Raw genomic sequence first — 57671 nt, forward strand, 5'->3', positions numbered from 1 at the left:
GCAGGGATAAACTGAGAGGGGAGTCACAAAGAATTCTTATTTAAGCAGGAGTGAAATATATGCATGTTTTGCACAAAAAAATGCCCACTGTGGTTTGCACGGTGGGCATTTTTGCTCAGATGAGATAGCCGGAAACTCAGGTCACCGGTGCCGGGTTAAATACCGCCAGCGCATTGTGGATACCCCAGGTGTCTGACCAGGTTTTCTTGCGGCCGCTGGCGATATCGAGGATAAAGTGGAACAGCTCCCAGCCGACGTCTTCGATAGTTGCATCACCGGTTGCAATCGTCCCGGCGTTGATGTCCATCAGGTCATGCCAGCGGTTAGCCAGTGTGGTGCGGGTCGCCATTTTGATTACCGGTACGGCCAGCAGGCCATAAGGCGTACCGCGTCCGGTGGTAAAGACCTGAACGGTGATACCTGAAGCCAGTTGCTGCGTGCCGCAGACAAAATCACTGGCGGGCGTTGCGGCGAAGATCAGCCCCTTTTTGGTCGGACGCTGACCCGGTGACAACACTTCAGAAATCGCGCTGGTGCCGGATTTCGCAATCGATCCAAGCGCTTTTTCAACCACGTTCGCCAGTCCGCCTTTTTTGTTGCCCGGAGACGGGTTGGCGCTGCGGTCAGTCTGGCCCATAGACAGATAATCATCGTACCAGGCCATCTCTTCCAGCAGGCGTTTGCCGACGCTGACATCCGCAGCACGCGGGGTGAGCAGATGGATTGCGTCGCGCACTTCGGTCACTTCCGAGAACATGACGGTCGCGCCGCAGCGTACCAGCAAATCTGATGCGTATCCGACCGCCGGGTTGGCGGTCACGCCGGAAAACGCATCGCTGCCGCCACACTGAGTACCGACCACCAGATCAGACGCCGGGCAGGTTTCGCGCTGGCGGCGGTTCAGGCGTTCCAGATGGAATTGTGCGACGGTCAGGATATCGTCGACCATCGACTGGAAGCCGACGTGCTGTTCATCCTGCAAACGCACAATGTGGGTGTCGTCGAGCGAAATAGCCTGCACGTCCGGCGTACCTTCCAGCAAGCGTTCCGGCTGCAACTTCTCGCAACCTAAGCCGACAACCATGACTTCGCCGCCAAAGTTCGGGTTCAGCGCCAGATTGTGGATCGTGCGGATAGGAATCACCGCTGCCGGAGCGTTAATCGCCACGCCGCAGCCGTATAGATGGTTCAGCGCGACAACGCCGTCGACGTTAGGGAATTTCGGCAGTAAATCGCGCTCGATAATTTTCACCACGTAATCAACCACGCCCGCTACGCAATGCACGCTGGTGGTAATGCCGAGCAGGTTTTTTGTGCCTACGCTGCCGTCTTCATTGCGATAGCCTTCAAACGTGTAGCCCTCAAGCTTCGGTAAGGCCGGGGGAACGCGTGTCGCCAGCGGCAGGCTGGCGAGCTCCGGTGCAACGGGCAATTCGACCAGCGATTCGTCAATCCAGCTGCCTTGCGGGATTCCCCTCACGGCATAACCGATGACTTCACCATAACGAATAATATCGCCACCTTTGGCAATAGGATCTAAAGCAACTTTATGGCCTTGCGGAATATGCTCAATTAATTCCAGACCATTAGAAAACCGGGTGCCGGCTTTTAAACCGTTATCGTTCACAATAATGGCAACGTTGTCGCTTTCATGGACCTTAATGAAAAGCGCTTCGGTTGCATGTTCTTTATCTTTATTACGTGACATAACTGTCTCCGCGTTTATTAAACATCCCGGACCAAAACGGTCCGGTTAATTCTCTGAAGTTGACGCTTAACGACGTTTCTCAAAAACATGCTCTGGCAATACAGGGTATGACGCTCATTATAAGACAGTCTTCCCCGAATCTCATTGTGCAACTGACCAGCTTTTTACCGGTTTAACATCATTCTGTGGGGCAGGTGACAGAATAAATGTGATGAATATCACCCTTTGCTTTGCGCGGTTATAGACGCAATGCAATCTGTGATTCCCCTCCCATCTTGATGTGTGAATGCAAAAGAATACTCGCAATAATCTGCTATATTCTTGGGCGAATGCACAGTGTTATTTCGGGGGCTCTTTTTTATACTGTATTGGCCCTCTGAAGGTGACGTTTAAAGTAATACAGGTAGATTTCATATAAAGCTTAATTAAGGGTTAATTTCCTGTTCGTATAAAAAAAGGATACGAAGAATAACGCTGGTGAGTGCCATGGCGTTATTTCAATGGCGATGAATTCCCTGAAAGAATTTTTCAATATTACAACGAAGGTCACCATGAACATTCAATCTCAGTCACGGACAATCGCGCAAAGTAAGGTACGAACTCATATTCGTTACTATATTTTGCTGATTATCTTTTTAATCACGGCGGTGAACTATGCTGACCGTGCAACGCTTTCCATTGCAGGGACCGAAGTCGCGCGTGAGCTGGGGCTTGATGCTGCGGATATGGGGCAAATCTTTGCGGCATTCGGCTGGGCCTATCTGATTATGCAACTGCCGGGCGGATGGCTGCTGGACCGCTTTGGTTCGAAAAGGGTGTATACCTACAGCCTGTTTTTCTGGTCATTGTTTACCTTGTTACAGGGTTTTGTCGGCTGGTTCCCGCTGGCGTATGGTGCCCTGACGCTGTTCATCCTGCGCTTTATGCTGGGATTTTCCGAAGCGCCTTCTTTTCCGGCTAACGCCCGAATTGTCGCGGCCTGGTTCCCGACCACAGAACGCGGCACCGCCTCGGCGATTTTTAACTCCGCACAATATTTTTCCCTGGCCCTGTTCTCACCGTTACTCGGCTGGCTGACCTACGCCTGGGGCTGGGAGCATGTCTTCATCGTCATGGGTGTGATGGGTTTTGTGCTGACGCTGGTGTGGATCAAATTTATCCATAACCCACCTGAGCATCCGAATATTTCCAAAAGCGAGCTGGAGTTTCTCAAAGAAGGTGGCGCGGTAGTAGATATCGACCACAAGAAAACCGACACCGCGAAAAGTGGCCCGAAATGGAGCTACGTACGCCAGATGTTGAGCAGCCGCATGATGCTTGGGATCTTCTTCGGTCAGTATTTCATTAACAGTATTACGTGGTTCTTCCTGACCTGGTTCCCGATTTATCTGGTTCAGGAAAAGGGCATGTCTATTCTTAAAGTGGGGATGATTGCCGCAATCCCGGCGCTGTGTGGATTTGCTGGCGGCGTGCTGGGTGGCGTGTTTTCGGATTTCCTGATCAGACGCGGTTACTCGCTGACCGTGGCGCGTAAAGTCCCTATCGTTCTGGGCATGTTGTTAGCCACCAGCATCATCTTGTGTAACTACACCGATAACAACGCACTGGTCGTCACCCTGATGGCGCTGGCGTTCTTTGGCAAAGGCTTTGGTGCGCTGGGCTGGCCGGTGATTGCTGATACCGCACCGAAAGAAGTCATCGGCCTGTGCGGAGGCATCTTCAACGTGTTCGGTAACGTGGCCTCTATCGTGACGCCGCTGGTTATCGGCTACATGGTGAAAGGGCTGCATTCATTCAATATGGCATTAATTTTTGTGGGCTGTTCAGCACTGATGGCGATGCTTTGCTATCTGCTGGTCGTCGGCGATATCAAACGCCTGGAACTTAAGAAACAGTAAATTTTGATGCGGGCATTCCGGACTTCCGGCTCTGCCCCTTTGATGAGGTCAGATATCAGATATGAGTAATCAAATGATTCCAAACCGCTTTCGCCAGGCCTTGCTGCAAGGAAAAACGCTGATTGGTTGCTGGTCAGCCCTGTGCAGCCCGATTACTACCGAAGTGCTCGGTGTGGCGGGCTTTGACTGGCTGCTGCTCGATGGCGAACACGCGCCGAATGATGTGACCACTTTTGTACCGCAGCTGATGGCGCTGAAAGGCAGCCGCAGCGCGCCGGTGGTTCGTCCGCAATTTAATGATCCGGTAGTGATAAAGCGTCTGCTGGATATCGGTTTCTATAACTTCCTGATCCCTTTCGTGGAAACGCAGGAACAAGCTGAACTGGCCGTGGCATCGACGCGTTATCCGCCCGCGGGCATCCGTGGCGTGTCTGTTTCGCATCGCAGCAACATGTTCGGCACCGTGCCGGATTACTTCACCAGCATCAACGACAATATCGCGGTGATGGTGCAAATCGAGAGCCAGCAGGGCGTTGATAACCTGGATGCCATTGCGGCAGTTGACGGCATCGATGGCATTTTCGTCGGGCCAAGTGATCTCGCCGCAGGGATGGGGCATCTCGGTAACGCCGGGCACCCAGACGTACAGGCCGCCATCCGCCACATCTTTGCGCGTGCCAAAGCGCACGGCAAAGCCAGCGGGATCCTGGCGCCGGTTGAAGCCGATGCCCGCCGCTATCTGGAGTGGGGCGCGACCTTCGTGGCCGTCGGCAGTGATTTAGGCGTTTTCCGCGCAGGTACGCAGGCGCTTTGCGATCGCTTCACCAAGTGATCCGCTCTCATAACATCAAAAAACAGAGGATACCGGAATGAAAATTGGCTTTATTGGTTTAGGCATCATGGGCAAGCCTATGAGCAAAAACCTGCTGAAAGCAGGTTATGAGCTGGTGGTGATGGATCGCAATCTCGATACCGTCGGTGAAATCGTCAAACTGGGTGCGACGGCGGCAGATACCCCAAAAGCCGTGGCTGCGGTTTCTGACGTTATTATCACCATGCTGCCAAACTCGCCGCAGGTGAAAGAAGTGGCGCTGGGCGAAAACGGTCTGATTGAAGGCGCGCGTCCGGGCACTATTTTCATCGACATGAGTTCTATCGCACCGCTGGCCAGCCGTGAAATCAGTCAGGCGCTGGCCGCTAAGCAAATCTCGATGCTCGATGCACCGGTCTCCGGCGGAGAGCCCAAAGCCATCGACGGCACCATGTCTGTCATGGTGGGCGGGGACAAAGCCGTGTTCGATAAATGCTTTGAGATCATGAAAGCGATGGCGGGTTCTGTGGTACATACCGGTGACATCGGCGCAGGTAACGTGACCAAACTGGCGAACCAGGTGATTGTGGCGCTTAACATTGCGGCAATGTCCGAAGCGCTGGTGCTGGCGACCAAAGCGGGCGTGGATCCTGAGTTAGTTTTCCAGGCAATTCGTGGCGGACTGGCGGGCAGCACCGTGCTGGAAGCGAAAGCGCCGATGGTGATGGATCGCAACTTCAAACCGGGTTTCCGTATTGATTTGCACATCAAAGATTTAGCTAACGCACTGGACACCTCACACGGCGTCGGCGCGCAACTGCCTCTGACCTCGCTAGTCATGGAAATGATGCAGGCACTGAAAGCGGATGGTCACGGGCAATCTGACCATAGCGCCATTGCACGCTATTATGAAACCTTAGCGAAGGTTGAAGTTACCCGTTAGTCTGCGGCGGCAGCGCGACCCTGAGCTGAGCCTCGCGTCGCGTTGCCCTTCAGGCAGGATGCAAAACTGACAGGACGCTTTTCCACATCGGCGCGTGCAGTTTATGAAGGTAATGACTTTATGAAAATAGTGATCGCACCGGATTCATACAAAGAAAGTTTGTCTGCTTTGGATGTGGCAAAAGCCATCGAAAGTGGTTTCCGTGAGATTTTCCCCGAGGCGGAATACGTCAAACTGCCCGTGGCCGATGGCGGAGAAGGCACTGTTGAGGCGATGGTGGCGGCTACAGGAGGCCGCGTCGTTAAAGTGAATGTCACCGGACCGTTGGGAAAACCCATCGAAGCGTTCTTCGGTTTGTCAGGTGATGAGAAAATCGCTTTTATCGAAATGGCAGCGGCCAGCGGGCTGGAAAGCGTTCCGCCTGCGCAACGTAATCCGCTGAAAACCACGTCTTACGGTACGGGTGAACTGATCCATTCAGCGCTCGATCATGGCGTGAAACACTGCATTATTGGCATTGGCGGCAGTGCAACCAATGACGGCGGCGCGGGCATGATGCAGGCGCTCGGCGCAAAACTGCTGACCAAAGAGGGCAGTCAGATTGGGCAGGGTGGCGGCGAGCTGGAAAAGCTGCATCACATTGATATCAGCGGTCTGGATGAAAGAATAAAAAAATGTCGGTTTGAAGTCGCGTGTGACGTGACCAATCCGCTGACCGGTAAGGACGGCGCGTCTGCCATCTTTGGCCCGCAAAAAGGCGCGACACCGGAGATGATCGAACAGCTCGATGGCTATCTGCATCATTATGCACAGGTGATCAAAAAGGATCTGGGCATTGATGTTGAACATGTACCCGGCGCAGGCGCGGCGGGCGGCATGGGCGCGGCACTTTACGGATTCTGTCATGCGGAATTACGTCAGGGGATTGAGATCGTCACCGATGCGCTCGGGCTGGATGAGCTGGTGAAAGATGCAACGCTTGTGATCACCGGCGAAGGGCGTATCGACAGCCAGAGCGTGAACGGCAAAGTGCCGATTGGTGTGGCGCGGGTGGCGAAGCGCTATAACAAACCGGTGATTGGTATTGCCGGCAGTCTGACCAAAGATGTGGATGTGGTTTATGACCACGGGCTGGACGCTGTTTTCAGTGTGCTTTACAGCATTTGTACGCTGGATGACGCCCTGAAAAATGCCGCTGACAACCTGCGTAAATCCGCGCGGAATATTGCCGCGACCATTAAGTTATCGCAAAAACTTTAACCGGCAGCACTCAGTTAAAAAAACCGGCGTTCAGGCCTTACCTGCGCCGGTTTTTGTATTTTATTTCCGCTGTTTTTACGATAGGTTTTAGAAACATCCGCCAGAGAGAAAACACGTATGCCAGAGATTGATTTTTCACAGCAGCCGGTAAATACCCTGACCAAGGGATTGGGGCCGCTGAGCGCCGGTGCGCGCAAGGGCGATATTCGCGGGCAGGGCTGGAATATTCTGCGTGAAGACGTCAGCCTGCCGGTCGCGGTGCTGCTCGAAGAGAGAGTCGAACATAATCTTTCCTGGATGCGAGAATTTATCCAGCGCTATGAGCTGAAACTGGCACCGCACGGCAAAACTACCATGAGTCCTGAGCTGTATCAGATGCAGCTCGAATTTGGCGCGTGGGGCATTACGCTGGCGACGGCGCCGCAGGTCAACGCCGCATTCGCGCATGGCGTGCGTAAAGTGATTATGGCCAATCAGCTGGTCGGCAAAGGCAATATGGCGATGATCGCCGGGCTGATGCGTGAAGACCCGGCTTTCGATTTCACCTGCATTGTGGATTCGGCAGATAATGCCGACGCGCTCGGTCATTACTTTGCCAGCCAGCAGCTGAAACTGCGCGTGATGTTTGAATATGGTATTGCGGGCGGCAGAACCGGCATTCGCACCGACCAGCAGGAAGCCGATGTGCTGGCGGCGGTAAAACGCTGGCCGCAGTCGCTGGCGCTGGTCGGCGTCGAGCTTTACGAAGGGGTCAGCAATGACGAGGCGGTGATCCGCGGTTTTCTGCGCCACGTGATGACCCGTACACACGTGCTGGCGCAGGCCGGAGAATTCGCCGAGCCACAGGTGATATTAACCGGCGCCGGTTCCGCCTGGTTCGATGTGGTGGCAGAAGAACTGACGCGGGAAGAAACGCATCTGGATGCTGAAAAACGCTATACGCTCGATATCATTCTGCGTTCCGGCTGCTATGTGACGCACGACGTCGGCGCGTATCAGACGGCGCTCGAGCGGATGCAAACCAGTAATCCGGTGGCGCGCGAGATGAACAGCAGTTTACAGCCCGCGTTGCAGGTCTGGGCAGCGGTGCAGTCGTTGCCGGAGCCGGGCAGGGCGATTATCGCTTTCGGTAAGCGTGATGCCGGTTATGACGCCGGATACCCGAAAGCCGCCGGACACTTTCGTCCGTGCAGCGCCAAACAGGCGGGATACACCACGGTGGTGCCCGCGCCTGAAGAGTGGAAAGTGTTCTCTATGATGGATCAGCACGCGTTTATGTCGATACCGGAAAACGCCGATCTGAAAGTGGGTGACATGCTGGTTTTTGATATCAGTCATCCGTGCCTGACTTTTGACAAATGGCGTCAGCTGCTGCTGGTGAACGAGCAGTGGGATGTGACCGGCGCGGTGACGACCTGGTTCTGATCTCTGAATTTTAAAAAAACGCCCGGACTGAGCCGGGCGTTTTGCTGATCGTCGCAGGATGTTATCTCCGGCTTTTACCTCGGCAGGTAGGCTACTGCTACGCGCTTCACATTATCGATTTCATCGAGCAGTTCAAACCATTCCGGCTCCAGTGTTTCCACTTTCACGCCCTGGCGCAGCTGTTGTTCGATGTAGAAACACAGCTGTTTCAGGCGCGGCACGCCGCTGTAACTGCAACTGCCATGCAGTTTGTGGATAAGCGCCAGAATATCGTTGTCGGGTTCGCCGCGCGTGACCGCCTCAACGCGTTCTGCCACCTGCGGCAGGAACTCCACCAGCATTTGCAGCAGGTCCTGCGCCAGCGCCACTTTATTGGCCGACTGACTTAATGCCAACTGCCAGTCGAGCGTGCTGATCGGCGCAAGTTCTTCTCTGGCCTGCAACGGGGAATCCAGCTGCGTCTGGTGAGTCTGATGCCGTGACAGCACATTTTTCAGCATACTTTCATCAATCGGTTTCGACAGATAATCGTCCATACCCAGTTTCAGCAACTGCTCGCGCTCACCGCTGAGCGAGTGCGCCGTGACCGCTACCACCGGCGTTTTGGCGTGGCGCGCCATCTGATGAATGATTTCGCTGGCGCGGATACCGTCGATATCCGGCATTTGAATATCCATCAGAATAATGTCGAGATCGGTATGCCGGGCGACTTCAATCGCTTCTTCACCGCTGTGACACAGCACGGTGGTTTCTACCAGCTCTTCCAGCAACGCACCTATCAGTTTGAGGTTGGCCGGATTGTCATCCACCGCCATGGCGGTCAGCGGCAGGCGGGACGTTTTGTTCTCATCACTGTTGATCACCCGCACCGACGCCTGCTGCTCTTTCAGTAACAGTGGCAGTAAACGGATACTCGACATCGGTTTGATAAGACATGCCTCGACGCCGCGTCGTTTCAGCTCTTCGGCATCCACCTGGAACTGGCTCGGCAGCGCCAGCAACAGATGCTGGGTCATGCTGAGCACCCTTTGCAGTTTACTGTCGTAATCGGTCAGAGCCTGATCAGGTATCACCGGAATGCTGCACAGCATGATGTCGTAAGACGCGTCTGGAAGCGCTGCCAGCGTGGTGCGGTGCGTGATATCCAGCGGCGTGGCCTGCAGGATTTCCATCGTCGCTTTTGCCGCTGCGGGGTTGGCTTCGACATACGCCAGACGTTTACCTTCAAGATGACTCATTGAAACCGGCGTGATGTGGCGGTTTTCATTGAGCTCAAGCGTGACGTGGAACCAGAAGGTCGAGCCGCGGTTAATCTGGCTATAGAAACTGATATCGCCGCCCATTTCTTTGACCAGCCGCTGGGTGATCACCAGCCCTAATCCGGTACCACCGTGACGGCGTGAAATGCTGGCATCTGCCTGACGGAATGCCTGGAACAGCTGCGACTGCTGACGCTCGGAAATCCCGATGCCGGTGTCGTGAATTTGCACTTCCAGTTCAACCTGTAAATTGTTGTGAGAGCGCAGTTCCACGTTGATATCAATGTTGCCGGTTTCGGTGAATTTAATCGCATTTCCCAGCAAGTTAGTAACGACTTGCTGCATGCGCATCGGATCGCCGAGCACGTTTTCCGGCACATTGTTGTGGACATTCAGCGTCAGCTCCAGCCCTTTATCGTGAGCGGTATGCGCCAGCAAAATCACCACTTCATCGAGCATTTCACGCAGCGAGAACGGAATATGCTCCAGCACCAGTTTGCCGGCTTCCAGTTTTGAGAAATCCAGCACGTCATTAATGATAGTCAGCAGATGATTTGCCGAACGTTCAATAGTTTGCAGATAATCCGCCTGCGTCGGCGACAGCGGGGTTTTCAGCGTCTGGCGGGTAAAGCCAATCACACCGTTGAGCGGGGTACGCAGCTCGTGGGACATATTGGCCAGGAATTCAGATTTGATACGTGCTGCTTCCTGCGCACGCTTTTTCGCCAGATCCAGCTCAACGTTCTGGATTTCCATCTGCTCCAGCGTTTCACGCAGGTCTGACGTTGCCTGATCGATGTTCTGTTGCACTTCCTCGTGATACGCCGTCAGCGACATCGCCATCGAGTTGATGCCGTTTTTCAGCATGCTCAGTTCGCCCGGCATAGTGCCTTCCACGCGGCTGTCGAGTTGCCCGCGGCGGATACGGTCAACGGTATTGACCATATTGCGGATAGGGCCGGTGACGTCACGCATCAGGCGGTAAGCGAACAGTGTGGCGATACCCAGACACAGCAGCAGCAACATGGCGGAAACGAACGCTTCCTGATACTGCGCCAGTTTGACCGAACGTAAATCCAGTTCAATGGCGATGTAACCTAACGTGTGATCCGGCGAAGCGCTGAAAGACGCGTCGTCGGTTTCCGTATGGTTTTCGGCCTGAATAGGCGTGCGTAAGATCAGCACATCTCCGGAACGTTCCTTGGTGATTTCACGGGGAATATCTTCAACGCGTTTTACCTGCAACGGACTGCTGTCATGCTGAGTGGTGGAGCTGGCAAACAGTTTGTTGTCGCCATCAAACACGCTGATGCTGCGCACAATATCCGAATGATTGCGGTGCAGGCGGCTGATCAGGCGCTTAACCGGTTCGCGTTCACGGAACGTCATACCATATTCGCTCGCGACCGCCAGAGGCTCGATAATACTGGCTCCGGCTTCTGTCAGCTGATTCTGCAATTCGTTGTAGCGATGCACTACAAAGAAGGTGCTGAGCAGCAAACCGATCATTAAAGTCGGTGCCAGAATCAGGATCATCATCCGTGCGCGAAGGCTATATTTGGTCATGGGGTTCCAATGTGGGAGAATTAGCTCCAGCTAAGCTTAATAAACCAGCGTGTAATCGACAATAATGGCTCAATTCTACTCTCCGAACCGCCGCGTGACGACCCGGCAAACGATAACTGTGACCGCTACCGACCTTGATGCTTTCGGGCAGGGCGTGGCACGCCACAACGGCAAAGCCGTGTTTGTCACTGGATTACTGCCCGGTGAACAGGCAGAAGTCACTTTAACAGAAGATAAAAGTAAGTACGCCAAAGGGCGTCTGAAACGTTTGCTCACCACCAGCGCCGATCGCGTGAAACCGGTGTGTCCGCACTATTCGGTCTGCGGCGGTTGTCAGCAACAGCATGCCAGCGAAACGCTGCAACAGAGCAGCAAATCGGCATCACTGCTGCGCCTGATTGCGCGGGAAACCGGGATGGTGGCCGAGCCTCAGCCGGTGATTGCCGGTCCGCAATATGGCTACCGTCGTCGTGCGCGTCTGGGATTACAGAGAGCTGGCGCGAAACCGGGACGCAAACCGGGCAACGGTCCGCTGGTGATGGGATTTCGTCAGGAAGGTTCCAATGACCTGGTGGGGATCACCCGCTGTCCGGTACTGCGCCCGGAGCTCGAGCAACTGCTGGTGCCGGTGCAGGAATGCCTGTCCTCGCTGACGGCGGCGAAGCGCCTCGGGCATCTGGAACTGGTGCTGGCCGATAACGGTCCGCTGCTGGTGCTGCGTCATCTTGATCCACTCAGTGACGCCGACCGCGCGCGTCTGAAGACTTTTGCAGCGCAACATCAGATAACGATTTATCTGGCACCCGACAGCGACACGCTGGAGCGTTTATGCGGCGAAACACCTTATTATCAGATTGATGGTTTGAATCTGAAATTTGGTCCGCGCGATTTTATTCAGGTCAATGATGCCGTTAACCAGCAAATGGTGGCACAGGCCTTGCAATGGCTGGAACTGACTCCTGACGACAGGGTGCTGGATTTGTTCTGCGGAATGGGAAACTTCACCCTGCCGCTGGCAAAAAGAGCTAAGCAGGTTGTCGGCGTCGAAGGTGTTGCTACACTGGTGGCGAATGGGCAAGATAATGCCCGGAATAATGGATTAGAAAATGCGTCTTTCTTCCACGAAAATCTGGAGGATGACGTCAGTAAACAACCCTGGGCGGCGCAAGGATTTAATAAAATCTTGCTGGATCCGGCCCGGGGCGGCGCTGCTGGCGTGATGGCGCATATCGTTAAGCTTGCCCCGGCGCGTGTGGTGTATGTCTCTTGCAACCCCACAACATTGGCGCGGGACAGTAAAATTTTGTTGGAGGCGGGCTATCGTTTAGCTCAGGTGCGTATGCTGGATATGTTCCCGCACACCGGGCACCTTGAATCGATGGCTCTGTTTATCAACCCGTCTGACACAGGCGTTGTGTCAGAAACGTAGGGAGAGGGTATGGTTGCGGTAAGAAGTGCACATCTGAACACGGCTGGCGAGTTCGCGCTCGACGACTGGATCAACAGTTTAGGACTGTCCAGCCAGCAATCATGTGAGCGTTTAGCCGAAACCTGGCGCTACTGCGAGCAACAAACGCAGGGCCATCCTGACGCCTCGCTGCTGCTGTGGCGCGGCCTTGAGATGGTCGAAATCCTCTCGACCCTCAGCATGGATAACGACAGTATGCGCGCGGCGCTGCTGTTCCCGCTGGTTGATGACGGCGTCATCGACGAAGACACGCTGACCCAACAGTTTGGCAAAGGCATCACCGATCTGGTGCACGGCGTGCGCGATATGGACGCTATCCGCCAGCTGAAAGCCACGCAAAACGACTCCATGGCCTCCGAACAGGTGGACAACGTCCGCCGCATGTTGCTGGCGATGGTGGAAGATTTCCGCTGCGTGGTGCTCAAACTTGCCGAACGTATCGCGCACCTGCGTGAAGTGAAAGATGCGCCGGAAGAAGAACGTGTCCTGGCAGCGAAAGAATGTACTAATATCTACGCGCCGCTGGCCAACCGTCTGGGTATTGGCCAGCTGAAATGGGAGCTGGAAGATTTTTGCTTCCGTTATCTGCACCCTGATGAATACAAACGCATTGCCAAACTGCTGCACGAGCGTCGTATCGACCGTGAGCAGTACATCGACGACTTTGTGTCGACGGTAAAAAATGCGATGGCGGAAGAGGGCATCAAAGTTGATGTCTATGGCCGCCCGAAACATATCTACAGCATCTGGCGCAAGATGCAGAAAAAATCCCTGTCCTTCGACGAACTCTTCGACGTGCGTGCCGTGCGTATCGTGGTGGAGCGTTTGCAGGATTGCTACGCCGCGTTAGGGATTGTGCACACCCATTTCCGCCATCTGCCGGATGAGTTTGACGATTACGTCGCTAACCCGAAACCCAACGGTTATCAGTCGATTCACACCGTGGTATTAGGCCCGCGCGGTAAAACGCTGGAAGTGCAAATCCGTACCCGACAGATGCATGAAGATGCCGAGTTGGGCGTCGCGGCGCACTGGAAATACAAAGAAGGCACGGCGGTGGTCGGTGGCCGCAGCGGGGGTTACGAAGGGCGCATCGCCTGGCTGCGTAAACTTATCGCGTGGCAGGAAGAAATGGCCGATTCGGGCGAAATGCTCGACGAAGTGCGCAGCCAGGTCTTCGACGACCGCGTGTACGTGTTTACGCCAAAAGGCGACGTTATCGATCTGCCGATGGGTTCCACGCCGCTCGACTTCGCTTACCACATCCACAGCGATGTGGGTCACCGTTGTATCGGGGCGAAAATCGGCGGGCGCATTGTGCCGTTTACCTATCAGTTGCAGATGGGTGACCAGATTGAAATCATCACCCAGAAGCACGCGAACCCAAGCCGCGACTGGCTGAACCCGAGCCTCGGTTACGTCACGACCAGCCGCGGACGCTCAAAAATTCAAAACTGGTTCCGTAAACAGGATCGCGATAAAAACATTATTGCCGGTAAGCAAATCCTCGATGACGAGCTGGACAGGCTGGATATCAGCATCAAAGATGCCGAGAAACTGCTGCTGCCGCGCTATAACGTCAACTCGCTGGATGAAGTGCTGGCGGCGATTGGCAACGGCGATATCCGCATCAACCAGATGGTCAACTTCCTGCAATCGCAGCTGAAAAAGCCGAGCGCGGAAGAACTGGATAAAGAAGCGCTGCGCCAGCTGACGCAGAAAACCACGCCGCCGCCGACCCGCACTAAGGATAATGGCCGCGTAGTGGTGGAAGGCGTCGGCAATCTGATGCACCACATTGCGCGCTGCTGCCAGCCGATCCCGGGCGACGAAATCGTCGGTTACATCACGCAGGGCCGCGGGATTTCAATCCACCGCGCCGATTGTGATCAGCTGGAAGATTTACGCTCGAATGCGCCGGAACGTGTGGTGGACGCCGTATGGGGCGAAAGCTACTCCAGCGGTTATTCGCTGGTGGTGCGTGTGGTGGCCAACGACCGCAGCGGTCTGCTGCGTGATATCACCACCATTCTGGCTAACGAAAAAGTCAACGTGCTCGGCGTGGCCAGCCGCAGCGATACGCGGCAACAGCTGGCGACCATCGATATGGACATCGAAATCTACAACCCGCAGGTGCTGGGACGCGTGATCGCCAAACTGAACCAGTTACCGGATGTGATCGAAGCCAAGCGACTTCATGGCAGCTGATCACTCTCTTAGAAGGCCCGCCAGTCGGGCCTTTTCTTTATTGTTTTTGACTCCTCTATTTAAAACGGACAGATCCCATGACCGACTCTTCTTTGCAACGCCTGCTCACCATTATGAAAACCCTGCGCGACCCTCAAGCGGGCTGCCCGTGGGATAAAGAGCAAACGTTCGAAACTATCGCCCCGTACACGCTGGAAGAAACCTATGAAGTGCTGGATGCCATCGCCCGCAAAGATTACGACGATGTTCGCGACGAGCTGGGTGATTTACTTTTTCAGGTGGTGTTCTACGCGCAAATGGGCAGTGAGCAGGGGCTGTTTGAATTTGACGATATCTGCAATGCTATTTCAGACAAATTAGAGCGCCGTCATCCGCAAATTTTCGGCAACGAAGCGGCCTGGGCGAAAGATGCCAGCAGCAAAGATGTACTGGTGAAATGGGAAGCGCGCAAGGCGCAGGAACGCGCGGAAAAATCTCTGCATTCAGCGCTGGATGATATTCCCTCCGCACTGCCAGCGCTGATGAAGGCGCACAAAATTCAGAAGCGCTGTTCGAATGTCGGGTTTGACTGGACCACACTCGGACCGGTACTCGACAAAGTGTATGAAGAAATCGACGAAGTGATGTTTGAAGCGCGTCAGGCGGTGATCGACGAAGAAAAGCTCGGTGAGGAAATCGGCGATCTGCTGTTTGCCACCGTTAATCTGTCCCGCCATTTAGGCCATAAAGCAGAAGATGCGTTACAGGCTGCCAACCGCAAGTTTGAGCGTCGTTTCCGTCAGGTCGAAGAAATTATCCGCGGAAAAGGCTTAAACATGGAAGATGCTACACTTGACCAGATGGAAGCCGCCTGGCAGCAGGTGAAAAAATCGGAAGGCTGAGTTCGCTCTCCGACTTTGATCGGAAACAAGGTCTGGCGCGGCTGAAACGGTTAAGCTCAGTGTTATTCAGCAGCTGAAAGGCTGCACTGAGCGCAGTAAAGTCCAACAAATTGAAATCTAAGATGTTTTAGTGGTTCATGCGAACAACTCAGCACTTTTCTGAAGTTAACTGATTGTTTTTGAAAGAATGAGAGAAATGGGCTGGTAGGGTTATCCCTTCTTAACTGACGGTAAGGAAAACGATGATGGGCAGCAAAACGTTTATTTGTGGCGCACACAAGGTTCCGGTATACTGTTTTCCCGTCTTGGTTACTCCATCATCTTTAAACCTAACCTCTCAGGTTCAGCATGACAACTAATTATATTTTTGTGACCGGCGGGGTCGTATCCTCTCTGGGTAAAGGCATTGCCGCAGCCTCTCTGGCGGCTATTCTCGAAGCCCGTGGCCTCAACGTCACTATCATGAAACTGGACCCGTATATCAACGTGGATCCGGGTACGATGAGCCCAACTCAACACGGCGAAGTCTTCGTAACAGAAGATGGCGCTGAGACCGATCTCGATCTGGGTCACTACGAGCGTTTCATCCGCACCAAGATGACCCGCCGCAACAACTTCACCACGGGCCGTATTTATTCCGACGTGCTGCGCAAAGAGCGCCGTGGCGATTATCTCGGCGCAACCATTCAGGTTATCCCGCACATCACCAACAACATTAAAGAACGCATCATTGAAGGCGGCGAAGGCCACGATGTCGTGCTGGTGGAAATTGGCGGTACTGTCGGTGATATCGAATCCCTGCCGTTCCTGGAAGCGATTCGTCAGATGGCGGTTGAAGTGGGTCGCGAGCACACGCTGTATATGCATCTGACGCTGGTGCCTTACATGGCCGCTGCCGGTGAAGTCAAAACCAAACCAACTCAACACTCTGTAAAAGAACTGCTGTCTATCGGTATCCAGCCAGACGTGCTGATCTGCCGTTCTGACCGCGCAGTACCTGCCAACGAACGTGCGAAAATTGCCCTGTTCTGTAACGTGCCGGAAAAAGCGGTTATTTCTCTTAAAGATGTTGATTCCATTTATAAAATCCCGGCGCTGTTGAAATCTCAGGGTCTGGACGATTATATTTGTAAACGTTTCAGCATCAACGCTCCTGAAGCTAATCTGGCTGAGTGGGAGCAGGTTGTTTACGAAGAAGCCAATCCGGGCGGTGAAGTCACCATCGGTATGGTCGGTAAGTACATTGAGCTGCCAGATGCGTATAAATCTGTGATTGAAGCGCTCAAACACGGTGGCCTGAAAAACCGTCTGACCGTGAACATTAAACTTATCGACTCTCAGGATGTCGAAACCCGTGGTGTCGAAGTGCTGAAAGGCCTGGACGCTATCCTTATCCCGGGCGGCTTCGGCTACCGTGGTGTAGAAGGGAAAGTGGCGACGGCGCGTTATGCACGTGAAAATAACATCCCTTATCTGGGCATTTGTCTGGGTATGCAGGTTGCACTGATTGAGTTCGCCCGTAACGTTGCGGGTATGGAGAACGCCAACTCCACCGAATTTGTGCCAGACTGTAAGTTCCCGGTGGTTGCACTTATCACCGAATGGCGTGATGAAGAAGGGAACGTCGAAGTACGTTCTGAAGACAGTGATTTAGGCGGTACCATGCGTGTGGGTGGGCAGCAATGCCACCTGAACGACGGTAGCCTGGTTCGTGAGATGTACGGCGAACCGACAATAGTTGAACGCCATCGTCACCGTTACGAAGTGAACAATATGCTGCTGAAACAAATCGAAGCCGCAGGTTTACGCGTAGCCGGTCGCTCTGGCGATAAGCAACTGGTGGAGATTATTGAGTTGCCTAACCATCCGTGGTTTGTAGCTTGCCAGTTCCATCCAGAATTTACGTCAACGCCGCGTGATGGTCATCCGTTGTTTGCAGGCTTTGTGAAGGCTGCCGGTGAGTATCAGAAGCGTCAGGTAAAATAAATATAGGGGAAACGATGTATGGCGTTGGCCATACATTGTTTGTCTGAAGCTTTAGTTAACTTGTACTGAGGAAATCTTAATGTCTAAAATCGTTAAAGTTATCGGCCGTGAAATCATCGACTCCCGTGGTAACCCAACTGTAGAAGCTGAAGTTCATCTGGAAGGTGGTTTTGTTGGTCTGGCTGCTGCGCCATCAGGTGCTTCTACCGGTTCCCGCGAAGCGCTGGAACTGCGTGACGGTGACAAATCCCGTTTCCTGGGCAAAGGCGTACTGAAAGCCGTTGCTGCGGTTAACGGTCCTATCGCTCAGGCTGTAATGGGTAAAGACGCGAAAGACCAGGCTAACATCGACAAAATCATGATCGACCTGGACGGTACCGAGAACAAATCTCAGTTCGGTGCTAACGCGATTCTGGCTGTTTCCCTGGCTGCTGCTAAAGCGGCTGCTGCTTCTAAAGGTCTGCCACTGTACGCTCACATCGCAGAACTGAACGGCACCCCAGGCAAATACTCTATGCCACTGCCTATGATGAACATCATCAACGGCGGCGAACACGCTGATAACAACGTTGATATTCAAGAGTTCATGATCCAGCCTGTTGGCGCAAAAACTCTGAAAGAAGCCATCCGTATGGGTTCTGAAGTGTTCCACACCCTGGCTAAAGTTCTGAAATCTAAAGGCATGGGTACTGCTGTTGGTGACGAAGGTGGCTATGCGCCAAACCTGGGTTCTAACGCAGAAGCTCTGGCTGTAATCGCTGAAGCGGTTAAAGCAGCAGGCTACGAACTGGGTAAAGACATCACTCTGGCGATGGACTGTGCAGCATCTGAGTTCTACAAAGATGGCAAATACGTTCTGGCTGGCGAAGGCAACAAAGCTTTCACATCTGAAGAGTTCACTCACTTCCTGGAAGACCTGACTAAACAGTACCCAATCGTTTCTATCGAAGACGGTCTGGACGAGTCTGACTGGGATGGCTTTGCTTACCAGACTAAAGTTCTGGGCGACAAAATCCAGCTGGTAGGTGACGATCTGTTCGTAACCAACACCAAAATCCTGAAAGAAGGTATCGACAAAGGCATCGTTAACTCCATCTTGATCAAATTCAACCAGATCGGTTCTCTGACCGAAACTCTGGCTGCGATCAAAATGGCGAAAGACGCTGGCTACACTGCCGTTATCTCTCACCGTTCAGGCGAAACTGAAGACGCGACTATCGCTGACCTGGCGGTTGGTACTGCTGCAGGCCAGATCAAAACCGGTTCTATGAGCCGTTCTGACCGTGTTGCTAAATACAACCAGCTGATCCGTATCGAAGAAGCGCTGGCGGCACAGGGTACTCCTGCTCCGTTCAACGGTCTGAAAGAAGTTAAAGGTCAGTAATTACTGCCCCGTAACGCTTTCTTAAAACCCGCTCCGGCGGGTTTTTTTATGCGAAAAATTTGGCAATACAGAAATCTGCCATACTCATTTACAGCACAAGTTTGGCCTCACCGGCCGTATCTGCAATAATGCGCGCTGATTTTTTGAGAGATGACTGAGAAACCGATGCAGTACCCGATTAATGAGATGTTCGAAACCCTGCAAGGGGAAGGCTATTTTACCGGCGTGCCGGCGATTTTCGTTCGCCTGCAAGGCTGTCCTGTGGGTTGCAGCTGGTGTGATACCAAACACACCTGGGATAAAATTGCCGATCGGGAAGTCGATATGCAGCGTATTCTGGTCAAAACGCAAGAGAGTGATGCCTGGGGCAATGCCACATCAGAACAACTTCTCGACGTGATCGTGCAGCAAGGTTACACCGCGCGCCACGTAGTGATCACCGGCGGCGAACCGTGCATTTACGATCTCACTGAGCTGACCTCATTGCTGGAAAAGAACGGTTTCAGCTGCCAGATTGAAACCAGCGGCACGCACGAAGTGCGTTGCTCGGTAAATACCTGGGTGACCGTTTCCCCGAAAGTGAATATGCGTGGCGGTTACGACATTGTGCTGCAGGCACTGAAACGTGCTGATGAAGTGAAACATCCGGTGGCGCGTCAGCGTGATATCGACGCACTGGACGAACTGCTTGAAACGCTGACTGACAGCAAGGCGCGGATTATTGCCTTACAGCCAATCAGTCAAAAAGAAGAAGCCACCAGACTGTGCATTGCGACCTGCATTGCAAGGAACTGGCGGCTGTCGATGCAGACGCATAAGTACTTAAATATCGCCTGATTTCCTGCATCCTTCGCGCTGTCTCTGCATTGACTGCTTTCATTCACCCCGGTCACTGACTATTGTCAGCTCCGGGGGATTCATTCAATTGCCGCCTGGATACAGCACGAACGATTTTGGGTATCTGAATTAGCCCTTATACACGCAACCCGCAGTGCAGGTTTCTTTAACGCGTACGGCGCTGAGCAGTGGCAGCTTAGGTTTCATCTCATTCCAGATCCACTCGGCCAGTACTTCGCTGGTCGGGTTTTCTAAGCCCGGAATATCGTTCAGATTGTAGTGATCGAGACGATCCAGAGTCGGATTAAACGCGGCTTTCAGATCGGCGAAATCCATCACCCAGCCGGTGTGCGGATCCACTTCACCGGTTATCTCGATACGGACTGTGAAAGAGTGGCCATGCAACCTGCCGCACTTATGCCCGGCAGGCACGTGCGGTAAATGGTGGGCGGCTTCGAACTGAAAATCTTTAAATAATGTGGTGGTCATGAGGCAGTCTCGTTGCTCGAAAAAACGCGGCATAGTACCGGAATACCGGCTTACGTGCCATGACTTAACTGCGCTTTTCTTCACCAAATCCTGACTTTTACTCTCTTTACTCCGCCCGCATTGCTGGCTTACAGTGAGCCGGTAGAAACTAACCTGTTGAGATAGTGAATGATTACTGTGCTTCGTTGCGCTGTTCTGGCGCTGCTGTTCTCTGCCAGTGTGCAGGCAGAAACCACGGCACCTGCCCGGGAAGCCGCGCCCGCTGTGGCTAAACCGGCTGCCGATGTGGCGAAAGTCTCTGTGACTAAAGCGCCGGTTGCCAAAGTTCCTCTGGTCTTCCCGCAGGGCTCAGGCGTGATGCATATTGGGCTTGCGGGCGGTAAAAAGCCGCTGGAAGTTTTCACCTATCAGCCGGTCGGTGCAGATGAAACCACGCCGGTCGTTATTGTCATGACGGGCGTTGACCGTAACGCGGCCACCTACCGCAATGACTGGATGACGGTGGCCGATCAATATCATTTGCGCGTGGTCGTGCCGCATTTCAGCGAGCAGGATTTCCCCGGTGCCGCGGGCTATAACCTCGGCAATCTCACCGACAGCAAAACCCATCACCGTTTGCCGAAATCGCAGTGGGCGTTCAGCATTGTCGATAACCTGTTTACGACGCTGCAAAAGCAGGGCGTCACTCAGCAGAAACAATATTATCTGTTTGGCAACAGCGCGGGCTGCCAGTTTGTCCACCGCATGCTGACACTGTTGCCTGAGCCGAATGTGAAAGCCGCCGTCTGTGCGGCTGCGGGCTGGTGGACGTTGCCGGATACCGATCAGCGCTGGCCTTACGGTTTGCGTGAAGCGCCGGTTACCGTCAGCCAGCAGCAGCTCAATGATTACTTTGCCAAACCGGTGCTGATTGCGGTGGGTGCAGAAGACGACGACCCTGAAAACCGCCTGCTGCGTAAATCCAAGCAGGCGATGGCGCAGGGGACTAACCGTCTGGAACGCGCTGAAAGCTATTTCACCACGTCTCAGCAGCGCGCCGAGCAGAACAATACGCCGTTTAACTGGCATTTTATGGACTTGTCAGACGTCGGGCACAGCGGCAGTAAAATGTCGGTGTTTGCCGCCGGACAGTTTGCCTGGTTTGAGCAGCACAACGCGTTCCACCTCTGAAACCGTCTGTGCGAAAGCCTGCCTGAAAAAAATTCATCACCCCGCTCCGGCGGGTTTTTTCTTTATTCCTCCGCCACTTGGCGATGAACAAATAAACCATCGGGATTTTTTTTAGCGATTTCAGTACGATAAAAATCACCGCTTACCACTTTTTCAGATAGAACTTACCTCTAAATCCTCTTAGTCATTTTGGTTATTTATTATTTCCATCACTTCTTTAATTGTTATTATCCGGCTCGTTAACCTACATCTTCTAAAAGGTCTTTCCCGCGCGTATTCACATGGTATAAGCCGCCGGAGGCCGGATTGATGACTTGCTTCTGCATAAGGGAATTCGTACCGCGATGACGACTCAGGCACCTCCAATTTCACTGCTCCCGCTGACCCCCGAGCAAATGGCCCGCCTTCAATCGGCGATTGGTGATTATTCGCCGACTCAGATGGCCTGGTTATCCGGCTATTTCTGGGGAATGGTCAATCAGCAACCGGGCGCGGTGGCCGCTCAGGTTCCGCTACAGGCTGCCGCGTCGGTCACCCTGATTTCTGCTTCGCAAACCGGTAACGCCCGTCGTGTCGCGGAACTGTTACGCGATGATCTGACGGCGGCGAAAATTAACGTCAATCTGGTGAATGCCGGTGACTATAAATTCAAACAAATTGGCCAGGAAAAGCTGCTGCTGATCGTGGCCTCCACGCAGGGCGAAGGCGAACAGGCGGAAGAAGCGGTCGCGTTGCATAAATTCCTGCAATCCAAAAAAGCCCCGCAAATGAAAGACACCGCTTTTGCCGTGTTTGCTTTGGGCGACACATCCTATGAATTTTTCTGTCAGGCGGGTAAAGACTTTGATACCCGTCTGGGCGAGCTCGGCGCAGAACGTTTGTTAGACCGCGTTGATGCGGATGTGGAATATAAAGAAACCGCCGAAAGCTGGCGTAAGCGCATTGTCGATGTGCTGAAACAGCGCGTCCCGGCCGATACCGGTGCGCAGCCCGCGCCGACGCTGGCGGGCAGCGTTAATCAGGTCGACAGCAGTCCTTACACCAAAGAAGCGCCGCTGACGGCGACTCTGGCGGTTAACCAGAAAATTACCGGCCGCGATTCTGACAAAGACGTTCGTCATCTGGAAATCGAACTCGGTGATTCCGGACTGCGTTACCAGCCGGGCGATGCGCTGGGGATCTGGTTTGAAAACGATCCGCAACTGGTGCAGGAAATCGTCGAGCTGCTGTGGCTAAAAGGCGATGAAGTCGTTGAATTGAATGATAAAAAACTGCCGCTTTCTGAAGCACTGCAACATCACATCGAACTGACCCAGAACACTACGCCGATTATTGAGAAATACGCCGCGCTTTGCCGGGACGAACACCTGACCGGTCTGCTGGCGGATAAACCTGCGCTTCAGCAATACGCGCAGACGGTGCCGTTCGCCGACATGGTGCGCCGCGCACCGACTGAACTGGATGCCCAGCAACTGGTGGATTTACTGCGTCCGCTGACGCCGCGCCTGTATTCAATTGCCTCTTCGCAGGCGGAAACAGAATCTGAAGTGCACATTACGGTGGGGGTGGTGCGTTACGACATCGATGGTCGTGCGCGTTCCGGCGGTGCTTCCGGCTATCTGGCCGATCGTCTGGAAGAAGACGGCGAAGTGAAAGTCTTCATCGAGCACAACGACAATTTCCGTCTGCCCGCTAACCCTGAAACGCCCGTCATTATGATAGGGCCCGGCACTGGCATTGCGCCATTCCGCGCCTTCATCCAGCAGCGTGATAACGACGGCGCTACCGGCAAAAACTGGCTGTTCTTCGGCAATCCGCACTTTACCGATGATTTCCTGTATCAGGTTGAATGGCAGCGTTACGTGAAAGACGGCCTGCTGACCAATATCTCTCTGGCATGGTCACGCGACCAGGCAGAAAAAGTGTACGTACAGGACAAACTGCGCGAGCAGGGCGCTGAAGTCTGGCAATGGTTGCAGGAAGGCGCGCACGTGTATGTCTGCGGCGATGCCAATCGTATGGCGAAAGACGTAGAGCAGGCGTTACTGGAAATCATTGCCGAATACGGCGTGATGGATCTGGAAACTGCCGACGAATATCTCAGTGAATTACGTCTTGATCGCCGTTACCAGCGCGACGTCTATTAACGAATCAGAGCAATGAGCGAAAACCTTATGAGCAATAAGTTGTGGAGTGAACTCAATCCCGGTCCGGGCCCGCTGATCGTCGATGCCCCGCTGGCTGACGCCGAACGCCTGAAGACGGAAAGTAATTTCCTGCGCGGAACCATCACCGAAGATTTAAAAGACGGCCTGACCGGTGGCTTCAACGGTGACAACTTCCTGTTGATCCGTTTCCACGGTATGTATCAGCAGGATGACCGTGATATCCGCGCAGAACGCGCTGAGCAGAAACTGGAACCGCGTCACGCCATGATGTTGCGTTGTCGTTTGCCTGGCGGGGTGATGACGCCTGCGCAGTGGCTCGGCATCGACAAATTTGCGGACGACAGCACGCTGTACGGCAGCATCCGTATTACTAACCGTCAGACTTTCCAGTTCCACGGCATCCTGAAACCGAACGTGAAACCGGTGCATCAGTTGCTGAATAAACTCGGTCTGGACGCGCTGGCGACCGCCAACGACGTTAACCGTAACGTGTTGTGTACGTCGAATCCGGTGGAGTCTGCACTGCATCAGGAAGCGTATCAGTGGGCGAAGAAAATTTCCGAGCACCTGCTGCCGCGTACCCGCGCTTACGCCGAGGTCTGGCTGGATCAGGAAAAAGTCGAAACTACCGACGAAGAGCCGATTCTTGGCGCGACGTATCTGCCGCGGAAATTCAAAACGACGGTCGTTATTCCGCCGCAGAACGACGTGGATCTGCATGCCAACGACCTGAACTTCGTGGCGATTGCAGATAACGGCAAACTGGTCGGTTTCAACGTGCTGGTCGGCGGCGGGCTTTCTATCGCGCATGGTGATAAAGCCACTTACGCACGCACCGCCAGCGAACTGGGCTTTATTCCGCTGGAGAACACGCTGGCCGTCGCCGAAGCCGTGGTGACCACGCAGCGCGACTGGGGCAACCGCACCAACCGTAAAAACGCCAAAACCAAATACACGCTGGAACGCGTTGGCGTGCCGGTATTCAAAGCCGAAGTCGAAAAACGCGCAGGCATTCAGTTTGGCGATGTTCGTCCTTATGAATTCACCGGACGTGGTGATCGTATCGGCTGGGTAAAAGGTATCGACAAACAATGGCACCTGACGCTGTTTATCGAAAATGGCCGTATTCTCGATTATCCGGGCAAGCCGCTGAAAACCGGACTGGCAGAAATTGCTAAGATCCATAAAGGTGATTTCAGGCTTACTGCTAACCAGAATCTGATCGTGGCCGGTGTCTCTGAAAAAGACAAAGACACTATAGAAACTCTGGCGCGTAATCACGGCCTGATTGACGACGGCGTCACCGAGCAGCGTAAAAACTCGATGGCCTGTGTGTCTTATCCGACCTGTCCGCTGGCGATGGCGGAAGCAGAACGTTTCCTGCCTGAGTTTGTGACTAAAGTCGAAGGCATCATGCACGCGCACGGCGTAGGCGATGAACATATCGTTCTGCGTGTGACCGGTTGCCCGAACGGCTGTGGCCGCGCGCTGCTGGCCGAAATTGGTCTGGTGGGTAAAGCGATGAACCGCTACAACCTGCACCTTGGCGGTAACCGCGCCGGAACCCGCATTCCGCGCATGTACCGCGAAAACATTTCAGATGCTGAAATCCTGAGCATCATTGACGAACTGGTCGGACGCTGGTCGAAAGAGCGTGAAACCGGTGAAGGCTTTGGTGACTTTGTGATCCGCGCCGGGATCATTAAGCCCGTGCTGGATCCCGCACGCGACTTTTATGACTAAGCGCGATAACCGACAGGAGGCGATATGAGTTTGCTGAATATTACTCTGGCTGAACTGAACGAACTGCCGAAGTCCGGACAATCCATGGCGCTGGCGGAAATTAACGTCAGTCTGGAAAAGCTGTCCGCGCAGGAGCGTGTGCAATGGGCGCTGGAAAATATGCCTGGCGAATTCGCGCTGTCTTCCAGCTTCGGCATTCAGGCGGCAGTCTGTCTGCACTTAGTCACTCAGCAGAAACCGGACATTCCGGTGATCCTCACCGATACCGGTTATCTGTTCCCGGAAACCTATCAGTTCATCGATACGTTAACCGAACAGCTGAACCTGAATTTGCAGGTGTTCCGCGCGGAGCATTCGGCGGCGTGGCAGGAAGCGCGCTACGGCAAACTTTGGGAGCAGGGCGTCGAAGGTATCGAGAAGTACAATCACATCAACAAAGTCGAGCCAATGAATCGGGCGATTCAGCAACTGGGCGTGCAGACCTGGTTCGCCGGTCTGCGTCGTGAGCAATCCGGCAGCCGTGCGCATCTGCCGGTGCTGGCGGTACAACGCGGTGTGTTTAAAATTCTTCCGATCATCGACTGGGACAACCGTCAGATCTTCCGCTATCTGCAAGACAACGGCCTGAGCTATCACCCGTTGTGGGATCAGGGCTATCTTTCCGTGGGTGACACGCACACAACGAAAAAGTGGGAAGAAGGGATGAAAGAGGAAGACACGCGATTCTTTGGTCTTAAACGCGAATGTGGCTTACACGAATAAATCCCCGTCATACTTCGGGCTACAGATGCGTTGGCTGCGTTCAGTCGCCCGAATCACTGACTAATGTCAGCTCATCGGGACTTCTTCGCTTGCCGCCTTCCTGCCACCCGAATTATTTAAGGGATTGCTGAAAACAATCCCTTAAATTCACTTCTTAATCAGGCGTGTTTCGCCGGTTTCGCCAGATCCTTCAAGAGCGGATACAGCACTTTCACGGTATCGCGGGAGCGTTTTTCGATGCGGCCTGGCAGCGCTTTATCCAGATATTGCAGATTGTCGAACTGGCTCTGATAACGCGTGGTGCCCAGCGGGAAATGGCGGGTGATCGCACGTTGCTGTTCGCCGTCTTTCTTACCCAGCGCAAAGTTGGTCGCCGTGACGTTCAGCAGCGGCAGACGCGCATCGTCCAGCGCTTTTATCCCGTTACAGCAATGCGTGCCTGCGTGGCTTTCTGCCGGAATGCCCAGGCTGCGGGCAATATTCAGTGCGCGCACCCGGGTCAGTTTCGCTACGGCGACTGACGTATTCATGCCGCTGTTAAAATACAATCTGTCGCCGGTTACCAGCGAATCGAGATTGATCACCAGCAGGGTGTTTTTCTTCTCTTCAGCGCTCATGCGGTTCACAAAATCTTCCGCGCCTTTTGCCCCGGTTTCTTCCGCGCTCAGCGCCACGAAACGCAGGCTGTAATGCGTCGGGATGGCCTGCATACGTTCGGCCAGTTCCAGCATCACACCGACGCCAGAGGCGTTGTCATCGACACCCTGCAAGGTCAGTCCGCCGAGATTATGGTTGGTATCGCTGTCGCTTTGCGGCACATAGGTATCGAAATGCGCCATCACGATAATTTGTTGCGGCACTTCACCCGCGCGTGCGGCAATCACCGACGTGGCGTGAATATTCTGCCAGTTCTGTTTGCCCGCATTGCTGGTGTAAAGATAACGGGTATCGAATCCGCGCAAATCGCTCTTATACCCGAACTTGCTGAACTGCTGATTCAAATATTCAGCGGCGATAAGTTCTGCCGGACTCCCTGCCATGCGGCCGGGAAAATAGGTCGCAATGTGACGAATCTGCTGACTGGCGATCATACCGATTGCCGGAAGCGGTGCAGAAGCCGCCATCGCATGACCCAAACCGGCGCAGCTCAGGCCTAAAACCAGCAGCGCCCGCGTCATGCGTGAAAAAGAAAACATAGCCAAAAATCCTTATTTGCTGGTCAAAGCGACCGGAAGGTAATCAAACAACAGGCCGCGTGTGGCGGTCTTTGTGGGGCATACAGTATGCGATTCTCTGCGCAATTAGACAATTTCCCGTTATCCCAAACCGCTCTTTTTGTCGGGCTATATTCCATTTAGTAACTAATCATTCCTTTTCGTCATTTCAGATCAATTATTGCCTGCACGTATAGTTTGTTTATTAATCCTGACAATCAATAAAGGCTTTTGTGGACTATCTACCAATATTTGCCGACCTCAAACAACGCCCTGTTCTGGTTGTTGGTGGTGGCGAAGTCGCTGCTCGCAAAATCGATCTTCTCCTGCGGGCAGGTGCGCAAGTACGGATAGTCGCACAGGCACTTTCTCCCGAGCTGGAACAACGCAGGCAGGCCGCACAAATCAGCTGGTCTGCCCGGTCATTTTTGCCGGAACAGCTCGACGATGTTTTTCTGGTGATTGCCGCCACTGACGACGCTGCGCTGAATGCTGAAGTTTTCGAGCAGGCCAACCAGCGCCATGTTCTGGCTAACGTGGTTGACGATCAGCCAAAGTGCTCTTTCATTTTTCCCTCGATTGTCGACCGTTCGCCGATTGTGGTGGCGATTTCTTCCAGCGGTAAAGCGCCGGTACTTGCCAGAATGCTGCGCGAAAAGCTGGAAACCTTGCTGCCGAACAGTCTGGGGCAAATGGCCGATATCGCCGGGCGCTGGCGTGAAAATGTGAAAACGCAGTTCAGTTCCATGCGTGCACGTCGCCGTTTCTGGGAACACGCGTTCGCCGGACGTTTTGCCAGCCTCGCCTCTGCGGGAAAGCTCGCAGAAGCCGAACAGGCACTGCAACAGCAGTTAGAAAGTGCGCAAGACGTCTCGCATAACGGCAATGTCACGCTGGTGGGCGCAGGGCCGGGTGATGCAGGATTGCTCACCTTACGCGGGTTGCAGGTCATGCAGCAGGCCGATGTGGTGCTTTACGACCATCTGGTGAGCGACGAAGTATTAGATCTGGTGCGCCGTGATGCGGACAAGATTTGTGTCGGTAAGCGTGCGGGCAGCCATTCTGTCGCGCAGGAAGAAACCAACCGCATGCTGGTTGAACTGGCGCAGCAGGGGAAAAAAGTGGTGCGCCTTAAAGGCGGCGACCCGTTTATTTTCGGTCGTGGCGGCGAAGAATTACAGGCGGTGCAGGCGGCGGGCATTCCTTTCCAGGTGGTTCCCGGCGTGACGGCAGCGGCGGGCGCGACCGCCTACGCAGGCATTCCGCTGACGCACCGTGATCATGCCCAGAGCGTGGTTTTCGTGACCGGACATTGCCGTCCCGAAGACAACGGCATCCAGTGGGAGACGCTGGCCAGGGGCAAACAAACATTGGCGATTTACATGGGCACGCTCAAAGCGGCTGAAATCAGCCAGCAACTGATCGCCCATGGTCGCGCAGCGAATACGCCCGTTGCGGTCATCGGACGGGGAACGCGTTCTGATCAGCAGGTGCTGACCGGAACACTCGATAATCTTGAACATCTGGCTCAACAGGCGCCGACGCCGGCGTTACTGGTGATTGGTGAAGTGGTATCGCTTCATCAGCAACTGGCCTGGTTTGGGCATCATCCTGAGACTGACGGCACCCAACGCCCGTCGGTTGTGAATTTGGCTTAAAGGATCTGTTATGGACGAAAAACGACTGACTCATTTGCGGCAACTGGAGGCGGAGAGTATCCATATCATCCGTGAAGTGGCTGCTGAATTCGCCAACCCGGTGATGATGTACTCCATCGGGAAAGATTCCTCGGTGATGCTGCACCTGGCACGCAAAGCCTTCTTCCCGGGCACGCTGCCGTTCCCGTTGCTGCATGTGGATACCGGCTGGAAATTTCGCGAGATGTACGAATTCCGTGACCGCACGGCGAAGAACTATGGTTTCGAGCTGATTGTGCATAAAAACCCGGAAGGTGTGGCGATGGGCATTAACCCGTTCGTTCACGGCAGTGCGAAACACACCGACATCATGAAAACCGAAGGTCTGAAACAGGCGCTGAGCAAACACGGTTTTGATGCCGCGTTCGGCGGTGCCCGTCGTGACGAAGAAAAATCCCGTGCCAAAGAACGCATCTATTCGTTCCGCGACCGTTTCCACCGCTGGGATCCGAAAAACCAGCGCCCTGAGTTGTGGCACAACTACAACGGCCAGATTAACAAAGGCGAAAGCATTCGCGTCTTTCCGCTCTCCAACTGGACTGAGCTGGACATCTGGCAGTACATCTATCTGGAAAATATCGAGATCGTTCCGCTGTATCTGGCCGCGCCGCGTCCGGTGCTGGAACGCGACGGTATGCTGCTGATGGTGGATGACGATCGTATTGATCTGCAACCGGGCGAAGTTATCGAGAAGAAAATGGTGCGTTTCCGTACCCTGGGTTGCTGGCCACTGACCGGTGCCGTGGAATCCGAAGCACAATCGCTGCCGGAGATCATTGAAGAAATGCTGGTATCGACTACCAGTGAACGTCAGGGACGAGCGATCGACCGTGATCAGGCCGGTTCGATGGAACTGAAAAAGCGTCAAGGGTATTTCTGAGGAGCCGCAGCTAATGAATAACGCAATTGCACAACAAATCGCGGAGCAGGGCGGCGTCGAAGCTTACCTGCACGCTCAGCAACACAAAAGCCTGCTGCGCTTCCTGACCTGCGGCAGCGTCGATGACGGCAAAAGTACGTTGATCGGACGTCTGCTGCATGACACCCGTCAGATCTACGAAGATCAGCTGTCCTCCCTGCACAACGACAGCAAACGCCACGGAACCCAGGGCGAGAAACTGGATCTGGCATTGCTGGTGGACGGCTTACAGGCCGAACGCGAGCAGGGCATTACCATCGACGTGGCTTACCGTTATTTCTCCACCGAGAAGCGTAAGTTCATCATCGCCGACACGCCGGGGCACGAGCAGTACACCCGTAACATGGCGACCGGCGCATCGACCTGTGATCTGGCAATCTTACTGATCGACGCCCGTAAAGGCGTGCTGGATCAAACCCGACGTCACAGCTTCATTGCGACATTGCTCGGGATCCGCCATCTGGTGGTTGCCGTCAATAAAATGGATCTGGTGGATTACAGCGAAACGGTTTACGAGCAATTTAAACAGGATTATCTGGATTTCGCTCAGCAACTGCCGACCGATCTGGACATCAAATTTGTGCCGCTCTCTGCGCTGGAAGGCGACAACGTGGCTACGCAGAGCGAGAAAATGAGCTGGTACACCGGCCCGACGCTGCTCGACGTGCTGGAGACGGTCAACATCATCAACATCCGTGAACAGCAACCAATGCGTTTCCCGGTGCAGTATGTGAACCGTCCGAATCTCGATTTCCGCGGCTATGCCGGTACGCTGGCATCGGGTTCAGTGCGCGTAGGCCAGAAAATCAAAGTGTTGCCATCAGGTGTGGAATCTACCGTGGCACGTATTGTGACGTTTGACGGCGATTTGCAGGAAGCCTGGGCAGGCGAAGCGATTACGCTGGTGCTGGCCGATGAACGTGACATCAGCCGTGGCGACACGCTGGTTGATGCTGAAGAAACCGTTAAGCCGGTGCAGAACGCCAAAGTCGATGTGGTGTGGATGGCAGAACAACCACTGAGCGTCGGCCAGAGCTACGACATCAAAGTCGGTGGCAAGAAAGCCCGTGCGCGTGTGGAAAACATCGAATATCAGGTGGAAATCAACTCGCTGACGCAGCGTGTGGTGGAAAACCTGCCGCTCAACGGCATCGGTCTGGTTGAACTGGCCTTTGACGAACCGCTGGTGCTGGATAATTACCAGAGCAATGCGGTCACGGGGGGCATGATCTTCATCGATCGCCTGACTAACGTCACCGTGGGTGCCGGTCTGGTACGTGAAGCCGTTGAACAGGTTTATCAGGAATCGGATAAATACAGCGCGTTTGAGCTGGAACTGAACACTCTGGTTCGCCGTCACTTCCCGCACTGGGGCGCACGTGACCTGCTGGGTGGCAAATAAGATGGCGTCACCGGACGGGACAGTATTACAGAACGTTTCTTTGTTAAAAGATGAGAATGTTGTCTGGCATCCGCACGCTGTCACGCGTGCGGATCGCGAAAAGCAACATGGACATCGCGGCGCCGTATTATGGTTCACCGGGCTTTCGGGCTCGGGAAAATCCACGGTCGCAGGCGCGCTGGAACAGGCACTTCATGCGCAGGGCGTCAGCACGTATCTTCTCGATGGCGATAATGTCCGCCACGGGCTGTGCCGTGATCTGGGCTTCACTGACGATGACCGGCGTGAAAACATCCGTCGCGTGGGGGAAGTCGCAAAACTCATGGTGGATGCCGGGCAAGTCGTGCTGACTGCGTTCATCTCGCCGCATCGCGCCGAGCGCGACATGGTGCGTGATTTGCTTGAAGACGGTCAGTTTATTGAAGTGTTCGTGGATACGCCGCTGGCTATCTGTGAAGCACGTGACCCGAAAGGTTTATATAAAAAAGCCCGTGCGGGTGAACTGAAAAACTTCACCGGCATTGACTCCGAATATCAGCCGCCAGAGACCCCGGATGTGCATCTTGATGGTGAACAATTGGTAACACATTTGGTCCCGCAATTATTAGATGTGATGCGCCAGCGCGCTATTATCAAACCCTGAATGTTGCCGGCCAAACGCCACAGAGCGTGCAGGTTTACACTGAAATACAGGGATCATCTATGCAGGCTTTACTCAGCAGACTTGTCAGCCGGATCCGCGTGGATCGAACCGGGGAAATCAGCCCCCGGACACGCGTGCCTGTGCCGGTAACAGACAGTCCGGACACCGAAGACCCTTCCTACTCCATGCAGGGCGGATTCATTGGGTTTGTCTTCTACTGGCTGGCGTTTGCGATCCCTTTTCTGGTTTACGGTTCCAATACCCTGTTTTTTCTGCTCTACACCTGGCCGTTCTTCCTGGCGCTGATGCCGGTTTCCGTGCTGATAGGCATTGCGCTCAGCATGTTCTTTGCCGGTGGCTGGTTTAAAACCTCTCTGGCCAGCGCTATCTGCATCATTGGTATGTTCTGGACAGTCTTCTCTTTCCTGTCTGGCTGGTGACTTTTTCTGGCGGTTTTCCCTGCAAATTCCCTTCACGATGTAACCCATTGTGTCATTCTCACCCATAATTGCGTGCGTAAGTCTGATTCTCACCGGCATTTACCCTGCCGCAGTGGAGTCAGAGGGAAAGTTGTGGGATGATTGTCCAGCTTTTTTAGGGGGCGGGGATGGGCAAACTAACACTGCTATTACTGATTTTACTTGGCTGGCTACAGTATTCACTGTGGCTGGGTAAGAATGGTATTCACGATTATGTTCGTGTAAACGATGATGTTCAGGTGCAGCAAGGTAATAACGGCAAACTGAAATCACGTAATGATCAACTTTTCGCAGAAATCGACGATTTAAACGGCGGTCAGGAAGCGATCGAAGAACGCGCACGCAACGAACTGGGCATGATTAAACCCGGCGAGACTTTCTATCGTCTGGTGCCTGACAACAAACGTGCGCCGGGCAGCACCGTTTCGCAAAACAACCTGAATCAATAGCCATGAGTCATACCGCAGTTTCCCTTCCACAGGTCATTGCCGTGATACCGGCTGCCGGAATTGGCAGCCGTATGCAGGCAGAATGTCCCAAGCAGTACCTTTCTGTCGGCGGTAATACGTTGATAGAACACTCCATTCTCGCTTTACTGCAAAGCGGCAGAGTCAGCCAGGTCATTGTGGCGTTAAGTCCGCACGACACTCAGTTCTCACAACTTCCCATTGCCCGCGATCCGCGTATCCGCGTGGTGGAAGGCGGTGCTGAACGGGCTGAATCGGTCATGGCCGGACTGGATGTCGCCGGTGACCGCGGCTGGGTGCTGGTGCATGACGCCGCGCGCCCGTGTCTGCATCCGGACGACCTCAATAATCTGCTGGCGATCACCGCTACCAGTAAAGTCGGCGGGATCCTCGCCGCACCTGTGCGCGACACCATGAAACGGGGCGAACCCGGTGTGGCGGCCATTGCGCATACGGTCGACCGTCAGGATCTTTGGCATGCGCTGACGCCACAATTTTTCCCGCTCGAATTACTGAAAATCTGCCTGCGCCGTGCGCTCAATGAAGGTGCGGTGGTCACAGATGAAGCTTCTGCAATGGAATATTGCGGGTTTCATCCTATGCTGATCCCGGCACGGGCCGATAATATTAAAGTCACCCGGCCAGAAGATCTGGCGCTGGCAGAATTCTATTTAACCCGCTTATCCCAGAAGGAGAACGCATAATGCGTATCGGTCACGGTTTTGATGTACATAAGTTTGGCGGCGAAGGCCCGCTGGTGATCGGTGGTGTGCGTATCCCTTATCCGCAGGGTTTACTGGCGCATTCTGACGGCGATGTGGCGCTGCACGCGGCCACTGACGCACTGCTCGGTGCAGCCGCACTGGGTGATATCGGCAAGCTTTTCCCGGATACCGATCCGGCATTCAAAGGCGCTGACAGCCGTGAACTGCTGCGCGAAGCCTATCGCCGCATCCGCGCGAAAGGCTACAAGCTGGGCAATCTGGATATCACGATCATTGCACAGGCACCGAAAATGGCACCGCACATCCCGCAGATGCGTGTGTTTCTGGCCGAAGATTTGCAATGTCATATGGACGACGTCAATGTGAAAGCTACCACTACCGAACAGCTGGGCTTTACCGGGCGCGGCGAAGGTATTGCCTGCGAAGCCGTTGCTTTGCTGATTAAGGAATGATGTTGTGGAAGATTACCGCATGATAGATATGTCCCGTCTCACCTGGTTACTGGGCGAACCTGTCGCCACCGGCCAGCTGAAAGCCAATCCGGAAGACTTTATTGTCGAAGAGGATCTGGGCTTTGAGCCGGACGGAGAAGGTGAACATCTGTTGGTGCGGATCCGCAAAAATGGCTGCAACACGCAATTCGTCGCCGAGCAACTGGCGAGATTCGCCAAAGTGCATCCGCGCGACGTCAGTTATGCCGGTCTCAAGGACCGCCATGCGGTCACCGAACAATGGTTTTGCCTGCATCTGCCGGGCAAGGCTGACCCTGATTTAAGCCAGTTTGACCTCGAAGGCTGCGAAGTGGTTCGCGCCTCCCGCCATCGCAAAAAAATGCGTATCGGTACGCTGAAAGGCAATGCGTTTACGCTGGTGCTGCGACAGATAAGTGATATCGCTAACGTCGAAGCACGTCTGGAAAAAATCACCCAACAGGGCGTGCCGAACTATTTCGGTACCCAGCGCTTTGGTCGTGGTGGCAATAATCTGGTGCAGGCGAAACGCTGGGCGACCAACGAAGCGCGTCCGAAAGAACGCGCTAAGCGCAGCTTCTATCTTTCCGCCAGCCGCAGCGCGATGTTCAATATCGTCGCCAGTCAGCGTCTGGCAGAAGGCACCGTCCGTCAGCCGATGCTGGGCGACGCTTTGCAACTGAGCGGGCGCGGCAGCTGGTTTGTGGCAAAAGCTGAAGAGTTTGAATCGCTGCAACCTCGCGTTGAAAGTGGTGAATTGCTGGTGACGGCGCCTTTACCGGGTGACGGCCCGCTGGGCACGCTTGAAGATGCTGAAGCATTCGAACAAACCTGTCTCAGCGATCAGATGGATTTGCTGTCACTGCTCAAACGTGAACGGGTGGAACCTGCGCGCCGCGCCATTATGCTGCAACCTTTGCAAATGCAATGGCAGCGCTGGGATGACGTCACTCTGGAACTCAAATTCTGGCTACCGGCCGGCAGTTATGCCACCAGCGTGGTGCGTGAACTGATGAATCTGGATGAAGCTGATGCGGATATTACTGAGTAACGACGACGGCGTTCTGGCTCCGGGCATACAAGCGCTGGCGTCTGCGCTGCGTGAGTTTGCCGATGTGAAGCTGGTGGCCCCTGACCGTAACCGCAGCGGCGCGTCAAACGCGCTGACGCTGGACGGCCCGTTGCGTATTCAGTCTTACCCCAACGGTGATACTGCGGTGATTAACGGTACGCCGACCGACTGCGTGTATCTCGGCGTGAATACGCTGATGCGCCCGAAGCCGGATATCGTGGTCTCTGGCATTAATGCCGGGCCAAATCTGGGCGACGACGTGATTTACTCCGGCACGGTCGCCGCAGCGATGGAAGGCCGTCATCTGGGCTTTCCTGCGCTGGCGGTCTCGCTGGACGGACATCAGCATTACGACACGGCGGCGATCATCACCTGCCGTATCCTCAGGGCACTGGCGCGTGAGCCTTTGCGTACTGGCAAAATTCTGAATATTAACGTCCCGGATTTGCCGCTTTCGCAGGTTTTAGGCATCAAGGTAACGCGTTGCGGTAGCCGTCATCCGGCTGAGCAGGTATTTTGTCAGCAGGATCCGCGCGGTCAGGACTTGTACTGGATTGGCCCGCCGGGCGATAAGTTTGATGTCGCACCTGATACTGATTTTGCTGCCGTCGCGCAAGGTTATGTTTCAGTGACGCCACTTCAGGTGGATTTAACCGCCTATGCGGCTCAGGATGTCGTGGTCTCATGGTTGGAAAAGGCCGGGGTGAGCGCGAATGGTGAATAAGCCGATGTACAACCTGCTGGAACAGCTGCGCCAGCAGGGCATTCATGATGAAAAACTGCTGCATGCCATCGAGTCCGTGCCGCGTGAGCGGTTCGTCGATGAGGCGTTTCAACATAAAGCTTACGAAAATACCGCGTTGCCAATTGGCTCCGGCCAGACCATTTCTCAGCCTTATACCGTAGCGAGAATGACTGAGCTGCTGCGCCTTGAGCCTTCTTCGCGGGTGCTTGAAATTGGCACCGGTTCTGGCTATCAGACCGCCATTCTGGCGCATCTGGTGGAGCATGTTTTCTCGGTTGAGCGCATCAAGGGATTGCAATGGCAGGCGAAACGACGCCTCAAGCAACTCGATTTGCATAATGTCTCGACCCGTCATGGTGACGGCTGGCAGGGCTGGCCTTCGCGTGGCCCGTTTGACGCCATTATTGTCACCGCCGCACCACCTGAAATACCTCAAGATTTACTGCAACAACTCGATGATGGCGGGGTATTAATCCTGCCTGTGGGCGAAGAAAATCAGACACTGCAACGGATCACCCGTCGTGGTGATGAGTTTGTCGCAGAAAACATCGAAGCCGTTCGTTTTGTCCCGCTGGTGAAAGGCGAACTCGCCTGAAACCGGTGATGCGCCTGAGCCTTCAGGACTAACTCCTTAAAATTTAAATACAACTGTTATATGGTGCTGTACTGGCGATGTTGATAGCATCCACTACAGTTTTTTATGGCACAGCGGCATTCGGGCGAAGACCTGAATGAGCATGTTGCCTGCCCGCACCGTGTCCGATGACACGAAAAGCGCCAGCTGGCGCGGTGTGCGAGGTTAAAGAGATATTCTGAGATTGCCGTAACGGGGGAAATATGAGCACGGGAAGCCCAATAAAAACTTTAGGCCGCATTGCAGTGTGTACGTTTATCAGTGCCTGGATGGCGGGATGTACCAACACTTCAACCACATCCGCACCGATCAGCAGCGTCAATGGCGGTGGTAACAGTGGCAATGCCAGTCAGAATACTCTGAATTCCGCTCCGCAAATGGCACCTGCTGTCGGCTCTGGTGGACACATTGTGTACAACCGCAGCTACAACGCCATCCCTAAGGGAAGCTATAGCGGCAGTACCTATCAGGTGAAGCGTGGTGACACCCTGTTTTACATTGCCTGGATCACCGGCAATGACTTCCGTGACCTGGCCGCGCGCAATAATATCCCTGCGCCATACAGCCTTGAAGTCGGGCAGACAGTCCAGATAAATAACGTCTCTTCTGCGACCAGTTCGAGCAGTACGACAGCCGTCACAGATGCCACAAATGGCGGTGTTCCTAAAGTTCCTACAGGGGGAATGCTCACAGGTTCTGTGGTTGCATCTCAACCAACTACCACGTATTCTGATGCTTCTGGTAAACAGAATGTAGGTAAGATGTTGCCTACATCAGGTGCAGTTACTACCACCACAACACCTGTTGCTGTAGCCAGCACTCCCGTCGCCACCTCTGCAAATAATGGCGGTCCGGTTTCCTCTTGGAAATGGCCGACTGACGGGAAAATTATCGATAATTTCTCAGCTTCTGAAGGGGGAAATAAGGGGATCGATATCGCTGGTTCGCGTGGACAGTCTGTCGTAGCAACCGCCTCGGGGCGTGTGGTTTACGCGGGTAATGCTCTTCGCGGTTACGGTAATCTGATCATCATTAAACACAATGATGATTACCTGAGCGCCTATGCACATAACGATACAATGCTGGTCCGGGAACAACAAGAAGTGCAGGCGGGACAAAAAATAGCGACTATGGGTAGCACCGGAACCAGTTCAGTAAGATTGCATTTTGAAATTCGTTACAAGGGGAAATCCGTAAACCCGCTGCGTTATCTTCCGCAGCGATAAATCGGGGCAGAGCATTGATTCTGCCCTCGGGACCACGGGTAGGAGCAGCTTATGAGTCAGAATACGCTGAAAGTTAACGAGTTACATGATGATGTAGATTTCGATGAGAACAGCGCTGAAGCCTTTGACGAGAAAGCAGTAGTCGAAGAGACTGCCGACAACGATGCAGAAGAAGAATTGTTGTCGCAGGCTGTAAGCCAGAGAGTGCTGGACGCCACTCAACTGTACCTCGGTGAAATCGGTTATTCCCCTCTGCTTACCGCAGAAGAGGAAGTTTATTTTGCACGTCGCGCGCTGCGGGGAGATGTTCCTTCCCGCCGCCGTATGATTGAAAGTAATCTGCGTTTAGTGGTTAAGATTGCCCGCCGCTACAGTAATCGCGGTCTGGCACTGCTGGATTTGATCGAGGAAGGCAACCTGGGTCTGATCCGTGCGGTTGAAAAATTCGACCCTGAGCGCGGCTTCCGTTTCTCTACCTATGCAACATGGTGGATCCGTCAGACAATTGAACGGGCGATCATGAATCAAACCCGTACTATTCGTCTGCCGATTCACATCGTTAAAGAACTGAACGTTTATCTGCGTACCGCACGTGAACTTGCACATAAACTGGACCATGAGCCGAGCGCTGAAGAGATTGCTGAGCAACTCGACAAGCCGGTACATGACGTCAGCCGTATGTTGCGCCTTAATGAACGCATTACTTCTGTTGATACCCCGTTGGGTGGTGACTCAGAGAAAGCGTTGTTAGACATTCTGGCGGATGAAAAAGACAACGGCCCGGAAGACACCACACAAGACGACGATATGAAACAGAGTATCGTGAAGTGGTTATTCGAGTTGAATGCAAAACAGCGTGAAGTTCTGGCGCGTCGTTTCGGCCTGTTAGGCTATGAAGCAGCGACGCTGGAAGATGTAGGCCGTGAAATTGGTCTGACACGTGAACGTGTTCGTCAGATTCAGGTTGAAGGTTTGCGTCGCCTGCGTGAAATCTTGCAGGGGCAAGGACTGAGCATCGAAGCACTGTTCCGCGAGTAACTGACGCGTAAAACAGTCGCTGCATCATGCATGATCAGTAAGAACGAAAATAAAAACGGTGAGTTAATACTCACCGTTTTTTATGCGCGCTGATCAGGCCTGCAGGCACTTACACCATGTCTTTCAGACGATAGATCCACTCCAGCGCCTGACGTGGCGACAACGAATCCGCATCCAGCGCCTCCAGTGCTTCGACCGCCGGAGACACTTCTTCGGTCAGCAATGCCAGCTGCGGGCCATCGACTTTGCTGGCGGCGGCGTTATTGGACAACGTCTCCAGCTCTTTCAGTTTCTGGCGCGCACGCTTTATCACGTCACGTGGCACACCCGCCAGCGCCGCAACCGCCAGACCGTAACTCTTGCTGGCTGCACCGTCCTGCACGCTGTGCATAAAGGCGATAGTATCACCGTGTTCGATGGCATCCAGGTGCACGTTCACCGTGCCTTCCATTTTTTCCGGCAGCGTGGTCAGTTCAAAGTAATGGGTTGCGAACAACGTCATGGCCTTAATGCGGCTTGCGAGGTTTTCTGCGCAAGCCCATGCCAGCGACAGTCCATCATAGGTTGATGTCCCGCGCCCGATTTCATCCATCAGTACCAGACTGTTTTCGGTCGCATTGTGCAGGATATTCGCGGTCTCGGTCATTTCCACCATGAAGGTCGAACGCCCGGAAGCCAGATCGTCTGCCGCTCCGACACGGGTGAAGATGCGATCCACCGGTCCGATGATGGATGTCTCTGCCGGAACATAGCTGCCGATGTGCGCCATCAGGACGATCAGAGCCGCCTGACGCATATAGGTACTTTTACCGCCCATGTTCGGACCGGTAATGATCAGCATCCGTCGCGCCGGAGACATGTTCAGCGGATTAGAGATAAAGGGTTCGCTCAGCACCTGCTCAACCACCGGATGGCGGCCACCGGTAATATTAATACCTGGTTTTTCACTCATGGTCGGACAGGCGTAATTGAGCGTATAAGCACGTTCCGCCAGATTGCTCAGCACGTCCAGTTCGGCCAGCGCGCTGGCGCTTTGCTGCAAGGCGGACAGATGCGGCATCAGCAGGTCGAACAGTTCTTCGTACAGCGCTTTTTCCAGAGACAGCGCTTTGCCTTTGGAGGTCAGTACTTTGTCTTCGTACTCTTTCAGCTCAGGAATGATGTAGCGTTCAGCATTTTTCAGCGTCTGGCGGCGAACGTAATGAATTGGCACCAGATGGCTCTGACCGCGGCTCACCTGAATGTAATAACCGTGAACGCCGTTGAATCCGACTTTCAGCGTGTCCAGCCCCAGCTTTTCACGCTCACGGATCTCCAGGCGATCGAGATAATCCGTCGCGCCGTCTGCCAGCGCGCGCCACTCATCCAGCTCTGTGTTGTAACCCGGTGCTATCACGCCACCGTCACGCACCAGAACCGGCGGCGCTTCGACGACGGCGCGTTCAAGCAGTTCCACCAGTTCGGTAAAGTCACCGGTTTGTTCCACAAGTGTCTTTACATGCCCGGCTTCGGTTTCCTGCAAATTCTCGCGGATTTCCGGCAGTTGTTGCATGGCATGACGCATCCGGGCCAGATCCCGCGGACGTGCGCTGCGCAGAGCCAGACGCGCAAGAATACGCTCAAGATCGCCGACCTGACGCAGCACCGGCTGTAAATCGGCGGTGATATCCTGCAATGCGCCAATCGCCTGCTGACGATGGGTCAGCAGTTTGATATCGCGGCTCGGCATGTGGATCCAGCGTTTGAGCATACGGCTGCCCATCGGCGTCACGGCCTGATCCAGCACCGCTGCAAGCGTGTTTTCTACGCCACCTGCCAGATTTTGCGTCAGTTCCAGATTACGGCGCGTCGCCGCATCCATAATAATACCGTCCTGCTGGCGCTCCATGGTGACACCACGGATATGCGGCAGGGCAGTGCGCTGGGTATCTTTCACGTATTGCAGCAGACATCCGGCCGCACGCAGCGCCTGAGCAGCCTGCTCAACGCCGAAGCCGCTTAAATCACGGGTGCCAAATTGCAGATTAAGCTGCTGCTTCGCCGTTTCCAGCTCGAATTCCCACATCGGACGACGACGCAATCCGCGGCGGGAAGAAATCAGCGTCATGGCTTCAAAGCTTTCCGGATACAGTAATTCAGCCGGATTGGTGCGCTGTAATTCTGCTGCCATGGTTTCCAGATCGTCCGGCTGTGCCACACGGAAACGACCGGAGCTGATATCCAGCGTCGCATAGCCAAAGCCGCGCCCGTCCTGCCAGATCGCCGCCAGCAGGTTGTCATGGCGTTCGCTCAGCAGCGCTTCATCGCTGACGGTACCCGGCGTAACGATACGTACGACTTTACGCTCGACCGGCCCTTTGCTCAGCGCCGGATCACCAATCTGTTCCGCAATCGCAACGGATTCACCGAGCTGCACCAGTTTCGCCAGATAGCCTTCCACCGCATGATAAGGCACGCCCGCCATTGGGATCGGCTCACCGGCAGAAGCACCGCGTTTGGTCAGGGAGATGTCCATCAGCTGCGATGCGCGTTTCGCATCGTCATAAAACAGTTCGTAGAAGTCGCCCATACGATAAAACAGCAGAACTTCCGGGTTCTCTGCTTTAAGACGCAGGTACTGCTGCATCATCGGGGTGTGGGCATCCAGTCCGGTCATATTGTTTTGTTTTTCATTGAGTTGATTCAATTTTAAATCATCCTGTTGGCGTATACCGCCTGGGGCAACGACTTTACAACGGATCCTAACGTGAGTAGAGCCAAAAAACTATGCTGCATTCTGAACTTGCGTAACGTCGCGCAACTTATCCCAAAAAGTCACCTTCCCCCGAGTTGTAAAGACGGCGATTTTCAGTTTTTTCGGCTCTGATAATGCTCTACCATGTCGGCACCTCTTTTATTGCATGGTTACGGATATCCGATGCGCCACCTGGCAGTCATTCTTCCCCTGGTTCTTACACTTTCTGCATGTAGCAGTCATAAGCCCGCGCCTCAGCCTGAAGGGCCGCGTAATCCTTTCTCTGATGGAAGAAATGCCAGCGCTAATACGGTGCCCGGCGGCGGTTTTCTGCTCCAGCCTGAGCATACCGGTGCCGCGCAGACCGGAGACTTTGCCTATGATCCGGCCATGAATCAGTTTGTTGACAAAATGGTGCGTGAGCACGGTTTTGACCGTCAGCAGCTGCATGATGTGTTGTCGCAAACCAAACGTCTGGGATTTGTATTACGACTAATGGATCAGCAGGCACCTTCCGGTCCGCCATCGACCGTGCCAAACGGCGCGTGGAACCGTTATCGCAGCAAATTCATCACGCCGGATAACGTGCAAAATGGTGTGGTGTTCTGGAATCAATATCAGGATGCGTTGCAGCGTGCGGAGCAGGTCTATGGCGTGCCGCCGGAAATCATTGTCGGCATTATCGGCGTGGAAACCCGCTGGGGACGCGTAATGGGTAAAACCCGCATTATCGATGCGCTGGCGACCTTATCCTTTGCCTATCCGCGCCGTGCAGCGTATTTCTCCGGTGAACTGGAAACGTTCCTGCTGATGTCCCGTCGGGAAGGGGATGATCCGCTGAGTCTGCGCGGTTCCTTCGCCGGCGCAATGGGCTATGGCCAGTTTATGCCTTCTTCTTATAAAGATTATGCCGTGGACTTTAACGGCGATGGTCACGCCAACCTGTGGGATCCGGTTGATGCTATCGGCAGCGTCGCCAACTATTTCAAAGCCCATGGCTGGACCAAAGGCGCGCCCATCGCTGTTCCGGCAGCCGGACAGGCACCTTTGCTTGAAAACGGCTTCAAAACCAAATATCCGCTTTATACATTGAAGGCGGCAGGGCTGAGCCCGCTGGGTTCGCTCGGCAATTATCAGGAAGCGAGTCTGTTGCGCCTCGATATGGGCACCAACTACCAGTACTGGTACGGACTGCCGAACTTCTACACCATCACCCGTTACAACCACAGCGTGCATTATGCGATGGCGGTATGGCAGTTGGGTGAGGCGGTGAAAGCCGCGCGCTAACGCCGGTTTGTTCAATATCTTAAGGGCTGCAATTTGTGGCCCTTCTTTTTTCTTTTCGTGCTAATTCTGAATGCATCGCGCAAAACGCTTCGCCGGGACTCACACACCGGAAGAGAAATGCTAACATCGGATGAGATTCGGATGACCAGCCAGGACGGAATATGAACGAAGAAAATTTACATGAATTGAGTGTGGAGATCGGTGCTGAGCTGAAAGCGCAGGGGTTGTGGATCACCTGTGCAGAGTCCTGCACCGGCGGTCTGATTGCCAAATCCATCACGGATATCGCTGGCAGCTCCGCCTGGTTCGATCGCGGATTTGTTACTTACAGCAATGCGGCCAAGCATGAATTGCTGGGCGTTGCTGAGAGCACGCTTGAACAGTATGGCGCGGTGAGCGAGCAGGTGGTGCATGAAATGGCGCAAGGCGTGTTGCACGCTGCGGGCGCTGATGTGGCCGTGTCAGTCAGCGGCATTGCCGGACCTGACGGCGGTTCTGCGGAAAAACCTGTCGGCACGGTCTGGTTTGGATTTGCCGGAAAAGACGGGCGCGTTCTGACGGCTAAACAGCAGTTTTCCGGCGACCGCGAAGCCGTTCGTTTGCAAGCTGCTGTTTTTTCACTACAAACGGCATTGCGTGAGTTTATTAAAAATTAGGCTTGATACTGTATGAGCATACAGTATAATTACTGCCGATTACCTGTACACAAATTATATTCAGTGATGCGGGCGGGATGTTCCCCTGTATCAGACGAGGAGTAAAAATGGCTATTGATGAGAACAAGCAAAAAGCGTTAGCTGCAGCACTGGGCCAGATTGAAAAGCAATTCGGTAAAGGCTCCATCATGCGTCTGGGTGAGGATCGCTCCATGGACGTAGAAACGATCTCTACCGGCTCTTTGTCTCTGGATATCGCGTTAGGTGCCGGCGGTTTGCCAATGGGCCGTATCGTTGAAATCTACGGACCAGAATCTTCCGGTAAAACCACGCTGACCCTGCAGGTTATTGCTGCTGCACAGCGCGAAGGCAAAACCTGTGCGTTCATCGATGCTGAACACGCACTTGACCCGATCTACGCTAAAAAACTGGGCGTGGATATCGACAACCTGCTGTGTTCTCAGCCAGATACCGGCGAACAGGCTCTGGAAATCTGTGACGCGCTGACCCGTTCAGGTGCGGTTGACGTGATCATCGTTGACTCCGTGGCTGCACTGACGCCGAAAGCTGAAATTGAAGGCGAAATTGGTGACTCTCACATGGGCCTCGCGGCACGTATGATGAGCCAGGCGATGCGTAAGCTGGCCGGTAACCTGAAAAACGCCAACACTCTGCTTATCTTCATCAACCAGATCCGTATGAAAATTGGTGTGATGTTCGGTAACCCGGAAACCACCACCGGTGGTAACGCACTGAAATTCTATGCTTCTGTGCGTCTGGATATCCGTCGTATCGGCGCTATCAAAGAAGGTGATGTGGTGGTCGGTAGCGAAACGCGCGTGAAAGTGGTGAAAAACAAAATTGCTGCACCATTCAAACAAGCTGAATTCCAGATCATGTACGGCGAAGGTATCAACATCAACGGTGAACTGATCGACCTGGGCGTTAAGCACAAACTGGTCGAGAAAGCCGGCGCATGGTACAGCTACAACGGTGAGAAGATTGGTCAGGGTAAAGCGAATTCCTGCAACTTCCTGAAAGAAAACCCGAAAATAGCTGCTGAACTGGACAAAAAACTGCGTGACATGCTGCTGAGCGGCACCGGTGAACTGAGTGTTGCGACCACAGCGGAAGACGCTGACGACAACATGGAAACCAGCGAAGAGTTTTAATTTCGCGGTTGTCTGACAAAGACATTTGAAGGGCAGGGGACATCGTCCGTTACTTTCAATAGTCACTAAAATGCCAGTCTGGTTTCCAGACTGGCATTTTGCATATAAGGGGGAAACCTTATGTCCGATGAAAAAGCGCCAAACGAAAAAGTCATCGATCTGAAAAAACTGCTGGAAGAGGTAGCGCAGAATAGTGAGTCCACGCTGTTTGAACCTCAGAAGAAAGACGGTGACGCAGCGAAAATCAATATGCTGATTAACCGTGCAATGCGTCTGCTTGCTCAGCGCGACCATGGCGAAACAGAATTGCGCCGTAAGTTACTCATTCCTCCGATGCCTTTTGTTAAACCTCAGAATAAAAAAAGCAGTTGGTCTTCGCGAAAAAAACCGGCGCAAAATGACTTCGCGGAAGAAGAGACCGTAAGAGCTAAACCCGAGCTGCGGCCGGTGCCGGAAGAAATTCCTGAAGAACATGTGCAGGCAGTGATCGACTACTGTTATCAGCACTCATGGCTTGATGATGCCAAATTTGCCAGCCGTTATATTTCCGGTCGCAGTAATAAAGGTTACGGCGCGCAGCGCATCCGTTCGGAATTACTGCACAAAGGTGTCGATAAAGAAATCATCACTGTGGCACTGGAAAACACAGACGTGGACTGGTGTGCTCTGGCACGAGATCTGGCGGTCAGAAAATTTGGTGAAAATTTACCGACTGACTGGAAAGAAAAATCAAAAGTTTTGCGTTATTTGCTCTATCGGGGCTTCTTTCAGGAAGAAATACAGTCTATTTATCGCGATTTTGACGATTGACCGCATACGGTATTTTACTTCCCCGCGCAGAAATTTTATCTTATCCGCACTTTTTCGTTCGTGAGCTGTACAGATTGCTGCCATATGCAGCGTTATCCGGCTCAAGAGCCGTTCTTCCAGCATGATTCCGGGATATTTATGAGCAAGAGCACCGCTGAGATCCGTCAAGCGTTTCTCGATTTCTTCCATAGTAAGGGACACAACGTTGTTTCAAGCAGTTCGCTTGTCCCGACAAACGATCCGACACTGTTGTTTACCAATGCCGGGATGAACCAATTTAAAGATGTTTTCCTGGGTCTGGATAACCGCGATTACAACCGCGCAACCACATCCCAGCGTTGCGTCCGCGCAGGCGGTAAACACAATGACCTCGAAAACGTCGGTTATACCGCACGTCACCATACCTTCTTCGAAATGCTGGGTAACTTCAGCTTCGGCGATTACTTCAAGCACGATGCCATCAACTACGCCTGGGAATTACTGACCGGCGAAAACTGGTTCAATCTGCCGAAAGAAAAGCTTTGGGTCACCGTCTATGAGACCGATGACGAAGCGTTTGAAATCTGGGAAAAAGAAGTCGGCGTTCCAAAAGAACGTATTATCCGCATTGGCGATAACAAAGGCGGCGCATTCGCTTCTGACAACTTCTGGCAGATGGGCGATACCGGTCCTTGCGGTCCTTGTACCGAGATTTTCTACGATCATGGCGATCACATCTGGGGCGGCCCTCCGGGCTCTGCTGAAGAAGATGGCGACCGTTACATCGAAATCTGGAACCTGGTGTTCATGCAGTTCAACCGTCAGGCTGACGGCACCATGCTGCCATTGCCAAAACCATCCGTAGATACCGGGATGGGGCTTGAGCGTATCACTGCGGTTATGCAGCATGTGAACTCCAACTACGACATCGATTTGTTCCAGAAACTGATCGCTGCGGTGGCGGAAGTCACCGGCGCGACCGATCTGTCCAACAAATCCCTGCGCGTTATCGCCGACCATATCCGTTCCTGCGCATTCCTGATTGCAGACGGCGTGATCCCATCGAATGAAAACCGTGGCTATGTGCTGCGCCGTATCATTCGTCGTGCGATCCGCCACGGCAACATGCTGGGCGCGAAAGACACGTTCTTCTACAAACTGGTTGCTCCGCTGATTGAAGTGATGGGCCCGGCGGCGAAAGAACTGAAAGAACAGCAGGAGATGGTTGAGCAACTGCTGAAAACCGAAGAAGAGCAGTTTGCCCGCACCCTGGAGCGCGGTCTGGCGTTGCTGGATGAAGAGTTGTCCGCTCTGAAAGGCGACACTCTGGACGGCGAAATTGCTTTCCGTTTGTACGACACCTTTGGTTTCCCGCTGGATTTGACCGCTGACGTTTGCCGTGAGCGCAATCTGAAAGTAGACGAACTCGGTTTTGAGAAAGCGATGGAAGTTCAGCGTCGCCGCGCACGTGAGTCCAGCGGTTTCAGCGCAGACTACAACAGCATGGTTCGTGTTGACGGCGTGACTCACTTCTCCGGTTACGAACATCTGCAACGCCATTCCAAAGTCGTGGCGCTGTTTGTTGATGGTCATCCAGTGAAGGATATCAAGCCTGGCGTTAACGCCATTGTGGTGCTGGATGACACGCCGTTTTATGGCGAATCCGGTGGTCAGGTGGGCGATAAAGGCATCCTGAAAACCGCATCAGGCGTATTCTCAGTGTCTGATACCCAGAAATACGGTAAAGCGATTGGCCATCAGGGTTCCCTGAATGCGGGTGAGCTGAGCATCGGCGACAGCGTTGAAGCTGAAGTGGATGTGGCGCGCCGTGACCGCATCCGTCTGAACCACTCCGCGACTCACTTGCTGCATGCTGCGCTGCGTCAGGTGCTGGGCAAACACGTGGCTCAGAAAGGTTCTCTGGTTAATGACAACTATCTGCGTTTCGACTTCTCTCATTTTGAAGCGATGAAACCAGAAGAGATTCGACAGGTCGAAGATCTGGTGAATGCTCAGATCCGTCGTAACCTGCCAATCCAGACCACCATCATGGATCTGGAAGAGGCCAAAGAAAAAGGCGCGATGGCGCTGTTTGGTGAGAAATACGAAGACAGCGTTCGTGTTCTGACCATGGGTGATTTCTCCACCGAACTGTGTGGCGGTACTCACGCCAGCCGTACCGGCGATATCGGCCTGTTCCGTATTCAGAGTGAATCCGGTACTGCAGCAGGTGTTCGTCGTATTGAAGGGATCACCGGTGAGAACGCGATTAATACCCTGCATCAGCAAAGTGATTTGCTGCAGGATGTTGCGCACCTGGTGAAAGGCGATGTGAACAGCATCACCGATAAAATCCGTTCACTGATTGAGCGTTCACGTGTGCTGGAAAAAGAGCTTCAGCAAGTGAAAGGTCAGCAAGCTGCGCAGGAAAGTGCTTCACTGTCCAGCCAGACGAAAGAAGTGAAGGGCGTTAAGCTGCTGGTTCGTCAGCTTGATAACGTAGAGCCTAAAATTCTGCGTACGATGGTTGATGACCTGAAAAATCAGCTGGGCTCTGTGATTATTGTTCTGGCAACCATCGCTGATGATAAAGTCAGTCTGATTGCTGGTGTCACGAAAGATTTGACTGATCGCGTTAAAGCCGGTGAGCTGATTGCTTGTGTAGCGCAGCAGGTCGGTGGCAAGGGCGGTGGTCGTCCTGATATGGCACAGGCAGGCGGCAGCGACGTGCAGGCACTGCCTGCTGCTCTGGCGACGGTTGAAGCCTGGGTTGAAGCTAAGCTTTAATAAGAAATAAATAGCTAACCCTGAAAACGCCATAATCTATTGTGCTGTATGGCGTTTTCAGTCTTAATGGCGGTGTGAGCTTTGCGATTAAAGTCGCGACAATGATGATATCGGCTAAACTTAAAGTACTCATGGCTGAAGTTGCAGGCTGCTTACATTTTATGTAGGGGTCATGGCTTACGTTTTACCCGCTTATGATCGATAATGGCCGGGAAACTGAGAGACCCGACTCTTTTAATTATTCAAGGAGCAAAGAATGCTTATTCTAACTCGCCGAGTTGGTGAAACCCTCATGATTGGCGATGAGGTTACTGTTACCGTTTTAGGTGTTAAAGGTAATCAGGTGCGCATCGGTGTGAATGCGCCGAAAGAGGTCTCTGTTCACCGTGAAGAGATTTATCAGCGTATTCAGGCTGAGAAGTCTCAACAGACGAGTTACTGATTTACGAAGCGTCTCGCTAATGGCGAGGCGCTGATCCCCTTTTCTGCGCGTTATCGATTTTCCCTCCCTTATTTTCCTGTGTTTTTCGTTTTTTATTGACTCCTGCTGAACGTATCCGATTTGCCATTTATCAAATATGAAGACGTTTTTTGTGTATCTGGCCTCTGTTTTTGTGTTCAAACTGCTCAGGTTGCGCGTGAAATGTCCAAACGGGTGATTGTTAGGAAAAAAGGGTTTGACTTATAAGGGCCAGAAAGTAATATGTGCGCCACGCAGTGCCGATGAGCTTAAACAAAGTTAGTCAGCACACTCGCAAGAGGCGTATGGTGAGGTGGCCGAGAGGCTGAAGGCGCTCCCCTGCTAAGGGAGTATGCGGTCAAAAGCTGCATCCGGGGTTCGAATCCCCGCCTCACCGCCATTTAAAATGCACCCATAGCTCAGCTGGATAGAGTACTCGGCTACGAACCGAGCGGTCGGAAGTTCGAATCTTCCTGGGTGCACCATACTTTCCTGAACGTATGTTGATTTGCAATCAAATGAGCGTGACGGGCAAAGGCGAAAGCTGATGTAGTACGGAAAAATGGTCAGGTAAATCTGCAGTAAGAATCAAAATGCACCCATAGCTCAGCTGGATAGAGTACTCGGCTACGAACCGAGCGGTCGGAAGTTCGAATCTTCCTGGGTGCACCATATTCCAAACATGTTGCAGCGACGACTTTCATATAGCGTCCTCCGGCATGAAGGTAGCACGAGGGAAGATAACGTTGCTTTAGCAACGGCTCGCAGGGCGAGGCCCGCCGAGTAATCTTCCTGGGTGCACCATATTCCAAACATGTTGAAGTGTTTTTTATTTCAGCATTAGAGAAACCCGCTTCGGCGGGTTTTTTGCTTTCTGCGTTTGACCTCTGTATTTCACCTCTTCCTTTTCATTTCTCTGATCTTTCCTACGTGTTCGGATGTGCTGTAGGTGTGGACAAAATGCGACTTTCGAAAGACTTTGCGATAAAGTAGTTTTCCTGTTTTTTCGTGATCATGGAGCTTTCGATGTACGATCGATACCAAGGACTAATATTTGATATGGATGGCACCATATTAGATACCGAACCGACGCACCGTAAGGCATGGCATCAGGTATTGACCAAATACAGCATGCAGTTTGATGTCGAATCCATGGTTGCTCTGAATGGTTCTCCGACCTGGCACATCGCTAAGTTTGTGATCGACAGTAATAATGTCGAGATGGATCCCCATCTTCTGGCGGCTGAGAAGACGGCAGCGGTTCAGGAAATGTTGCTCGATACTGTCCGTCCGTTGCCGTTGATAGATGTCGTGAAGGCCTATCATGGCCGCCGGCCAATGGCAGTGGGCACGGGCAGTGAGCACTGGATGGCGGATGCCCTGTTGCGCCATTTGGGCCTGCGTGATTGCTTTGATGCGATCGTGGGTGCCAATGACGTACAGAACCACAAACCTGCCCCGGACACATTTTTGCGTTGCGCTGAGTTAATCGGCGTACCTCCCGAAAAATGCGTTGTGTTTGAAGATGCGGATTTCGGTATCGAGGCGGCGAAACGCGCCAATATGGCATTTGTGGACGTGCGTACGCTGTGAGCAGCGCCGTGGCGCTGGCTTCCTTATTCGGCAGCAGCTTTCTAAGCGCCACACTTTTGCCTGGAAATTCAGAAGTTTTATTAGTGGCTTTATTGTCAGCTGGCAGCGCAATGCCAGCGGCACTGGTTTTGTCTGCAACTGTTGGCAATACCTTAGGTGGCATAACCAATGTCATCATCGGACGCTTTCTGCCACAGCTTAAACCTCAGCGTGGACTCCACGTTGCACAGGGTTGGTTGAAGCGCTTTGGACCGGCAGCTTTATTGCTGAGCTGGTTACCGGTGATAGGTGATGTGTTGTGCGTGTTAGCAGGTTGGCTGCGAATGCCGTGGGGGCCTGTGGTCTTTTTCATGTGTATTGGAAAAGCAGTGCGTTACATCCTTTTGACTTTTGTAACGCTGGAGGGGCTCTCATGGTTCAGTTAGATTGGTATCAGCTATCAATTATGGTCACATCTATGCAGACTCAGTATGCTTGCAAATTAATGGTTTCACCGAGCGGGAGGTCAATTTGATCCCGGATGTATCTCAGGCGCTTTCCTGGCTGGAAGCCCACCCTCAGGCATTAAAAGGCATTCGTCGCGGTATTGAGCGCGAAACGCTGCGGGTTAATCCCGATGGCTCATTAGCGACAACCGGCCATCCGGAATCTTTAGGTGCGGCACTGACGCATCGCTGGATAACCACCGATTTTGCTGAAGCTTTATTAGAATTCATTACGCCCGTCGATGACAATATTGAGCATCTGATGGCGTTCCTGCGTGACATCCATCGTCACGTGGCCCGTGAGCTCGGTGACGAGCGTATGTGGCCATTCAGCATGCCGTGCTTTATCGAATCCGGACAGGATATCGAGCTGGCACAATACGGTTCCTCTAACGCCGGGCGCTTTAAAACGCTTTATCGTGAAGGTCTCAAAAACCGTTATGGCGCACTGATGCAGGTCATTTCCGGCATCCATTACAATTTCTCGTTGCCGCTGACGTTCTGGCAGGAAAAGCTGGGCGTGACCGATATTGAAAGCGGCAAAGAGGCGATTTCTGCGGGGTATTTCAAACTCATCCGCAACTATTACCGTTTTGGCTGGGTGATCCCTTATCTGTTCGGGGCCTCGCCTGCCATCTGTTCTTCATTCCTCAAAGGGCGTGAAACAGATTTGCCGTTTGAATATACCGAAGCGGGATTGTGCTATCTGCCGTATGCAACCTCGCTGCGTCTGAGTGATTTGGGTTACACCAATAAGTCACAAAGCAATCTGGGCATTACCTTTAACGACCTGAGTACGTACGTTCAGGGCGTTAAAAAGGCCATTCGCACACCCTCTGCTGAATATGCGGAAATGGGGGTGCAGAAGGACGGAAAATATCTGCAACTGAACACCAATGTGTTACAGATTGAGAACGAACTTTATGCGCCAATTCGTCCTAAGCGCGTCACCAAATCCGGTGAAACTCCTTCTGATGCGCTGATGCGCAGCGGGATTGAATACATTGAGGTTCGTTCGCTGGACGTCAATCCGTTCTCGCCGGTGGGCATTGATGCCACTCAGGCGCGTTTCCTGGATCTGTTTTTGGTATGGTGTGCTTTAGCCGATGCCCCGGAAATGAACAGTGATGAGCTGCTTTGCACGCGTCAAAACTGGAATCGGGTGATCCTTGAAGGGCGCAAACCGGGCCAGACTATTGGTATCGGATGTCACGATGAACGTCAGCCGTTAGCCAAAGTGGGCAATGCGTTGTTTGCTGATTTGAACCGTGTGGCTCAGGTCATGGATAACCAAAACGGCGATACCCTTTATCAGGATGTCTGCAAGGAACTGGTTGCGGCGTTTGATGACCCTGAACTGACTTACTCGGCGCGTATCCTGAAAGATCTGGAACAGCAGGGCGTCGGTAATCTCGGGCTGGAACTGGCGGAGAAGTATCGTCAGATGCTGGTCAGTGAGCCACTGGAAGTTCTGGATGCCAGCGCATTAATGGCTGAGCAGGACGGCTCCTGGCAGCGTCAGCGCGCACTGGAAGCGGCGGATAAGCTAAGCTTTGAAGAATACCTGGCTGCGAATGCAGGCAGTAGCGTTGAATAGAAAGTAGCGTTGAGTAGAAAAGAAAAAGGCCACAATCAATGTGGCCAAATAAACATCTCTGTTTACAGGGATGATGATAACAAATGCGCGTCTTTCACTAATTAAGACCCGCATGCAGGGAAAAGGTTTCCTGAGTTCGTAAAAAAATTAAATTTATTTAGGAGAGGTGACGATATGCCACTGTTGGATAGCTTTACCGTAGACCATACCCGTATGGCAGCACCTGCTGTTCGCGTCGCAAAAACCATGCACACCCCACACGGGGACACCATTACTGTGTTCGATCTGCGCTTCTGCCGCCCGAACATTGAAGTGATGCCTGAGCGTGGTATTCATACTCTTGAGCACCTGTTTGCAGGGTTCATGCGTAATCACCTGAACGGTAGCGGTGTTGAGATCATCGATATTTCTCCGATGGGTTGCCGCACAGGTTTCTATATGAGCCTGATCGGTGTGCCGGAAGAGCAACGCGTGGCGGATGCCTGGAAAGCGGCGATGGCGGATGTTCTGAAGGTAAAAGAACAGCGTCAGATCCCTGAGCTGAATGAATACCAGTGCGGTACTTTCGAGATGCATTCCCTGAAAGAAGCGCAGGAAATCGCGCAGCACATCATCGATCACGACGTTGTGGTAAACCATAACGATGAACTGGCTCTGCCAAAAGAAAAATTGTCCGAGTTGCACATCTAGTTTTGAAGTGTGCAGAAGACAAAAAAGACGCGAACTTCGCGTCTTTTTTTATGCCTGAAATTCAGAGGACTAGTGCTGATTGACCGTATTTTTCAGAGGCTGTAACGGACGAACCTGCACCTGTTTGATCATGTTGTCCTGTACGTCCAGCACTTCGACTTCGTAATCTTCAATGCGTAAGCTGACCCCGATATTGGGGATTTCTTCGAGCACTTCCAGCAGCATACCGTTAATGGTGCGCGCGCCGTCTTCAGGCAGATGCCAGTTGAAAGCTTTGTTCAGCTCGCGCACGTTGGCACTGCCTTCAATCAGCACGGAACCGTCGCTTTGCGGGGTAACTTCCTCAGCAAGCGTCGGTGACATCGACGTGGTGAAATCACCAACGATCTCTTCGAGGATATCTTCTACCGTGACCAGCCCCTGAATATCACCGTATTCATCCACCACGATGCCCACTTTCTTTTTATTCCGCTGGAATTTCACCAACTGAATGTTCAGCGGCGTACCTTCCGGGATGTAATAAATCTCATCGGCGGCGCGCAGCAGATTTTCTTTAGTGAACTCTTTCTTCTCAGTCATCAGGCGGTAGGCTTCACGCAGGCGCAGCATACCGATCGCATCGTCGAGGGAATCACGATAAAGCACGATGCGGCCATGAGGTGAGTGCGTCAGCTGGCGGATGATGGATTTCCAGTCGTCGTTGATATCAATACCGACGATTTCATTACGCGGCACCATGATGTCGTCCACGGACACTTTTTCCAGGTCCAGCACGGAAAGCAGCATGTCCTGATTACGACGGGAGATATTCGAACGTGACTCGTTCACGATGGTTCGCAGCTCTTCTTTACTGACCGCGTCGCTGAGGCCGGTTGTGGTCTGGATGCCAAACATCCTCATCAGCAAACGCGAGAGACTGTTGAGGATCCACACCAGTGGCATCATGATGGTTTGCAGCGGGCGCAGCAAAATGCTGCTCGGGAAAGCGATGCGTTCAGGATTCAGCGCAGCAAATGTTTTTGGCAGCACTTCGGCAAACAGCAGGACGACAAACGTCAGCACACCGGTAGCAATCGCCACACCGGCATCACCGTACAGACGAATGCCCACAATTGTTGCCAGAGCAGAAGCAAGGATGTTGACCAGGTTGTTGCCGATGAGCACGAGGCTTATCAGCTGGTCCGGGCGTTTTAACAGCTTTTCGACGCGCCGCGCCGCGCGGTTACCCTGTTTGGCCAGGTGACGTAACCGGTAACGGTTGAGTGTCATCATACCGGTTTCGGAGGCTGAAAAATAAGCCGAAACCACCACCATGATGATCAATGTGATGATCAGGGTTGTTGTCGAGACGTGCTCCAACGGGTATTCCTTTTAATTAATGAACCATGATCTGCTGGATCAGGCGGCTGCCGAAATAGGCAAGAGTAAGCAAGATGGCGCCCGCCATGCTGAACCATACCACGCGGCGGCCACGCCAGCCTTCGTGATAATGGCCCCACAACAGGACGATATAAACGAACCATGCCAGTATCGATAAGACGGCTTTGTCGATATTCTCCGGGCTGAACAGGTTGTTCAGATACAGCAATCCGGTGCACAGCGTCAGCGTCAGTAAAATGACGCCAATCTGAGTGATGTGAAACAATTTACGTTCGATGCTCATCAGCGGTGGCATGTCGGCTGTGAACGTCAGACGTTTGTTCTTCAGCTGATAATCCAGCCACGCCAGCTGCAACGCGTAAAGAGCCGCGATCATCAGCGTAGCATAAGAGAATAACGCCAGGCCGATGTGAACCAGCAGGCCCTTGCTCTCTTCCAGATGCGTGATGAATTCGCCCGGCAGGAAAGTGACGAACGCCAGATTGATCAGCGAGAAGCTGTAAACAATCGGCAGTACAAACCAGCCGCGGTTGCGTGATGCCACGATGGTCATCACCGTACCGATGATCAAACTGACCACGGAGCCGATGTTCACCAGGCTGAGATTCTGGCCGGTGCTGACATCAAAAATACGTTGCTGCAATGCCACAGCGTGGCAGACAAGCGCCACCACAACAGAAATCAGTGCTAAACGCCGGTATGCGCTGTTCTTCCGGATGATGCTCGGAATGATCAGTGCAAGGCTGAGCAGATAGGCCAACATGGCGACGAGAGCAAAAACTGACATAGCGTTTGGGTAGCATCGAAAAGTGAATGAGAACCGCAGTATAACGTTACCGGCGTCACGCTCCAACCTATCTGAGATGCCAAAGCAGAGATCGTCCGCGCTTCGTGTTATAATCCCGCAATTACGTCGCAAAAGCGGCCTGTCATAACGTTGAGCATGAGACGATGTTTGAGAATTTAAGCGATCGATTGTCGCGCACACTGCGCAATATCAGCGGCCGCGGGCGGCTGACCGAAGAAAACATTAAAGAAACATTACGTGAAGTGCGTATGGCATTACTGGAAGCGGACGTTGCGCTTCCTGTCGTTCGTGACTTCATTAACCGGGTGAAAGAGAGCGCTGTTGGCGTTGAGGTCAATAAGAGCCTGACACCGGGTCAGGAATTCGTCAAAATTGTCCAGAAAGAACTGGAAACCGCGATGGGCGAGGCTAACACCGAGCTTAATTTAGCGGCGCAGCCTCCGGCTGTGGTTCTGATGGCAGGTTTACAAGGTGCCGGTAAAACGACCAGCGTCGGTAAACTGGCGAAATTCCTGAAAGAGAAGAAAAAGAAAAAAGTGCTGGTGGTGTCTGCCGACGTTTATCGCCCTGCGGCGATCAAACAGCTGGAAACCCTGGCGCAGCAAGTTGAAGTGGATTTCTTCGCGTCTGACGCGCAGGAAAAGCCGGTTGATATCGTTACCCGCGCACTGCAACAGGCCAAACTGAAATTCTACGACGTTCTGATTGTCGATACTGCCGGCCGTTTACACGTCGACGAAGCGATGATGGACGAAATCAAACAGGTTCATGCCGCGATTAATCCGGTTGAAACCCTGTTTGTGGTCGATGCCATGACCGGTCAGGATGCCGCGAATACTGCGAAAGCGTTTAACGAAGCGCTGCCGCTGACCGGTGTTATCCTGACCAAAGTCGACGGTGACGCGCGTGGCGGTGCTGCGCTATCGATTCGTCACATCACCGGCAAACCGATTAAGTTCCTGGGTATGGGTGAAAAAACCGATGCTCTGGAGCCGTTCCATCCGGATCGTATCGCTTCGCGTATTCTGGGTATGGGCGACGTTCTCTCTCTTATCGAAGACATTGAGAGCAAAGTCGACCGTGCACAGGCCGAAAAGCTGGCCAGCAAACTCAAGAAAGGTGACGGCTTTGACCTGACCGATTTCCTCGAGCAGCTCAAGCAAATGCGTAATATGGGCGGCATGGCGAGTATGATGAGCAAACTGCCGGGTGTTGGTCAGTTGCCGGATAACGTCAAATCCCAGATGGATGACAAAGTGCTGGTGCGTATGGAAGCGATCATCAACTCGATGACGCACAAAGAGCGCGCCAAGCCAGAAATTATTAAAGGTTCCCGTAAACGCCGCATCGCGGTGGGTTCCGGCATGCAGGTGCAGGACGTCAACCGCTTACTTAAGCAATTCGACGATATGCAGCGCATGATGAAGAAAATGAAGAATGGCGGCATGGCGAAAATGATGCGTGGCATGAAAGGTATGATGCCACCAGGTTTTCCAGGCCGTTAATCGACATCACTGTCTATATATCAGCCACATAGGCGGCTCATGCAAATTGCGGGCTAAGCTATCTACGCTTTAGATTGCTTTTTGCGCCAAAATGAGTAAAATTTTCGGGCTTTTTATATTGCAACCAGACCCCGTTCCCCGATGGGGTCTGGTTGTTTTATTAACTAAAGAGGATGTTATGGTAACAATTCGTTTAGCACGTGGCGGCGCAAAAAAGCGTCCGTTTTATCAAGTAGTAGTGACCGACAGCCGCAACGCTCGTGACGGTCGTTTCATCGAACGCGTAGGTTTCTTCAACCCATTGGCTTCTGGCCAAGCTGAAGGTCTGCGTCTGGACCTGGATCGTGTTGCCCATTGGGTAGATCTGGGTGCAACCGTTTCTGATCGCGTTTCTGCGCTGATCAAAGACGCTAAGAAAGCAGCTTAATCTGTCGCGGTGGTGGCAATGAGCAAGCAATCCAATCCAGTGGTACCCGCTGAGCCGTTAGTACTCGGCAAAATGGGTTCAACATACGGCATTCGTGGTTGGCTCAGAGTGTTTTCATCCACCGAAGACGCTGAAAGCATCTTCGACTACCAGCCTTGGTTTATCCAGCGTGCCGGTAAGTGGCAAGTTGTCGAGCTGGAAGGCTGGAAACGCCACACTCAGGACCTGATCATCAAAGTCAAAGGCGTTGATGACCGGGATGCTGCGAATCTTCTGACTAATTGCGAAATTGTCGTCGATTCAAAGCAACTGCCTCCACTGGAAGACGGTGACTACTACTGGAAAGACCTTTTTGGTTGCCAGGTAGTGACAACTTCCGGTTACGAACTGGGCAAAATCATCGATATGATGGAAACCGGTTCTAACGATGTGATGGTAGTTAAAGCCAACCTGAAAGATGCCTTCGGACTCAAGGAGCGGTTGATTCCGTTCCTCGATGGGCAGGTTATCAAGAAAGTCGATCTCGCTACTCGCACTGTTGAAGTAGATTGGGATCCTGGTTTTTGACCTCCGTAGTGTTTATTCACGTAAACAAGGTCTGGTT

47 protein-coding genes, 3 tRNA genes and 1 pseudogene are annotated in these 57671 nt (G+C 53.3%); 44 read left to right on the forward strand and 7 right to left on the reverse strand.

What is annotated here, in order from left to right; translation table 11 throughout:
• Positions 1-136: 136 nt before the first annotated feature.
• Entirely contained in the window at positions 137-1708 is a 1572-nt protein-coding gene (gene garD, locus D6C13_RS18915; RefSeq protein ID WP_120134229.1) for a galactarate dehydratase, read from the reverse strand.
• A gap of 551 nt (positions 1709-2259) precedes the next feature.
• Between garD and D6C13_RS18920 the strand changes: the two genes are divergently transcribed.
• From D6C13_RS18920 to D6C13_RS18940, 5 genes and pseudogenes are all read left to right on the forward strand, one after another.
• On the forward strand, positions 2260-3606 hold the full coding sequence (locus D6C13_RS18920; RefSeq protein ID WP_120134293.1) for an MFS transporter: 1347 nt from the start codon (positions 2260-2262) through the stop codon (positions 3604-3606).
• A gap of 61 nt (positions 3607-3667) precedes the next feature.
• Positions 3668-4438, forward strand: a complete 771-nt coding sequence (gene garL, locus D6C13_RS18925) for a 2-dehydro-3-deoxyglucarate aldolase (RefSeq protein ID WP_120134230.1) — start codon at positions 3668-3670, stop codon at positions 4436-4438.
• A 34-nt stretch (positions 4439-4472) separates the two neighbouring features.
• Positions 4473-5360 (forward strand): annotated as a pseudogene (gene garR, locus D6C13_RS18930) (2-hydroxy-3-oxopropionate reductase); the annotation flags it as partial.
• A gap of 120 nt (positions 5361-5480) precedes the next feature.
• A complete protein-coding gene (locus D6C13_RS18935) occupies positions 5481-6620 on the forward strand; it encodes a glycerate kinase (protein WP_120134232.1) in 1140 nt (379 codons plus the stop codon).
• 117 nt (positions 6621-6737) lie between these two features.
• Positions 6738-8045, forward strand: coding sequence for an amino acid deaminase (locus D6C13_RS18940; protein ID WP_120134233.1), 1308 nt, complete (start codon positions 6738-6740; stop codon positions 8043-8045).
• A 74-nt stretch (positions 8046-8119) separates the two neighbouring features.
• Here D6C13_RS18940 and barA read toward each other — a convergent pair whose 3' ends face one another.
• The gene (gene barA, locus D6C13_RS18945) at positions 8120-10870 is read right to left on the reverse strand and encodes a two-component sensor histidine kinase BarA (protein ID WP_120134234.1); all 2751 of its coding nucleotides are present in this window, start codon (positions 10868-10870) and stop codon (positions 8120-8122) included.
• 64 nt (positions 10871-10934) lie between these two features.
• On the opposite strand from barA, the gene rlmD reads away from it, so the two are divergent.
• The 6 genes from rlmD (at position 10935) to queE (ending at position 19634) form a co-directional block, all read left to right on the forward strand.
• Positions 10935-12299, forward strand: a complete 1365-nt coding sequence (gene rlmD / locus D6C13_RS18950; protein WP_120134235.1) for a 23S rRNA (uracil(1939)-C(5))-methyltransferase RlmD — start codon at positions 10935-10937, stop codon at positions 12297-12299.
• Between the two features lie 9 nt (positions 12300-12308).
• Positions 12309-14546: a GTP diphosphokinase gene (relA, locus tag D6C13_RS18955; protein WP_120134236.1), complete on the forward strand. Its 2238-nt coding sequence runs from the start codon at positions 12309-12311 to the stop codon at positions 14544-14546.
• Positions 14547-14623: 77 nt separating this feature from the next.
• On the forward strand, positions 14624-15427 hold the full coding sequence (mazG, locus tag D6C13_RS18960; protein WP_120134237.1) for a nucleoside triphosphate pyrophosphohydrolase: 804 nt from the start codon (positions 14624-14626) through the stop codon (positions 15425-15427).
• Between the two features lie 348 nt (positions 15428-15775).
• Positions 15776-17413 (forward strand): glutamine hydrolyzing CTP synthase, encoded by a 1638-nt coding sequence (gene pyrG, locus D6C13_RS18965; protein WP_120134238.1) that lies wholly within the window; start codon positions 15776-15778, stop codon positions 17411-17413.
• Between the two features lie 79 nt (positions 17414-17492).
• Positions 17493-18797, forward strand: a complete 1305-nt coding sequence (gene eno / locus D6C13_RS18970; protein ID WP_120134239.1) for a phosphopyruvate hydratase — start codon at positions 17493-17495, stop codon at positions 18795-18797.
• Positions 18798-18962: 165 nt separating this feature from the next.
• Entirely contained in the window at positions 18963-19634 is a 672-nt protein-coding gene (gene queE / locus D6C13_RS18975) for a 7-carboxy-7-deazaguanine synthase QueE (protein ID WP_120134240.1), read from the forward strand.
• A gap of 129 nt (positions 19635-19763) precedes the next feature.
• Here queE and queD read toward each other — a convergent pair whose 3' ends face one another.
• Complete coding sequence (gene queD / locus D6C13_RS18980) at positions 19764-20123, reverse strand: 6-carboxytetrahydropterin synthase QueD (protein ID WP_120134241.1); 360 nt, start codon at positions 20121-20123, stop codon at positions 19764-19766.
• Positions 20124-20291: 168 nt separating this feature from the next.
• Here queD and D6C13_RS18985 point away from each other — a divergent pair, with 168 nt between their 5' ends.
• The 4 genes from D6C13_RS18985 (at position 20292) to D6C13_RS19000 (ending at position 25966) form a co-directional block, all read left to right on the forward strand.
• Complete coding sequence (locus tag D6C13_RS18985) at positions 20292-21293, forward strand: alpha/beta hydrolase-fold protein (RefSeq protein WP_120134242.1); 1002 nt, start codon at positions 20292-20294, stop codon at positions 21291-21293.
• Positions 21294-21637: 344 nt separating this feature from the next.
• The gene (cysJ, locus tag D6C13_RS18990) at positions 21638-23440 is read left to right on the forward strand and encodes an NADPH-dependent assimilatory sulfite reductase flavoprotein subunit (protein ID WP_120134243.1); all 1803 of its coding nucleotides are present in this window, start codon (positions 21638-21640) and stop codon (positions 23438-23440) included.
• Positions 23441-23467: 27 nt separating this feature from the next.
• Positions 23468-25204 (forward strand): assimilatory sulfite reductase (NADPH) hemoprotein subunit, encoded by a 1737-nt coding sequence (gene cysI / locus D6C13_RS18995; RefSeq protein WP_120134294.1) that lies wholly within the window; start codon positions 23468-23470, stop codon positions 25202-25204.
• Positions 25205-25228: 24 nt separating this feature from the next.
• Complete coding sequence (locus D6C13_RS19000; RefSeq protein ID WP_120134244.1) at positions 25229-25966, forward strand: phosphoadenylyl-sulfate reductase; 738 nt, start codon at positions 25229-25231, stop codon at positions 25964-25966.
• A gap of 158 nt (positions 25967-26124) precedes the next feature.
• On the opposite strand, the gene D6C13_RS19005 is transcribed toward D6C13_RS19000, so the two are convergent.
• Positions 26125-27162 carry an aminopeptidase gene (locus tag D6C13_RS19005; protein WP_120134245.1) on the reverse strand — a complete coding sequence of 346 codons (1038 nt, stop codon included), beginning with the start codon at positions 27160-27162 and terminating at the stop codon, positions 26125-26127.
• Positions 27163-27413: 251 nt separating this feature from the next.
• Here D6C13_RS19005 and cysG point away from each other — a divergent pair, with 251 nt between their 5' ends.
• The 13 genes from cysG (at position 27414) to rpoS (ending at position 38697) form a co-directional block, all read left to right on the forward strand.
• Complete coding sequence (gene cysG / locus D6C13_RS19010; RefSeq protein ID WP_120134246.1) at positions 27414-28838, forward strand: siroheme synthase CysG; 1425 nt, start codon at positions 27414-27416, stop codon at positions 28836-28838.
• A 10-nt stretch (positions 28839-28848) separates the two neighbouring features.
• A complete protein-coding gene (gene cysD / locus D6C13_RS19015) occupies positions 28849-29757 on the forward strand; it encodes a sulfate adenylyltransferase subunit CysD (protein WP_112287719.1) in 909 nt (302 codons plus the stop codon).
• 13 nt (positions 29758-29770) lie between these two features.
• Positions 29771-31198, forward strand: a complete 1428-nt coding sequence (cysN, locus tag D6C13_RS19020; RefSeq protein ID WP_120134247.1) for a sulfate adenylyltransferase subunit CysN — start codon at positions 29771-29773, stop codon at positions 31196-31198.
• Position 31199: 1 nt separating this feature from the next.
• Positions 31200-31841 carry an adenylyl-sulfate kinase gene (gene cysC / locus D6C13_RS19025; protein WP_120134248.1) on the forward strand — a complete coding sequence of 214 codons (642 nt, stop codon included), beginning with the start codon at positions 31200-31202 and terminating at the stop codon, positions 31839-31841.
• Positions 31842-31900: 59 nt separating this feature from the next.
• Positions 31901-32281 carry a DUF3561 family protein gene (locus D6C13_RS19030; RefSeq protein ID WP_120134249.1) on the forward strand — a complete coding sequence of 127 codons (381 nt, stop codon included), beginning with the start codon at positions 31901-31903 and terminating at the stop codon, positions 32279-32281.
• Between the two features lie 167 nt (positions 32282-32448).
• Complete coding sequence (gene ftsB / locus D6C13_RS19035; RefSeq protein WP_112287715.1) at positions 32449-32769, forward strand: cell division protein FtsB; 321 nt, start codon at positions 32449-32451, stop codon at positions 32767-32769.
• Positions 32770-32771: 2 nt separating this feature from the next.
• Complete coding sequence (ispD, locus tag D6C13_RS19040; RefSeq protein WP_120134250.1) at positions 32772-33491, forward strand: 2-C-methyl-D-erythritol 4-phosphate cytidylyltransferase; 720 nt, start codon at positions 32772-32774, stop codon at positions 33489-33491.
• The gene (gene ispF / locus D6C13_RS19045; protein ID WP_015695903.1) at positions 33491-33964 is read left to right on the forward strand and encodes a 2-C-methyl-D-erythritol 2,4-cyclodiphosphate synthase; all 474 of its coding nucleotides are present in this window, start codon (positions 33491-33493) and stop codon (positions 33962-33964) included. The genes ispD and ispF overlap by 1 nt, the downstream gene beginning before the upstream one ends.
• A 22-nt stretch (positions 33965-33986) precedes the next feature.
• On the forward strand, positions 33987-35033 hold the full coding sequence (truD, locus tag D6C13_RS19050; protein WP_167458051.1) for a tRNA pseudouridine(13) synthase TruD: 1047 nt from the start codon (positions 33987-33989) through the stop codon (positions 35031-35033).
• The gene (surE, locus tag D6C13_RS19055; protein WP_167458050.1) at positions 35014-35778 is read left to right on the forward strand and encodes a 5'/3'-nucleotidase SurE; all 765 of its coding nucleotides are present in this window, start codon (positions 35014-35016) and stop codon (positions 35776-35778) included. Before truD ends, surE begins: the two co-directional genes overlap by 20 nt.
• Entirely contained in the window at positions 35768-36394 is a 627-nt protein-coding gene (locus D6C13_RS19060; RefSeq protein ID WP_120134251.1) for a protein-L-isoaspartate(D-aspartate) O-methyltransferase, read from the forward strand. The genes surE and D6C13_RS19060 overlap by 11 nt, the downstream gene beginning before the upstream one ends.
• A 242-nt stretch (positions 36395-36636) precedes the next feature.
• Positions 36637-37659, forward strand: a complete 1023-nt coding sequence (gene nlpD, locus D6C13_RS19065) for a murein hydrolase activator NlpD (protein WP_120134252.1) — start codon at positions 36637-36639, stop codon at positions 37657-37659.
• A 51-nt stretch (positions 37660-37710) separates the two neighbouring features.
• Positions 37711-38697: an RNA polymerase sigma factor RpoS gene (rpoS, locus tag D6C13_RS19070; protein WP_120134253.1), complete on the forward strand. Its 987-nt coding sequence runs from the start codon at positions 37711-37713 to the stop codon at positions 38695-38697.
• A 109-nt stretch (positions 38698-38806) separates the two neighbouring features.
• On the opposite strand, the gene mutS is transcribed toward rpoS, so the two are convergent.
• On the reverse strand, positions 38807-41353 hold the full coding sequence (gene mutS, locus D6C13_RS19075) for a DNA mismatch repair protein MutS (RefSeq protein WP_120134297.1): 2547 nt from the start codon (positions 41351-41353) through the stop codon (positions 38807-38809).
• 261 nt (positions 41354-41614) lie between these two features.
• Here mutS and mltB point away from each other — a divergent pair, with 261 nt between their 5' ends.
• The 13 genes from mltB to luxS all read left to right on the forward strand — a co-directional run bounded on the left by mltB (position 41615) and on the right by luxS (position 52947).
• Positions 41615-42718: a lytic murein transglycosylase B gene (gene mltB / locus D6C13_RS19080; protein ID WP_120134254.1), complete on the forward strand. Its 1104-nt coding sequence runs from the start codon at positions 41615-41617 to the stop codon at positions 42716-42718.
• Between the two features lie 161 nt (positions 42719-42879).
• Entirely contained in the window at positions 42880-43374 is a 495-nt protein-coding gene (gene pncC / locus D6C13_RS19085) for a nicotinamide-nucleotide amidase (protein ID WP_120134255.1), read from the forward strand.
• Positions 43375-43481: 107 nt separating this feature from the next.
• Positions 43482-44546, forward strand: a complete 1065-nt coding sequence (gene recA, locus D6C13_RS19090) for a recombinase RecA (protein WP_120134256.1) — start codon at positions 43482-43484, stop codon at positions 44544-44546.
• 243 nt (positions 44547-44789) lie between these two features.
• Entirely contained in the window at positions 44790-45356 is a 567-nt protein-coding gene (recX, locus tag D6C13_RS19095) for a recombination regulator RecX (RefSeq protein WP_208642913.1), read from the forward strand.
• A 138-nt stretch (positions 45357-45494) separates the two neighbouring features.
• Positions 45495-48122, forward strand: coding sequence for an alanine--tRNA ligase (gene alaS, locus D6C13_RS19105; protein ID WP_120134258.1), 2628 nt, complete (start codon positions 45495-45497; stop codon positions 48120-48122).
• Between the two features lie 256 nt (positions 48123-48378).
• Positions 48379-48564, forward strand: a complete 186-nt coding sequence (gene csrA, locus D6C13_RS19110; RefSeq protein ID WP_013574027.1) for a carbon storage regulator CsrA — start codon at positions 48379-48381, stop codon at positions 48562-48564.
• A gap of 325 nt (positions 48565-48889) precedes the next feature.
• Positions 48890-48982 (forward strand) — tRNA-Ser (locus D6C13_RS19115).
• A gap of 8 nt (positions 48983-48990) precedes the next feature.
• A tRNA-Arg gene (locus tag D6C13_RS19120) sits at positions 48991-49067 on the forward strand.
• Between the two features lie 110 nt (positions 49068-49177).
• A tRNA-Arg gene (locus D6C13_RS19125) sits at positions 49178-49254 on the forward strand.
• Between the two features lie 354 nt (positions 49255-49608).
• Positions 49609-50175: a fructose-1-phosphate/6-phosphogluconate phosphatase gene (yqaB, locus tag D6C13_RS19130; RefSeq protein WP_120134259.1), complete on the forward strand. Its 567-nt coding sequence runs from the start codon at positions 49609-49611 to the stop codon at positions 50173-50175.
• Positions 50172-50600: a YqaA family protein gene (locus tag D6C13_RS19135; protein WP_120134260.1), complete on the forward strand. Its 429-nt coding sequence runs from the start codon at positions 50172-50174 to the stop codon at positions 50598-50600. The genes yqaB and D6C13_RS19135 overlap by 4 nt, the downstream gene beginning before the upstream one ends.
• A gap of 85 nt (positions 50601-50685) precedes the next feature.
• Entirely contained in the window at positions 50686-52257 is a 1572-nt protein-coding gene (gene gshA / locus D6C13_RS19140; RefSeq protein WP_120134261.1) for a glutamate--cysteine ligase, read from the forward strand.
• A 174-nt stretch (positions 52258-52431) separates the two neighbouring features.
• Complete coding sequence (gene luxS, locus D6C13_RS19145; RefSeq protein ID WP_120134262.1) at positions 52432-52947, forward strand: S-ribosylhomocysteine lyase; 516 nt, start codon at positions 52432-52434, stop codon at positions 52945-52947.
• 69 nt (positions 52948-53016) lie between these two features.
• Here the strand turns inward: luxS and D6C13_RS19150 are convergent, their stop codons facing one another.
• A complete protein-coding gene (locus D6C13_RS19150) occupies positions 53017-54306 on the reverse strand; it encodes an HlyC/CorC family transporter (protein ID WP_120134263.1) in 1290 nt (429 codons plus the stop codon).
• Positions 54307-54322: 16 nt separating this feature from the next.
• A complete protein-coding gene (locus D6C13_RS19155) occupies positions 54323-55114 on the reverse strand; it encodes a cytochrome C assembly family protein (protein WP_013574033.1) in 792 nt (263 codons plus the stop codon).
• Positions 55115-55278: 164 nt separating this feature from the next.
• On the opposite strand from D6C13_RS19155, the gene ffh reads away from it, so the two are divergent.
• The 3 genes from ffh to rimM all read left to right on the forward strand — a co-directional run bounded on the left by ffh (position 55279) and on the right by rimM (position 57634).
• Complete coding sequence (gene ffh, locus D6C13_RS19160) at positions 55279-56640, forward strand: signal recognition particle protein (protein ID WP_112286849.1); 1362 nt, start codon at positions 55279-55281, stop codon at positions 56638-56640.
• A 178-nt stretch (positions 56641-56818) separates the two neighbouring features.
• Positions 56819-57067, forward strand: coding sequence for a 30S ribosomal protein S16 (gene rpsP / locus D6C13_RS19165; protein ID WP_120134264.1), 249 nt, complete (start codon positions 56819-56821; stop codon positions 57065-57067).
• A gap of 18 nt (positions 57068-57085) precedes the next feature.
• The gene (gene rimM, locus D6C13_RS19170; RefSeq protein ID WP_013574036.1) at positions 57086-57634 is read left to right on the forward strand and encodes a ribosome maturation factor RimM; all 549 of its coding nucleotides are present in this window, start codon (positions 57086-57088) and stop codon (positions 57632-57634) included.
• The last annotated feature ends 37 nt before the right edge of the window (positions 57635-57671 follow it).

The sequence above is a fragment of the Rahnella woolbedingensis genome, from assembly GCF_003602095.1.
GTDB lineage: Bacteria > Pseudomonadota > Gammaproteobacteria > Enterobacterales > Enterobacteriaceae > Rahnella > Rahnella woolbedingensis.

Bases quoted from the DNA above. Each gene is read 5' to 3' on its own strand.
- garD (WP_120134229.1), bottom strand. From the start codon at position 1,708: ATGTCACGTAATAAAGATAAAGAACATGCAACCGAAGCGCTTTTCATT.
- D6C13_RS18920 (WP_120134293.1), top strand. From the start codon at position 2,260: ATGAACATTCAATCTCAGTCACGGACAATCGCGCAAAGTAAGGTACGA.
- garL (WP_120134230.1), top strand. From the start codon at position 3,668: ATGAGTAATCAAATGATTCCAAACCGCTTTCGCCAGGCCTTGCTGCAA.
- D6C13_RS18935 (WP_120134232.1), top strand. From the start codon at position 5,481: ATGAAAATAGTGATCGCACCGGATTCATACAAAGAAAGTTTGTCTGCT.
- D6C13_RS18940 (WP_120134233.1), top strand. From the start codon at position 6,738: ATGCCAGAGATTGATTTTTCACAGCAGCCGGTAAATACCCTGACCAAG.
- barA (WP_120134234.1), bottom strand. From the start codon at position 10,870: ATGACCAAATATAGCCTTCGCGCACGGATGATGATCCTGATTCTGGCA.
- rlmD (WP_120134235.1), top strand. From the start codon at position 10,935: ATGGCTCAATTCTACTCTCCGAACCGCCGCGTGACGACCCGGCAAACG.
- relA (WP_120134236.1), top strand. From the start codon at position 12,309: ATGGTTGCGGTAAGAAGTGCACATCTGAACACGGCTGGCGAGTTCGCG.
- mazG (WP_120134237.1), top strand. From the start codon at position 14,624: ATGACCGACTCTTCTTTGCAACGCCTGCTCACCATTATGAAAACCCTG.
- pyrG (WP_120134238.1), top strand. From the start codon at position 15,776: ATGACAACTAATTATATTTTTGTGACCGGCGGGGTCGTATCCTCTCTG.
- eno (WP_120134239.1), top strand. From the start codon at position 17,493: ATGTCTAAAATCGTTAAAGTTATCGGCCGTGAAATCATCGACTCCCGT.
- queE (WP_120134240.1), top strand. From the start codon at position 18,963: ATGCAGTACCCGATTAATGAGATGTTCGAAACCCTGCAAGGGGAAGGC.
- queD (WP_120134241.1), bottom strand. From the start codon at position 20,123: ATGACCACCACATTATTTAAAGATTTTCAGTTCGAAGCCGCCCACCAT.
- D6C13_RS18985 (WP_120134242.1), top strand. From the start codon at position 20,292: ATGATTACTGTGCTTCGTTGCGCTGTTCTGGCGCTGCTGTTCTCTGCC.
- cysJ (WP_120134243.1), top strand. From the start codon at position 21,638: ATGACGACTCAGGCACCTCCAATTTCACTGCTCCCGCTGACCCCCGAG.
- cysI (WP_120134294.1), top strand. From the start codon at position 23,468: ATGAGCAATAAGTTGTGGAGTGAACTCAATCCCGGTCCGGGCCCGCTG.
- D6C13_RS19000 (WP_120134244.1), top strand. From the start codon at position 25,229: ATGAGTTTGCTGAATATTACTCTGGCTGAACTGAACGAACTGCCGAAG.
- D6C13_RS19005 (WP_120134245.1), bottom strand. From the start codon at position 27,162: ATGTTTTCTTTTTCACGCATGACGCGGGCGCTGCTGGTTTTAGGCCTG.
- cysD (WP_112287719.1), top strand. From the start codon at position 28,849: ATGGACGAAAAACGACTGACTCATTTGCGGCAACTGGAGGCGGAGAGT.
- cysN (WP_120134247.1), top strand. From the start codon at position 29,771: ATGAATAACGCAATTGCACAACAAATCGCGGAGCAGGGCGGCGTCGAA.
- cysC (WP_120134248.1), top strand. From the start codon at position 31,200: ATGGCGTCACCGGACGGGACAGTATTACAGAACGTTTCTTTGTTAAAA.
- D6C13_RS19030 (WP_120134249.1), top strand. From the start codon at position 31,901: ATGCAGGCTTTACTCAGCAGACTTGTCAGCCGGATCCGCGTGGATCGA.
- ftsB (WP_112287715.1), top strand. From the start codon at position 32,449: ATGGGCAAACTAACACTGCTATTACTGATTTTACTTGGCTGGCTACAG.
- ispD (WP_120134250.1), top strand. From the start codon at position 32,772: ATGAGTCATACCGCAGTTTCCCTTCCACAGGTCATTGCCGTGATACCG.
- ispF (WP_015695903.1), top strand. From the start codon at position 33,491: ATGCGTATCGGTCACGGTTTTGATGTACATAAGTTTGGCGGCGAAGGC.
- surE (WP_167458050.1), top strand. From the start codon at position 35,014: ATGCGGATATTACTGAGTAACGACGACGGCGTTCTGGCTCCGGGCATA.
- D6C13_RS19060 (WP_120134251.1), top strand. From the start codon at position 35,768: ATGGTGAATAAGCCGATGTACAACCTGCTGGAACAGCTGCGCCAGCAG.
- nlpD (WP_120134252.1), top strand. From the start codon at position 36,637: ATGAGCACGGGAAGCCCAATAAAAACTTTAGGCCGCATTGCAGTGTGT.
- rpoS (WP_120134253.1), top strand. From the start codon at position 37,711: ATGAGTCAGAATACGCTGAAAGTTAACGAGTTACATGATGATGTAGAT.
- mutS (WP_120134297.1), bottom strand. From the start codon at position 41,353: ATGACCGGACTGGATGCCCACACCCCGATGATGCAGCAGTACCTGCGT.
- mltB (WP_120134254.1), top strand. From the start codon at position 41,615: ATGCGCCACCTGGCAGTCATTCTTCCCCTGGTTCTTACACTTTCTGCA.
- pncC (WP_120134255.1), top strand. From the start codon at position 42,880: ATGAACGAAGAAAATTTACATGAATTGAGTGTGGAGATCGGTGCTGAG.
- recA (WP_120134256.1), top strand. From the start codon at position 43,482: ATGGCTATTGATGAGAACAAGCAAAAAGCGTTAGCTGCAGCACTGGGC.
- alaS (WP_120134258.1), top strand. From the start codon at position 45,495: ATGAGCAAGAGCACCGCTGAGATCCGTCAAGCGTTTCTCGATTTCTTC.
- csrA (WP_013574027.1), top strand. From the start codon at position 48,379: ATGCTTATTCTAACTCGCCGAGTTGGTGAAACCCTCATGATTGGCGAT.
- yqaB (WP_120134259.1), top strand. From the start codon at position 49,609: ATGTACGATCGATACCAAGGACTAATATTTGATATGGATGGCACCATA.
- luxS (WP_120134262.1), top strand. From the start codon at position 52,432: ATGCCACTGTTGGATAGCTTTACCGTAGACCATACCCGTATGGCAGCA.
- D6C13_RS19155 (WP_013574033.1), bottom strand. From the start codon at position 55,114: ATGTCAGTTTTTGCTCTCGTCGCCATGTTGGCCTATCTGCTCAGCCTT.
- ffh (WP_112286849.1), top strand. From the start codon at position 55,279: ATGTTTGAGAATTTAAGCGATCGATTGTCGCGCACACTGCGCAATATC.
- rpsP (WP_120134264.1), top strand. From the start codon at position 56,819: ATGGTAACAATTCGTTTAGCACGTGGCGGCGCAAAAAAGCGTCCGTTT.
- rimM (WP_013574036.1), top strand. From the start codon at position 57,086: ATGAGCAAGCAATCCAATCCAGTGGTACCCGCTGAGCCGTTAGTACTC.